General features: G+C 48.2%; 50 protein-coding genes (1 of these 50 running past the window's edge). 40 read left to right on the top strand and 10 right to left on the bottom strand.

What is annotated here, in order from left to right; translation table 11 throughout:
* Together BKE30_RS07655 and BKE30_RS07660 are read left to right on the top strand one after the other, a co-directional pair.
* The coding region (locus BKE30_RS07655) for a hypothetical protein (protein WP_227518372.1) at positions 1–478 on the top strand (478 nt) is incomplete at its 5' end.
* 495 nt (positions 479–973) lie between these two features.
* Positions 974–1,963, top strand: coding sequence for a DUF2628 domain-containing protein (locus BKE30_RS07660; protein WP_076878023.1), 990 nt, complete (start codon positions 974–976; stop codon positions 1,961–1,963).
* A gap of 33 nt (positions 1,964–1,996) precedes the next feature.
* On the opposite strand, the gene BKE30_RS07665 is transcribed toward BKE30_RS07660, so the two are convergent.
* The 3 genes from BKE30_RS07665 to BKE30_RS07675 all read right to left on the bottom strand — a co-directional run bounded on the left by BKE30_RS07665 (position 1,997) and on the right by BKE30_RS07675 (position 3,859).
* Entirely contained in the window at positions 1,997–2,347 is a 351-nt protein-coding gene (locus BKE30_RS07665; protein WP_076878024.1) for an arsenate reductase, read from the bottom strand.
* Between the two features lie 113 nt (positions 2,348–2,460).
* On the bottom strand, positions 2,461–2,682 hold the full coding sequence (locus BKE30_RS07670; protein ID WP_076878025.1) for a hypothetical protein: 222 nt from the start codon (positions 2,680–2,682) through the stop codon (positions 2,461–2,463).
* A 361-nt stretch (positions 2,683–3,043) separates the two neighbouring features.
* Positions 3,044–3,859: an exodeoxyribonuclease III gene (locus BKE30_RS07675; protein WP_076878026.1), complete on the bottom strand. Its 816-nt coding sequence runs from the start codon at positions 3,857–3,859 to the stop codon at positions 3,044–3,046.
* A 68-nt stretch (positions 3,860–3,927) separates the two neighbouring features.
* Here BKE30_RS07675 and pyrE point away from each other — a divergent pair, with 68 nt between their 5' ends.
* From pyrE to lpxC, 13 genes are all read left to right on the top strand, one after another.
* Positions 3,928–4,578: an orotate phosphoribosyltransferase gene (pyrE, locus tag BKE30_RS07680; RefSeq protein ID WP_076878027.1), complete on the top strand. Its 651-nt coding sequence runs from the start codon at positions 3,928–3,930 to the stop codon at positions 4,576–4,578.
* A gap of 54 nt (positions 4,579–4,632) precedes the next feature.
* Positions 4,633–4,908 (top strand): antitoxin, encoded by a 276-nt coding sequence (locus tag BKE30_RS07685; protein ID WP_227518373.1) that lies wholly within the window; start codon positions 4,633–4,635, stop codon positions 4,906–4,908.
* Positions 4,905–5,321: a PIN domain-containing protein gene (locus BKE30_RS07690; protein ID WP_076878029.1), complete on the top strand. Its 417-nt coding sequence runs from the start codon at positions 4,905–4,907 to the stop codon at positions 5,319–5,321. The genes BKE30_RS07685 and BKE30_RS07690 overlap by 4 nt, the downstream gene beginning before the upstream one ends.
* Before the next feature lie 571 nt (positions 5,322–5,892).
* A complete protein-coding gene (locus tag BKE30_RS07700; protein ID WP_076878031.1) occupies positions 5,893–6,462 on the top strand; it encodes a hypothetical protein in 570 nt (189 codons plus the stop codon).
* 99 nt (positions 6,463–6,561) lie between these two features.
* Positions 6,562–7,515, top strand: a complete 954-nt coding sequence (gene gshB / locus BKE30_RS07705) for a glutathione synthase (RefSeq protein ID WP_076878032.1) — start codon at positions 6,562–6,564, stop codon at positions 7,513–7,515.
* Positions 7,515–8,621 carry a phytanoyl-CoA dioxygenase family protein gene (locus tag BKE30_RS07710; RefSeq protein ID WP_083698492.1) on the top strand — a complete coding sequence of 369 codons (1,107 nt, stop codon included), beginning with the start codon at positions 7,515–7,517 and terminating at the stop codon, positions 8,619–8,621. The genes gshB and BKE30_RS07710 overlap by 1 nt, the downstream gene beginning before the upstream one ends.
* 149 nt (positions 8,622–8,770) lie before the next feature.
* Entirely contained in the window at positions 8,771–9,871 is a 1,101-nt protein-coding gene (murG, locus tag BKE30_RS07715; protein WP_143253682.1) for an undecaprenyldiphospho-muramoylpentapeptide beta-N-acetylglucosaminyltransferase, read from the top strand.
* Positions 9,872–9,901: 30 nt separating this feature from the next.
* Positions 9,902–11,359 (top strand): UDP-N-acetylmuramate--L-alanine ligase, encoded by a 1,458-nt coding sequence (murC, locus tag BKE30_RS07720; protein ID WP_076878033.1) that lies wholly within the window; start codon positions 9,902–9,904, stop codon positions 11,357–11,359.
* A gap of 241 nt (positions 11,360–11,600) precedes the next feature.
* Complete coding sequence (locus tag BKE30_RS07725) at positions 11,601–12,530, top strand: D-alanine--D-alanine ligase (RefSeq protein WP_076878072.1); 930 nt, start codon at positions 11,601–11,603, stop codon at positions 12,528–12,530.
* A 7-nt stretch (positions 12,531–12,537) separates the two neighbouring features.
* Positions 12,538–13,395 (top strand): cell division protein FtsQ/DivIB, encoded by an 858-nt coding sequence (locus tag BKE30_RS07730; RefSeq protein WP_076878034.1) that lies wholly within the window; start codon positions 12,538–12,540, stop codon positions 13,393–13,395.
* Between the two features lie 45 nt (positions 13,396–13,440).
* Positions 13,441–14,709, top strand: coding sequence for a cell division protein FtsA (gene ftsA, locus BKE30_RS07735; RefSeq protein ID WP_076878035.1), 1,269 nt, complete (start codon positions 13,441–13,443; stop codon positions 14,707–14,709).
* Between the two features lie 165 nt (positions 14,710–14,874).
* Positions 14,875–16,095, top strand: a complete 1,221-nt coding sequence (gene ftsZ / locus BKE30_RS07740; protein WP_076878036.1) for a cell division protein FtsZ — start codon at positions 14,875–14,877, stop codon at positions 16,093–16,095.
* Between the two features lie 156 nt (positions 16,096–16,251).
* A complete protein-coding gene (gene lpxC / locus BKE30_RS07745; protein WP_076878037.1) occupies positions 16,252–17,154 on the top strand; it encodes a UDP-3-O-acyl-N-acetylglucosamine deacetylase in 903 nt (300 codons plus the stop codon).
* A 101-nt stretch (positions 17,155–17,255) separates the two neighbouring features.
* Here the strand turns inward: lpxC and BKE30_RS07750 are convergent, their stop codons facing one another.
* Positions 17,256–17,693 (bottom strand): DciA family protein, encoded by a 438-nt coding sequence (locus tag BKE30_RS07750; protein ID WP_076878038.1) that lies wholly within the window; start codon positions 17,691–17,693, stop codon positions 17,256–17,258.
* A 61-nt stretch (positions 17,694–17,754) separates the two neighbouring features.
* On the opposite strand from BKE30_RS07750, the gene BKE30_RS16530 reads away from it, so the two are divergent.
* From BKE30_RS16530 to BKE30_RS07785, 7 genes are all read left to right on the top strand, one after another.
* Positions 17,755–18,639, top strand: coding sequence for a M23 family metallopeptidase (locus tag BKE30_RS16530; RefSeq protein ID WP_319822926.1), 885 nt, complete (start codon positions 17,755–17,757; stop codon positions 18,637–18,639).
* 224 nt (positions 18,640–18,863) lie between these two features.
* Positions 18,864–21,728 (top strand): pyruvate dehydrogenase (acetyl-transferring), homodimeric type, encoded by a 2,865-nt coding sequence (gene aceE / locus BKE30_RS07760; protein WP_083698493.1) that lies wholly within the window; start codon positions 18,864–18,866, stop codon positions 21,726–21,728.
* Between the two features lie 5 nt (positions 21,729–21,733).
* Complete coding sequence (locus BKE30_RS07765; RefSeq protein WP_076878039.1) at positions 21,734–23,461, top strand: 2-oxo acid dehydrogenase subunit E2; 1,728 nt, start codon at positions 21,734–21,736, stop codon at positions 23,459–23,461.
* Between the two features lie 125 nt (positions 23,462–23,586).
* Positions 23,587–23,922, top strand: a complete 336-nt coding sequence (locus tag BKE30_RS07770) for a DMT family transporter (RefSeq protein WP_076878040.1) — start codon at positions 23,587–23,589, stop codon at positions 23,920–23,922.
* Between the two features lie 207 nt (positions 23,923–24,129).
* Positions 24,130–26,817 carry a beta strand repeat-containing protein gene (locus BKE30_RS16535; RefSeq protein ID WP_083698494.1) on the top strand — a complete coding sequence of 896 codons (2,688 nt, stop codon included), beginning with the start codon at positions 24,130–24,132 and terminating at the stop codon, positions 26,815–26,817.
* 107 nt (positions 26,818–26,924) lie between these two features.
* Complete coding sequence (locus BKE30_RS07780) at positions 26,925–27,263, top strand: response regulator transcription factor (protein WP_076878042.1); 339 nt, start codon at positions 26,925–26,927, stop codon at positions 27,261–27,263.
* A gap of 68 nt (positions 27,264–27,331) precedes the next feature.
* Positions 27,332–27,928, top strand: coding sequence for a phage tail protein (locus BKE30_RS07785; protein WP_076878043.1), 597 nt, complete (start codon positions 27,332–27,334; stop codon positions 27,926–27,928).
* A 160-nt stretch (positions 27,929–28,088) separates the two neighbouring features.
* Here BKE30_RS07785 and BKE30_RS07790 read toward each other — a convergent pair whose 3' ends face one another.
* Positions 28,089–29,174, bottom strand: a complete 1,086-nt coding sequence (locus BKE30_RS07790; RefSeq protein WP_076878044.1) for a tetratricopeptide repeat-containing glycosyltransferase — start codon at positions 29,172–29,174, stop codon at positions 28,089–28,091.
* Between BKE30_RS07790 and BKE30_RS15995 the strand changes: the two genes are divergently transcribed.
* The 5 genes from BKE30_RS15995 (at position 29,165) to recJ (ending at position 35,253) form a co-directional block, all read left to right on the top strand.
* Complete coding sequence (locus BKE30_RS15995; protein WP_158073172.1) at positions 29,165–29,311, top strand: hypothetical protein; 147 nt, start codon at positions 29,165–29,167, stop codon at positions 29,309–29,311. The genes BKE30_RS07790 and BKE30_RS15995 overlap by 10 nt on opposite strands.
* Before the next feature lie 226 nt (positions 29,312–29,537).
* Complete coding sequence (gene guaB, locus BKE30_RS07795) at positions 29,538–31,004, top strand: IMP dehydrogenase (RefSeq protein ID WP_076878045.1); 1,467 nt, start codon at positions 29,538–29,540, stop codon at positions 31,002–31,004.
* A 179-nt stretch (positions 31,005–31,183) separates the two neighbouring features.
* Entirely contained in the window at positions 31,184–32,521 is a 1,338-nt protein-coding gene (gene glmM, locus BKE30_RS07800) for a phosphoglucosamine mutase (RefSeq protein ID WP_076878046.1), read from the top strand.
* A gap of 93 nt (positions 32,522–32,614) precedes the next feature.
* A complete protein-coding gene (pdxH, locus tag BKE30_RS07805) occupies positions 32,615–33,274 on the top strand; it encodes a pyridoxamine 5'-phosphate oxidase (RefSeq protein WP_076878047.1) in 660 nt (219 codons plus the stop codon).
* Between the two features lie 260 nt (positions 33,275–33,534).
* The gene (gene recJ, locus BKE30_RS07810; RefSeq protein ID WP_076878048.1) at positions 33,535–35,253 is read left to right on the top strand and encodes a single-stranded-DNA-specific exonuclease RecJ; all 1,719 of its coding nucleotides are present in this window, start codon (positions 33,535–33,537) and stop codon (positions 35,251–35,253) included.
* A gap of 88 nt (positions 35,254–35,341) precedes the next feature.
* Here the strand turns inward: recJ and BKE30_RS07815 are convergent, their stop codons facing one another.
* Entirely contained in the window at positions 35,342–36,211 is an 870-nt protein-coding gene (locus tag BKE30_RS07815) for a putative porin (RefSeq protein WP_198938056.1), read from the bottom strand.
* A gap of 225 nt (positions 36,212–36,436) precedes the next feature.
* Positions 36,437–37,177: a putative porin gene (locus tag BKE30_RS07820; protein WP_076878050.1), complete on the bottom strand. Its 741-nt coding sequence runs from the start codon at positions 37,175–37,177 to the stop codon at positions 36,437–36,439.
* Positions 37,178–37,575: 398 nt separating this feature from the next.
* Between BKE30_RS07820 and prfB the strand changes: the two genes are divergently transcribed.
* The 7 genes from prfB (at position 37,576) to BKE30_RS07855 (ending at position 45,009) form a co-directional block, all read left to right on the top strand.
* A protein-coding gene (prfB, locus tag BKE30_RS07825) for a peptide chain release factor 2 (protein ID WP_198938057.1) occupies positions 37,576–38,671 on the top strand; the annotation gives its coding sequence in 2 pieces (ribosomal slippage) (positions 37,576–37,647 and positions 37,649–38,671; 1,095 coding nt in all).
* Positions 38,672–38,898: 227 nt separating this feature from the next.
* Positions 38,899–39,195, top strand: a complete 297-nt coding sequence (locus BKE30_RS07830) for an ArsR/SmtB family transcription factor (RefSeq protein WP_076878051.1) — start codon at positions 38,899–38,901, stop codon at positions 39,193–39,195.
* An 89-nt stretch (positions 39,196–39,284) separates the two neighbouring features.
* Positions 39,285–40,346 carry an alkene reductase gene (locus BKE30_RS07835; RefSeq protein WP_076878052.1) on the top strand — a complete coding sequence of 354 codons (1,062 nt, stop codon included), beginning with the start codon at positions 39,285–39,287 and terminating at the stop codon, positions 40,344–40,346.
* A 271-nt stretch (positions 40,347–40,617) separates the two neighbouring features.
* The gene (waaA, locus tag BKE30_RS07840; protein WP_076878053.1) at positions 40,618–41,913 is read left to right on the top strand and encodes a lipid IV(A) 3-deoxy-D-manno-octulosonic acid transferase; all 1,296 of its coding nucleotides are present in this window, start codon (positions 40,618–40,620) and stop codon (positions 41,911–41,913) included.
* Positions 41,914–41,928: 15 nt separating this feature from the next.
* On the top strand, positions 41,929–42,951 hold the full coding sequence (locus tag BKE30_RS07845) for a hypothetical protein (RefSeq protein WP_076878054.1): 1,023 nt from the start codon (positions 41,929–41,931) through the stop codon (positions 42,949–42,951).
* A 191-nt stretch (positions 42,952–43,142) separates the two neighbouring features.
* Positions 43,143–44,207, top strand: a complete 1,065-nt coding sequence (locus BKE30_RS07850) for an SDR family oxidoreductase (RefSeq protein ID WP_076878074.1) — start codon at positions 43,143–43,145, stop codon at positions 44,205–44,207.
* Positions 44,208–44,301: 94 nt separating this feature from the next.
* A complete protein-coding gene (locus tag BKE30_RS07855; protein ID WP_076878055.1) occupies positions 44,302–45,009 on the top strand; it encodes a 16S rRNA (uracil(1498)-N(3))-methyltransferase in 708 nt (235 codons plus the stop codon).
* Between the two features lie 82 nt (positions 45,010–45,091).
* On the opposite strand, the gene BKE30_RS07860 is transcribed toward BKE30_RS07855, so the two are convergent.
* Positions 45,092–46,111 (bottom strand): mechanosensitive ion channel family protein, encoded by a 1,020-nt coding sequence (locus BKE30_RS07860; RefSeq protein WP_076878056.1) that lies wholly within the window; start codon positions 46,109–46,111, stop codon positions 45,092–45,094.
* Positions 46,112–46,356: 245 nt separating this feature from the next.
* Between BKE30_RS07860 and BKE30_RS07865 the strand changes: the two genes are divergently transcribed.
* The 6 genes from BKE30_RS07865 (at position 46,357) to BKE30_RS07895 (ending at position 53,012) form a co-directional block, all read left to right on the top strand.
* A complete protein-coding gene (locus tag BKE30_RS07865; RefSeq protein ID WP_076878057.1) occupies positions 46,357–47,790 on the top strand; it encodes a DcaP family trimeric outer membrane transporter in 1,434 nt (477 codons plus the stop codon).
* 285 nt (positions 47,791–48,075) lie between these two features.
* Positions 48,076–48,711, top strand: a complete 636-nt coding sequence (locus BKE30_RS07870) for a hypothetical protein (protein ID WP_076878058.1) — start codon at positions 48,076–48,078, stop codon at positions 48,709–48,711.
* Complete coding sequence (locus tag BKE30_RS07875) at positions 48,708–49,364, top strand: hypothetical protein (RefSeq protein ID WP_076878059.1); 657 nt, start codon at positions 48,708–48,710, stop codon at positions 49,362–49,364. The genes BKE30_RS07870 and BKE30_RS07875 overlap by 4 nt, the downstream gene beginning before the upstream one ends.
* A gap of 504 nt (positions 49,365–49,868) precedes the next feature.
* Positions 49,869–51,842 (top strand): acetate--CoA ligase, encoded by a 1,974-nt coding sequence (gene acs, locus BKE30_RS07885; RefSeq protein ID WP_076878061.1) that lies wholly within the window; start codon positions 49,869–49,871, stop codon positions 51,840–51,842.
* Complete coding sequence (locus BKE30_RS07890) at positions 51,839–52,486, top strand: response regulator transcription factor (protein ID WP_076878062.1); 648 nt, start codon at positions 51,839–51,841, stop codon at positions 52,484–52,486. Before acs ends, BKE30_RS07890 begins: the two co-directional genes overlap by 4 nt.
* A gap of 262 nt (positions 52,487–52,748) precedes the next feature.
* The gene (locus tag BKE30_RS07895) at positions 52,749–53,012 is read left to right on the top strand and encodes a hypothetical protein (protein WP_076878063.1); all 264 of its coding nucleotides are present in this window, start codon (positions 52,749–52,751) and stop codon (positions 53,010–53,012) included.
* Between the two features lie 126 nt (positions 53,013–53,138).
* Here BKE30_RS07895 and BKE30_RS07900 read toward each other — a convergent pair whose 3' ends face one another.
* Positions 53,139–53,915, bottom strand: coding sequence for a hypothetical protein (locus BKE30_RS07900; protein WP_076878075.1), 777 nt, complete (start codon positions 53,913–53,915; stop codon positions 53,139–53,141).
* Between the two features lie 325 nt (positions 53,916–54,240).
* Positions 54,241–57,671, bottom strand: the 3' portion of a protein-coding gene (locus tag BKE30_RS07905) for a PAS-domain containing protein (protein WP_076878076.1). The gene runs 70 nt beyond the window's last position; only the last 3,431 of its 3,501 coding nucleotides appear in the window; its start codon lies beyond the right edge, outside the window; it ends in the stop codon at positions 54,241–54,243.

The raw sequence follows: 57,671 nt of genomic DNA on the forward strand, positions 1-57,671 counted from the left end.
ATGTAGTTCTATGAAAAATTTAGAAAATACTGAGCAGATTAATTTCCATGGTTTAAATTTTAATGATAGAGAATATTTAATAGGAGATATTGAAGATAATATAAGTTCGAAATATTTTGAATTTAGTCAAACAGATAAATGCAATAATTATGTTAACTCTAAAAAAGCTATAGATCTATTATATAAAGATAAGAAATTAATATCTATTTTTATTGGTTATGGCAATAAATCCGTAGTTACTTCACACGGCATAAAAAATGGTATGACTGACAAAGATGTTTATGAAAATTATAAAGATTTTAAAGTTATAAAAGAGCATAGTGAAGGAGCTGGAGATAGTCAAGATGATTTTACCTATAAAATCCATGACAAAGAAAATAACCTAAAAAATGAAATTGTCTTTGATATAGTAAATGGCAAAGTTATGGGTATGCATGTCAGCCAAAAAGGCCTAGATGGCTATATTTGTGATGAGTAATTTATAGAAAATAAAACAAAAAGAAAAAACCTTATTTATTGAAATAATTGATTCATCTTATAACTCATAAATAAAATATTATATGTATAAAACTAGCTTATATCAGATTGGTAAGATTAATAATAAGATACTATTAAAAGATGATAATAAATATATTGGGTGAAAATGTATATATTTTTGAGGAAGTATCTGAAAGGCGAATTCACTATGATCTAAATGATATTGCCTCAATTAAGAAATGGTTAGATAAGTATTATTAATTGAATGTATAGCTAATTGAATGGTAAGCTATATAAAAATTATAGGATATTATGACATTAAAGTGGATTATTTACGCCCTTAATAAAGTTAACTTTTCTCTTTTATCCAATTCCCCCTTTTCATCTGCTCATTTTTTGACTAACCTAGCCTGCAAAACAATCGACATGCATCCATAAGGTATCAATCAATAGCTGCAGTCGATATAACACAAAAAATTGAGTTGGGGGAAAACTCATGTTTTGCAGTGAATGCCGTGCCCAGAATAATCTGGTAGCACGCTATTGTGTCGGCTGTGGTAGCGAATTAAAGCATTTCTTTATTGATAACACGCCAGCCTCAATGACGGTGTCAGCTTTTACCACGCATGATTCTACCGAGTCTGGTGCAGCGTATAAATCCTTGTCCAGAAAAGAGCAGTATCAGGCAGTTATTGGTAGCAATCAGGAACATTACCTGAAAAAGTTTCTGGAATTTGACCGTGAGGGTAAGGGCAGACCCAGCTGGCACTGGCCTGCCTTTTTTGTCACGTTTTACTGGATGCTCTATCGTAAAATGTGGCGTAATGCGCTGCTTTATTTTGTATTACCCTACATGACTTTGTTCATTATTGGAATAACGATTGCCATAATAGGAGGTGCTGTTGCACCGATTGCTGGCCTGTTATATGTAGGCTTAATGGTGGGTTTGTGGTTTGTGCCTGCATTTTATGCCGATGCCTTGTACTACAACCATTGCCGACAGGTAATTGCCAGTGCGCGCCAGCAAACCAGCCATCCCCATCGTTTGTATGGCGTACTCAGCACCCGTGGCGGCACCAGTAATTTATTTATCATTATTGTTGTTTTTATTTCATTTGTGATGATGGTGGGCATTCTGGCAGCCATAGCCATTCCTGCTTATAGTAACTATGTGCTCCGCGCCAAGACAACCGAAGCAGCAATGCTGGGACAAAAAGCCACCAGTGCTGTAGATCATTATTACCAGCGTCATCATCAGTTTCCATCCAGTATGCTGGACACTGAACTGACGAAAACCTTGCCGCAAGCAGTAAAAGCCATTGATATTGATAATCAAACAGGCCACATCAGTATCATGCTGTCCAACACGGGTAGCACGGATCGCGCGCTGCTATTTAAGCCTGTCATGCAGGTGGGCAATACCATAGTCTGGGGCTGTAGCGGACAGTATATTGCCAAAGTTAATTTGCCACGCCAATGCCAGTAGTTAGGGATAAACCGCCAGATATAAGCAGTTTCTTTAACCTGCCAATGCAGCGTAACGGGTCGGCTCAAAACCTACCAGAATATGCTCACCGCTGACCAGTACTGGCCGCTTAATCATGCTGGGATTGTCCTGTAAAGCCTGTAGCGTGTGCTGTGGACTGGATAAAATTGCAGTCTGCTGCTCTGGGCTAAACTTGCGCCAGGTGGTGCCCTTTTTATTGAGCAAAACGTCAAGGCCAACTCGACTGGCCCAGTGCTCAAGCGTATTTAAGTCAATTCCCTGTTTTTTATAGTCATGAAACTCATAAGCCAGTTGCTGGGCATCCAGCTGATCAAAGGCTTTTTTCATGGTGCTACAAGTTTTGATGCCATAAATCTTTAACATAGTGGCTTCTCAATAGATGGGCAGCACATGATAGTCAATGTTGCCAGCAAAAATCCAATGGGTGTCACCCCAGCCGATGAATGAGGATTTCCAGAGTTTTGAAAAAGCAATTTTTAATTTCTGGATAGTTTGACCATGCTGCAGGACACATATTTTTCCTGCTGGTTGGGGCCTAGAATATAGCAGGCTTCCTTACCCAGATCGTACTCATAAATCACATTGGTTGAATTCTGCTTGGTACTAAAAAAGCCCAGATAGGCAAAAATTGCGGCACAAACCAGCAATAAAATGGTCAGCAAGCTGTAGAGCGTCAGATGAAATTTATTAGAAAACATAGCGACTTTACTGATTTGTTATGGGGCTATAAAAAAATAGGCTGATAAAAACTGACAAAAAAATTAAAAAACATATTCAGCAAATGGAGAAAACCCGCGCCAATATCATCCTGATAGCGCGGGTCTCAAGTCAACGTCCTGTCTTTGCTTCCATACAGCTTTGTAATGTCCTACACTACAAAACCTTTTCATCCTACGGCAGTCCTTCCTTTCTGGTCATCCTGACCGACTTCCCTGTGCCGTAAGAGCATAATGCGCTTTTATCGTTTGTTTGAAAATAGTAAATTAACGTCATGTTCTGTACGCCTAGGCTTACAAAGCGTGAACACAGTCACAAAAGAAATGACTACGCAAAATTCACTTAGAGTACATAATCAATAACCACGGGTGCATGGTCACTAAAGCGTTCGTCCCGGTAAATAAAGGCATTGGCCACCCGGTTTCGCCAGTCCGGGGATACCACGTGATAGTCAATCCGCCAGCCGACATTGTTGGACCATGCCTGTCCCCGATTAGACCACCACGAATATTCCTGCGTAGTTGGATGATGAACCCGGAAGGCATCCACATAGCCTAATTCATTATATAAGGTGTCCAGCCACGCACGTTCATGCGGCAAGACGCCAGAATTTTTCTGGTTACCTTTCCAGTTTTTAATATCAATTTCTTTGTGCACAATATTGTAGTCACCGCACACAATGATGGATCTGCCCTGTTCGCGCCATTGTTTAAAATGAACCAGCATTTCCTGTAAAAATAAATCCTTGCGCGCTTGTGCGTCATCACCGCTGGAACCGGATGGTAAATATAGCGAGGCCACCACAAACTGCTGGTTATCATCTGTTTGAAACTCGGCAGCCGTAAACCGGCCTTGCGTGTCGCAAATCTCAAAACCCAGTCCATTGTTAATGCGGCTAAACGGATAACGGCTATAAATGGCCGTGCCGGAATAGCCGGGTTTTTCAGCATGACACAGGTGCATGTGCCAGCCTTCCGGTTTGTGTTCTTGTAGCCATTGATGCGGTTGCAGCCGGGTTTCCTGCATACAAACAATGTCGGCCCCCGAATTTTCCAGCCAGTTAAAAAAACCCTTGGCCGTGGCCGAGCGTAAACCGTTTACATTAATTGACACCACCCGAAGCATTTTTGCCCCAGTGCCTGAATCCTTTGCTATCATGCGCGCTGATTACCTTGTATACCTTAACCGTTGTGGTTAATAAACTATTGAATAAACAGGAGCCTGCCATGTCATCTGTTCAGCCTTTTAGTCCTCAAGCATTGATCGAACTGGCGTTAAAACGTGGTGTGCTCAAGTTTGGTGAGTTTACTTTAAAATCTGGCCGGGTTAGCCCCTATTTTTTTAATGCCGGCCTGCTTAATGATGGCGAGGCCTTGTCGTTGCTGGCGAGTGGCTATGCCGACAAGTTGATGAACTGTGAAGGCGTGAGCGTGATTTTTGGCCCAGCGTATAAAGGGATTCCGTTTGTAGCCGCCACCGCATCAGCCTTGTGGCATCAGCATGGCGTGAATGTACCATGGGGCTTTAATCGCAAGGAAGCCAAGGATCATGGCGAGGGTGGCATGCTGGTAGGCGCTGATGTGAAAGGCCAGCGCGTGTGGATTATTGATGATGTGATTACGGCGGGCACGGCCATCCGTGAAGTGGTTGATATCCTGCAACATGCCGGAGCAACCATTGCCGGTGTGCTGGTCGCGCTGGATCGTCAGGAAAAGGGACAAGGTGAGCTGTCGGCCATTCAGGAAGTGGAAAAACAGCTAAATATTCCGGTGCATGCGTTAATCACCATGCAGGATCTGATGGATTATTTAAAGAAAAATAACCGCAGTGATGACTTGGGAAAAATGCAGGCTTATCGCGAAAAGTATGGGGTGTAAGCTGGTTAAATAACATGCTAGTATGTACACACTGAATAAAAAATGGTGTGTACAGTGACCGAGTATATTACCCGTGTGTTTAAAAACGGCAATAGTCAGGCGGTGCGTATTCCGGCCGAATTACGCCTCAATAGTGACCGTGTAGAAATTTATAAAAATGAGCAGGGTGATTTAGTGATTCATCCGATTCCAGTTGCAAGTTCTCAAAAGGTTGGTGATGAAATTGCAGCAATTTTAGCGGATTTTCCTGACGATTTTATTGAGACACTGGAACGTAATCAAAAAGAAGCAACGAGTATTTTTGATGAGCCAGAGCACGAACCCTTATGATTTATATGGTTGATACAAATATATTGATCTATCAAATGAAAAATATGTTTCCTCAGATAGCCGTACGAATCAATATGGCCGAGGAACAGGACGCTCAGTTGGTAATGTCATTTGTCACTTATACCGAATTGCTCAAAGGTGCGGAAAACAGCACACAAAAGTTAAAAGTTTTGAAGCGGATTGCGCAGCTGGCAGAGAAAATTAAAGTGGTATATCCAAACAATTCAAAAATTTGCCAGCACTATGCAACTCAATTTCAACAGTTAAAGCAAGCAGGCACACCCATTGGTAATCATGATTTGTGGATTGCCTGTCATGCCTTGGCTGAACAAGCTGTTCTGGTGACCCATAATGTGCGTGAGTTTCAGCGGATTGATGGCTTGGTGATTGAGGATTGGGCTGAAGAAAAATAAACGTAGTGATGATTTTTCGAGAAAGCAAACATGCAAGGGAGTGGTTAGGGTTTAAATGCTTAGGATTAATATAAGAATAATCGCATGTATTTATTGATAATTTTTATGTGTAAAAATGATTAACTCAAGTGTTGTTTTCAAAGTCAAAACAATTGAGAAATTATGGTTTTTTATTATTTTAACTAGAGTATTTGCTTCGATTCTAATGCCAATTCTAGAGTTTCTAGGATATGGAAAAATTTATATGGTTATAAAAGCTTTTTTACATCTTTTTTGTCATCAACTAACTTATAGAAACATTAACTTTTATGAGTACCCATTAGGAATTTGCAATAGGTGTTTTTCTTTCTATATATCTTTGGCATTTTTTTAGGATTAAATGTATTTTATAGCCTAACTCTTAACATGAATAGAGCTATAGGTACATTATTGATGCTGCCTCTATTCATTGACGGAAGTTTTCAATTTTTGCTACAATTAGAAAGCACCACAGGGATGAGAATTATTACAGTATTTCTTGCTGCAATGGGTTGTGCAGTATCGTTTGGAATATTAGAAAAAAGGCAAAAAATTGAAAATTAAATGGTTAATATTTTCCGCTATCCTATTTTTTTCAACTGTAGGATATGCGGATAGCTATGATGACCAAGTTGCCATAAGAGAAGCAGCCAAGCAACTACATAATTATGATTCTGCGAGAATGCAAGAAGCGCAGGGCAAGTATAATCAGAGTTCCTATAGATCATCTTCTAGCTCTGATGATAAAATTGCTGGCCTTATTTGTCTATTTGCTATAGGTACAATGTGTTATTTTGCATTTATACATCCTCGCCTAAAGGAACAAGATACACGCGAAAATCTTCAACCTCGTTATTTTGATCCTAATACCTTGACGCAAGCGCAAATAACCGAAAAGCTTCAAAAAGAAAAGCTTGCTGATGAAAATCTATTCGCTCAAGCGAGATCGCTAGGTTGGAGTGATGATAATGATCGCAAATGCGCTAAATGCTATGAAACTATAAAACTGCGAGCTTTAAAGTGTAAACACTGCCATACAGAATATAGCTTTGATGAGGTAGAGTCATATATAAAAGAATCTGCTTCAGACTTTATTTTGTCTATGAATATTAAAAACTCTTGATAATTATCATTTTTTCTCTTTTAGATAAAAACTTCTCAACAAAAAAAATGATCAGCTCAGCTATACTTCCGTATCTTTAAAAATTAGCGATAAAAAACAATGCGCGTTCTGGTTGTGATGGATCCCATCGAAAATATTAACCTCAAAAAAGATACCACGATTGCCATGTTGTGGGCGGCCAAGCGTCGTGGCCATACCTTGGGTTATGCATTGCAGGATGACCTGTTTATTGATGCAGGCAAAGCCTTTGGCACGATTGCGCCTTTAAATGTATTTGAAGATTATGCCGATAGAAACGGACATTATTTTGAGTTGGGTGACAAACAGCGGGAATCACTGGCCAGCTATGATGTAATCCTGATGCGCAAAGATCCGCCGTTCGATTTGCGCTTTATTTATAGCACTTATATTCTGGAACAGGCTGAACGCGAAGGCGCATGGATTATCAATAAGCCGCAGTCCTTACGTGACTGCAATGAAAAGCTGTTTGCCACCCAGTTTAGCGAGTTGCAAGTGCCAACCTTGGTCACTTCACAGGAAAGCCTAATCCGTGAGTTTTTAGCCACATATGGCGATATTATTGTCAAACCCCTGGATGGCATGGGCGGCACGGGTATTTTCCGCTTGACGGTGGGCAGTCCCAATGTGGGTTCAACGCTGGAAATGCTGACTATTTTGGGCACGCAGCCGATTATGGCGCAGCGTTATATTCCTGAAATTGTCGATGGCGATAAACGTATTTTAATGATTAATGGTGAACCCGTGCCGTATTGTCTGGCGCGCATTCCACAAGCAGGTGAAACACGCGGTAATCTGGCGGCCGGTGGTCGTGGCGAAGCCCGCCCTTTAACGGATAAAGACAAAGCCATTGCTGCCAAAATTGGCCCGACGTTACGTGAAAAAGGGCTGGTATTTGTTGGGCTGGATGTAATTGGCGAGTATGTGACTGAAATTAATGTCACCAGCCCAACCTGTGTGCGTGAAATTGATGCGCAGTTTGGCACTTCCATTGCCGATGACCTGTTTGCAGTGCTGGAACAGGGACGTCATTAATGCAGGTAAAGCCGCTTGAGCCGTTATCGCTTAAAACCTTGCTGAAAGAGTACCAAAAGCTGTTTCAGCAACAGCAGGGCTGGATCAAAGTGCCATTATGGACGCTGGCCTTAGCAACTGGTGCCAAGTCGTTTGTGGATAATCCGGTGCTGGGTAATTCCGCGTTTAATGAGGCTGGGCTACATGAGCTGCGCGTTAAGCTGGCCGCACAACTGGCCGCGCGCCGGCGCGCTAAATTAGCCAGATATTTAACGGTTGAGGATGCCCAGTTTTTTAACCAGAACGGTTTTATTCTTAAAGAAAATTTTTTACCCAATGATGAGTTTGCGCAATTAGAACAGGAACTGCTGGGCACCGAGCTGTCCGCGCGCGAAACCTTGCAGGGCAATACCGTGACACGGCGGATTCCACTGGATTATCAAAGCCTGCCACAGTTGCCACAAACCCGCCAACTGATCACACAACCTGCCCTGCAAACTTTATTAAATTATGTCGGTTCTTATCAGGTGCAGCCGATGTTGTATGTGCAAAGCATCTTGTCGCAAGTGCGTGAAGCCAATCCAGACCCGCAAACCAACCTGCATGCTGATACCTTTCATTCCAGCGTCAAGGCATGGCTGTTTTTAACCGATGTAGCCGAGGACGAAGGGCCATTTGTGTATGTACCAAGCTCGCATCAGTTAACGCCAGCGCGACTAAACTGGGAAAAGCAGCGGTCAATTGGCGCAGCCAAGGCAGACCGCATGAGCGCACGTGGATCGTTTCGTGTTACCGAGGCGGAACTTGAACAACTGGGCCTGCCAAAACCCAAGGCATTTGCAGTCAGAAAAAATACGCTGGTGGTGGCCGATACCTTTGGCTTTCATGCGCGCGGTAAAAGTGTGCGGCCATCTACCCGCATTGAGGTGTGGGCCTATGCACGGCGTAATCCATTTTTGCCATGGACGGGTTTTGACCCGTTAGCGCTGCCGTTTTTAAAGGATAAAATCATTCCGCTGTACTGGTGGGCACTGGATGAACTGGAAAGACGCCAGTGGCGCAAAAACCCGTGGCGACGAGTAGGCCGGTTGCGTGCAGGCGATCCGCCACGTTTTATCAAAAAATAGGATTGTCGTACAAAAATACTGGCAAATTGTGGGCTGGGCTGTTTAAGCTTGGGCTGAAATCCGGCTAGAATAAGCGCCTAATTGGCATACGGATATGCATTCATCAGGCAATACGGATAAATGTGTAAAAGCATAAATACAGGTGGTGTGTGGTTCAGGGGCAGGTAAAACAAATCAAGACTGTCATGATCATGGCAGCAGGCACAGGCGGGCATGTATTTCCTGCGCTGGCCGTGGCTGAAAACTTGCGCGCGCAAGACATTGAAGTTCACTGGCTGGCCACGCGCGCAGGCATGGAACACCGTCTGGTAGCACCAAGAAATATTCCGCTGCATCCGATTGATATTCAGGGCTTGCGCGGTAATGGCCTTAAGCGCTTAATCACGGCGCCGTTTAAAATTATGGCGGCTACCCTTGCGGCCATGCGCCTGATGCGCCAGTTAAACATTGACGCCGTGATTGGTTTTGGCGGTTATGTGGCTGGGCCGGGTGGACTGGCTGCGCGGCTGCTGGGTTTGCCACTGGTTATTCATGAGCAAAATGCCATTGCCGGCTTTACCAATACCCAGCTCGCACGTTTGTCAGCGCTGGTATTGCAGGCGTTTCCAAGTACCTTTGCTGAATCTGCTAAAGTCAAAACCACAGGCAATCCGGTTCGTGCCGATATTGCCAGCCTGCCCATGCCGGAAGTGCGTTATGCCGAGCGTGGCAATTTACCGCTAAATATTCTGGTAGTCGGTGGTTCGCTGGGCGCACAGGCCTTGAATGAGCGGATTCCAGCCGCACTGGCTGGCTTGGATATTCCCTTAAATATTATGCACCAGTGTGGCCAGCAGCAGTTGCAGGCCACCCAGCAGCGTTATGCCGATTTGGCCAGTAGCCAGCTTGCCGTGCAAGTGGTGCCTTTTGTGGAAGACATGGCGGCTGCCTATGCACGCGCAGACCTGATGATTTGCCGTGCAGGCGCATTAACAGTGACAGAGGTTGCCACGGCAGGTGTGGCGGCGGTGTTTGTACCGTTGCCCAGTGCGGTGGATGATCACCAAACTGCCAATGCCCGTTATCTGGTGGATTGCGGTGCGGCATTACTGTGTCCGCAAGCCAGCCTGACGCCGCAGTCGCTGCAGGCTGCGCTGCAACCCATCATGAAGCGTGCCACCCTGCAAGCAATGGCCGAGAAAGCCCGGCAGCAGGCGCATCCGCAGGCCACCCGTCAGGTTAGTGAACTTCTGTTGTCACTGTCGCATTAATTTTGTATTACGCCCAATTTTGAGTTCATTATGACGCCATCCAATATTTCATCCGCTCAGGCCAAACAACTGATCAAGATTCCGGAGATGCGTCGTATCCGGCATATTCATTTTGTGGGAATTGGCGGTGCTGGCATGTGTGGTATTGCCGAGGTGCTTAAAAATCAGGGCTACGATATTTCCGGTTCGGATTTAAAGCCCAGTAAAACCACCGAGCGCCTCAATGAGCAGGGAATTACCGTACATTTTGGCCATCAGGCCAGCAATATTGAAGGCGCTGATGTGCTGGTGGTGTCTACAGCGATTGACCGTGAAAACCCGGAAATCCGGCAGGCCATTAGCCAGCGGATTCCGGTGGTGCGTCGTGCTGAAATGCTGGGGGAGTTGATGCGCTACCGCCATGGCATTGCGGTGGCAGGCACGCATGGCAAAACCACCACAACCAGTCTGCTGACCTGCATGCTGGCCGAAGAAAACCTTGATCCGACTTATGTGATTGGTGGTTTGCTCAATCGTAGCGGCGTCAATGCCGCGCTGGGCGCTAGCCGTTATCTGGTAGCAGAGGCTGATGAAAGCGATGCATCGTTCCTGTATTTGCAACCCATGGCGGCGATTGTCACCAATATTGATGCGGATCACATGGAAACCTACGGTGGCAGCTTTGAAAAACTCAAAGACACTTTTATCCAGTTTTTGCATAACCTGCCGTTTTATGGGCTGGCGGTGGTGTGTGGGGATGATGCCGTAATTCGTGAGTTGTTGCCCCGTATTGGCCGTCCGGTGCTGACCTATGGTTTTGAGAATGAAAATGACATCCGGGCTGTGGATGTGGAGCAATCCGGCATGCAAACGCACTTTACTGTGCTGCGCAAGGAACGTGAACCACTGCGCCTGACCATTAACCAGCCCGGTTTGCATAATGTGCTGAATGCGCTGGCTGCCATTGGCGTGGCTACCGATGAAGGCGTGTCCGATGCAGCGATCAGCCGTGCGCTGGAAGGTTTTTCCGGGGTTGGTCGCCGCTTCCAGATTCAGGGTGAATTTGCCCAGCAAGACGGCAACATCAAACTGGTGGATGATTATGGCCATCATCCCAAGGAAGTGGAAGCCACCATTAAGGCGGCGCGTCAAAGCCACCCGGATCGCCGTCTGGTCATGCTGTTCCAGCCGCATCGCTTTACCCGCACCCGGGATTGTTTTGAAGACTTTGTCGATGTACTGTCACAGGTCGACGTGCTGTTACTGCTGGAAGTTTATCCGGCGGGTGAGAAGCCGATTGTCGGGGCGGATAGCCGCAGTCTGGCCCGCAGTTTGCGCTTGCGGGGACAGGTCGAACCGATTCTGGTAGACCCGGTGGAAAGCCAGTTATCTGTAGTGTTACAAAATGTGTTAAAGGCAAATGACCTGTTGCTGACTCAGGGTGCAGGCAATGTAGGCGCCATTTCAGTAGAACTGGCGCAGCAAGGCTTGTATTTAAAGACAAAATAGTTATTAAGCTGTCATACTGGGTGGTTGATCCCTGTGGGATGACAACAATTGTCAGGCCTGGTTTTGCAGTGAGTGCGGCCAAAAACAAATTTGGTCATTTGCGCAGATTTGTCTAACATGACGGACTGCTGCAAAGGAGTGCTCATGCTAGATTGAGCCTTTTTTGGTGCGACTAGCCCGGTCTGAATTTCGGGTCATCGTAAAAGAATGTTTTAAAAGATGGACGTATAGCGTGTCACACATACAAAGCACGGATTTTGGCAAAGTTGCCGTATTGTTTGGGGGTAACTCCGGCGAGCGTGAAGTTTCCTTAAATAGTGGGCAGGCTGTATTGCAGGCCTTGCTGGCACAGGGCATTAATGCAGAAGGCTTTGACCCTGCGGTACGTCCGATTAGCGAAATTACCGCCTATGACCGGGCCTTTATTGTGCTGCATGGCCGTGGTGGTGAAGATGGCCAGATTCAGGGTTTACTGGAATGGTTAAACCTGCCTTATACCGGTAGCGGGGTACTGGCCTCGGCGCTGGGCATGAACAAGGCCAAAACCAAACAGCTGTGGCAGGGCTGCGGACTGCCTACCGCACCTTACCGCTTGCTGGATCAGGATACTGATTTTGCGCAGGTGGTACAGGAACTGGGACTGCCACTGATTATCAAGCCCGTGCATGAAGGCTCCAGTATTGGCATGAGTAAGGTGGAAACCCTTGAACAACTCAAACCGTCCTATGAGCAGGCTGCTGTGCATGATGCAGTAGTCATGGCAGAAAGCTGGATTACCGGCCGTGAGTTTACAGTGGTGATCCTAAATGGTCAGGCCCTGCCAGTAATTCGCCTGCAACCGCCCGCAGATGTGGCGTTTTATGATTATGAAGCCAAATACCAGCGTAACGATACCCAGTATGGTATTCCCTGCGGATTAAGTAGTGAAGCTGAGCAGCAGTTACAAACACTAGCCGTGCGGGCATTTAATGCCGTGGGTGCCACTGGCTGGGGCCGCATTGATGCCATGCAGGATGAGCAGGGCAATTTCTGGCTGCTGGAAGTCAATACCGTACCCGGCATGACCGATCACTCGCTGGTGCCGATGGCGGCCAAGGCAGCAGGCCATAGCTTTGGCGAATTATGCCAGCTGATTTTGCAGCAAACCCTGCCAACTCCAGACGCGGGTTAAGGTCGTCATGGCACAGCTTCCCATTTCCATGCGCCGTAATAAAACCACTGCTGTACAGACACCCAGCAGTACCAACCGCTGGGAGCGTGCATCCTGGTGGGGAAGCTGGCTGCTGGTTATTCTGGCGGTAATTCTGTGCGGTGTGGGTTTCTGGACCATGCTCAATACCATCCGGCATGCGCCCGCTGCCACGGTTAAAGTGGTGGGAGATCTAAACCCGCTACAGCAACAGTTGCTGCAAAAAAAACTGCAACCTCTGGTTAAGGAAGGTTTTTTTACCACCGATCTGGAAAGCCTGCGTGATATGGCCTTAACCCTGCCATGGATAGACCGGGTTGTGGTAACCCGGCACTGGCCTAATGGCATGGTCATACGGGCCACGCCGCGCCACCCGATTGCCCGCTGGGGCAGTGGCCGTTTGCTCAGCGACAGTGGTCATATTTTTATAGAAGCGCGCTATGTAGACCGGCGTGACCTGCCGTTATTACATGGCCCGGCCAGCCACTCGATACAGTTAATGCAGCAATACCGGCAAATTAACCAGTGGTTTGCGCCATTAGGCATGCAACTGAAAGAATTGCACCTGACCGACCGCATGACTTGGTTTATGCAGTTTAACACCGGCATGCGTGTTATTGTGGATCAGGACCAGACCCTGACCAAGCTGCACCGTTTAAGCCAGCTGGGTGTCACAGAATTAAAAGCACAATGGCCCAGTATTGTGGCTGTTGATTTGCGTTACCGTAATGGCTTGGCCTTACAGTGGAAAAACACTCAACCGCCAAAAATTATAGGAGGCAAGTTTGTGGTTGAACCACAGCTGCCGGCGGTTACTCCCCTCGCTCAACCTGTGATCAATCCATGAGTAGAAGATTGATGATCATTGAATACATAACGCATGGTAAATGTCATGAATGAAGCGGTTCCATCAGTTGTTGCCATTGATATTGGAACACACAAGGTATCGGTGCTGATTGGCCGGATTCATGCACCGGATCAAATTGAAGTGATTGGTATGGCCCATGCGCCCAACCGCGGCATGAGCAAGGGAATTATCCGTAATCTGGATAAAGTGGTGGCGGCCATCAAGGATGCCGTAGCGCAGGCTGAAGACATGGCCGATTGCCGGATTCACACCGCGTGGGTGGCCATTCCCAGTGCCGAGTTGAAAAGCTTTAATGCCTCTGGCCGCACGCCAGTCATGAACCAGACCATTACCACGACTGAAATTGTACGCACGCTGGAAATGGCCAAAAGCAGCCATTTAATGCCGGATCATTACCTGACCAATGCCGTGCCATTAGGTGTAGCGATTGATGACCAGCCCGAATGGGTCGATCATCCCATCAATATGTCCGGCAACTTTATTACCGGGCATTATCACCTGATGATGTTACCCATTAATACCATGCAAAATCTGGACAAGGCACTAAAAAGTGCAGGAATTGGGGTAGAGCGCACCATTATTTCAACACTGGCCACCAGTGAAGCCGTATTGCTTAAAGATGAAAAAGAATATGGCGTGTGCATGATAGATATTGGTGCCGGCACCACCAACATTGCTGTATATCTGGAAAACCGGCTAATTTTAAGCCATACCCTGCAACGCGGCGGCGAACATGTAACCCGTGATATTGCCTCGGTGTTGCAAACCTCAACCGAGCAGGCTGAAAACCTGAAAATCCGTTATGGTTGTGTGGACTTGTCCGCCATTAAGCCCGATCAGATGATCCAGATTCCGGGAATTGGCATTGCACCGGGCATGATTATCAGCCGGATTGAGCTGGCAGACATCATTGTGGCGCGTTATGAAGAAATCTTTGAGGAAGTACGCCAGCAACTGGAACAAAGTGGCGCTATCAATGTGCTGCGCCATGGCGTAGTGCTGACTGGTGATGCTTGCCAGATTGAAGGTGCGGTAGCGCTGGCCCGCCGCGTGCTTGGCGTTTCGGCACACTTGGGCAATCCCCCGCTGGCAGTGGACATCAGTGAGGAAAAGCGCCCACTGCTGCGCCGCTCTATTTATGCCACGGCCAGCGGACTGCTGATGTATAGTCAAAATGAGCAGCAGCGCGCCAGCGAAGTTGGGGTGGAAGAACAAAGCAATGACGGCTGGTTGCAGCAATATGTGGTACAGCCGGTACAAACTATACTGGAAAAGCTGCGTCAGCTCGTCTAAGGCATAAAAGCAGCCTTCACCGTTGAAATTATGCTGTGAGTTTGTTGTTGAATATCCGTTTTCACTTGACAGTGGGCATGGGGCAACGCATGCTAATTTATTTACTAATCAAGGCAGTGCTACGGGCATATAAGCTGCCATACAAATCTTGGAGACCAAAAGGTCATGTCCTCATTTACGCTAATTGAAGATGAAGTAGTCGACAACAATGGGCAGGCCCGTTTTACCGTTTTTGGTGTGGGTGGCGGCGGCGGTAATGCAGTACAACACATGGTTGAGTCAGAAATTTCTGGCGTAAAATTTGTGTGTGCCAATACAGACAAGCAGGCGCTGGATCGCATGAAAGCGCCGTTTAACGTGCAGCTGGGTCAGCAAAGCACCCGGGGACTGGGCGCTGGTGCCAATCCGGAAGTTGGCCGTACCTCAGCTGAAGAAGCTCGTGACCAGATCCGTGACCAGCTGGAAGGCACCGATATGGTGTTTGTCACTGCCGGAATGGGTGGCGGTACCGGAACGGGTGCTGCACCCGTGGTGGCTGAAGTGGCCAAGGAAATGGGTATCCTCACGGTTGGTGTGGTAACCACGCCCTTTGGGTTTGAAGGCCGCAAGCGCCAGAAATCGGCTGAAAAAGGCATTGAAGAGCTGGAACGCCATGTTGATTCGCTGATTATTATTCCCAATGAAAAACTGCTCAGCGTTTACGGTGACATTTCCATGAAGGAAGCCTTTAAAAAGGCTGATGACGTGTTGCTAAACGCCGTACGCAGTATTTTCGATCTGGTGGTTAACCACGGTCACATTAACCTTGACTTTGCCGACTTGAAGACGGCCATGAGTACCCGTGGCTATGCCATGATGGGTATTGGTGCCAGCCGTGGAGAAGACCGTGCCCGTCAGGCCGCTGAAATGGCAATTCGCAGTCCGCTGCTGGATCAGGTACGTCTGGAAAATGCCAAGGGTGTGCTGATCAACATTACCAGCGGTGATGATATCAAGCCCCGCGAAGTACAAATGATTTCCAATGTGGTTAGCCAGATTGTTGACCTGGACGAAGGCGATATTTTCTACGGGACGGTATTTGACCCAGAGGCGCGCGATGAATTACGGGTTACTGTGATTGCCACGGGCCTAAATCGCGATCCGGTGGATTTTTCAACACCTGTTGCGCGTCCTGCGGCTGCGGCAGCACCTGTTGCCCAGCCACAGCCAGCCGCTGTAGCGCCTGTTGCTGCCCAGCAACCTGTAGATGAAGATGATGCGCCTGCCATTAGCCGCCGGGCACCTGTTGCCGCACCTCAGGCTGCACCAGCACCGCAGCCAGCGCCTGCTGCCCGTCCTGCGCCAATGAGCATTCAGGATTACCTGAAAAACCAGCAGAAAAAATAACCCTACCTGACAAACTCTGCTGACCAAGTGTTGGCAGGGACTAATCAAAAAACAGGCCTGTAGATCAGTTGGATGTACAGGCCTGTTTTCTATTTAAGTCAATAATGTTAATTTAAGCGCCTTGCTTTTTAACATAGCTTTTTAAGATCAATCCTTATGCTGAAACAGCGAACCATTAAACAAGTGATCAGGGCCAGTGGCATTGGCCTGCACAGTGGTAAAAACGTCTTTATCAATTTTTTACCCCATGAGATTGATGGTGGCATTGTGTTTCGGCGGATTGACCTGGAGCCGCCAGTCGATATCCCTGCCAATGCCTTGCTGGTGCAGGAAACGGTGATGTCGTCCAATCTGGTGAAGGGTGAGGCCCGCATTGGCACGGTTGAGCACCTGATGAGTGCGCTGGCTGGCATGGGTATTGATAACATCATTATTGAAGTATCAGCACCGGAAATTCCCATTATGGATGGTAGCGCCGGGCCGTTTATTTACTTGTTGCAACAGGCTGGCTTGCAGGAACAGGATGCCGCCAAAAAGTACATTTGTATCAGGCAGCCGGTAGAAGTGTGCGTGGATGACAAACGGGCGGCCTTTTTACCGCATCATGGCTTTAGCGTGCAGTTCACCATCGATTTTAACCATCCGGCCTTTAGCGATGAATACAAGTCGGCTGAGGTGGATTTTTCCACCACTTCATTTATTGAGGAAATCAGTCAGGCACGTACCTTTGGCTTTATGCGCGACCTTGATTATCTGCGCCAGCATAATCTGGCATTGGGTGCCACGCTGGATAATGCCATTGCAGTGGACGAGCAGGGGGTGGTCAACGAAGAAGGCCTGCGCTTTAGCGACGAGTTTGTTCGTCATAAAATGCTGGATGCGATTGGCGACTTATACCTGATTGGTTATAGCATCATTGGCCGCTTTGAAGGCTATAAATCGGGTCATGCACTCAATAACCAGCTATTACGCAAAATTTTAGCCACACCGGAATGTTATGAAATTGTGACATTTGATGACGATGTAAATTGTCCAATTTCATACGTAAAAGCGAGTTAACTTCCTTATATCACTAGGTTTGCAATGTAACTATCCACAGCTTTTTGTGTACTTATGTTGCTCAAAAAATAGCCTAAATTCATATTGTGCTCACTTTTCGATCATTTTTTGCTTGCCAAACGCTGTAGAGCTTCGCTAAGCTCGCGGTCATGAATGAGGGTGGCAGCATCTAGAATAGCTTGCCGGGTTGGTTCATTCAGTGGTGGTAAAGGCAGGTGTAGCACGGGTTTTGGTGCTGGCTTAGCTTCTACAATGACCCTGATGGCCCGTAAATCTTTAAACTCGGCAATGTTACGAAGCTGCTTAACGTAATGCGTTTGTAAATATCGTAATTGGCTGACCGCTGCATAATGTTCAGCAGCAACACACAGTATTCCTTCTTGAAAGGAAACCACCTGCCAGTTTTCATTTTGAGGCAACACTGGCTTTGTCAATTGCGTAAGTTTTTCCAAATACAGCATTTGTGCCTGGAGAGACTGCAAACCCCCTGTTTTTAAATCCTGATGATGTGTGGAAAAGGCGTGAACTGGACGCTTCATGGCTAAGTCTTTGTGTTAAAAAAGCAGTTTAACCTTAAACGATTTTTTAGCACAGGAGCAAGTGGCAAACCCATCATCTGATCTAACAGCAGGACAGGAAAGAGATTATATTTATATGCATAAGCGCCGGATTTTTTTAGCCTTATCTTTTACAGCATGGATTGCTTCATCATCATTTGCAGACCCACAGACTTTAATTAATTCTGCTGCTGACCAGAATTCTATTGACAGCTATGTCAGCCAGATGTGGACAACCCAGGAACAACTGGTTGACTCCCTAAGCGCTAGTGGCCTGATTAACGCAGCCGAGCAGCATGATCACTACCATGACCATGGTACTGGCGTGGGCGGCGAATACGGTGGTGAACTGAGCGTATTGTCTCAGGATGAAAACGACGGTATCCAGCAGCAAATTGACGAAATTTCACGTCAGGCGCAGGCCCGTCAGGATGGACTGGACCGTTTATCCCAGGCACTGACCGTTACTCGCTCTTACCGTGCATCGGGTTCTGCTGCGCCAGAAAGCAATGTGAATATTAGCTCCTTACTGGCCATTGAACCAATTGCCAATGCCCGTGTATCGTCTACTTTTGGCTATCGCCACCTGTTTGGCCGCACTGCATACCATTCTGGTATTGATCTGGCGGCACCAACCGGTACCCCGATTTATGCCACGGGTGATGGAGTGGTAACACATGCCGGCTGGGGTTCAGGCTATGGCAATTATGTTGAAATTGATCATGGCAATGGCTATGTAACCCGTTATGGCCATGCCTCACGCCTGTATGTGTCTGTTGGCGAGCAGGTTAAGGCCAATGAGAATATTGCTGCAGTGGGCTGTACCGGACGTTGTACCGGACCGCACCTGCATTATGAAGTGCTCAGAGATGGCAAGCGTGAAAACCCGGCCACTTATCTGGCACTGGCACCAAAACGAGAATCCTGATTGCATCCTTTCCTGCTTTACCCTCATGATTAAAAATGCCCGGTTTGTGCCGGGTTTTTTTTGCCTGAAATTTAGTGTTGCCCGGTTTTGTCATCAGTTTAGGTCTGCTGATGGCATACATTATTTTTCAATTCTTTAGTCGATTGCCTATTGAATCCCGCTATGCTAAGTCCGTAAGGTAAGTTGCACCAACACCAGAAGATCGATAATAAAAGGAGAATAGCATGGCGTTTTATCAGGACCCTGATGCGATAGAAACCCAGGAATGGCAAGATGCATTTGATTCGGTCATTTCGCATGTGGGCCTTGAGCGTGCTGCTTTTCTGCTCAAAGCACTGTACCAGCAAGCGATTGCGCGCCATGTTCCAATCCAGCGCTTGAATACCCCTTATTTAAATACCATTGCCGTTGATGAAGAAGCCAGTCTGCCCGGTGATGCGCACATGGAACGGCGCATTCGGGCCTTGATTCGCTGGAATGCGCTGGCCATGGTGCTGCGTGCCAATTTAAGTGATGATCTGGGCGGCCATCTGGCCACCTTTGCCTCTAGTGCTACCCTGTATGATGTTGGCTTTAACCATTTTTTTCGGGCACCCAGCGACCGCTTTGGCGGCGACATGATTTACTATCAGGGTCATTCGGCACCCGGCATTTATGCGCGTTCCTTTTTGGAGGGACGCCTTAGTGAAGAGCAACTGAGTGGTTTTCGGCGTGAAGTGGGCGGGCAGGGTTTGTCCAGCTATCCGCACCCGTACCTGATGCCGGATTACTGGCAGTTTCCCACTGTATCCATGGGTCTTGGCCCGATCATGTCGATTTATCAGGCGCATATTCAAAAATACCTCACCAACCGCAAACTGATTGCTGATGAAAACCGCAAGGTCTGGGCCTTTCTGGGTGATGGCGAAATGGATGAGCCGGAAAGTCTGGGTGCGATTGCACTGGCAGGCCGGGAAAAATTGGACAACCTGATCTGGGTGATTAACTGTAACCTGCAACGGCTGGATGGCCCAGTACGCGGCAATGGCAAAATCATTCAGGAACTGGAGTCAATCTTTCGCGGGGCAGGCTGGCGCGTGATCAAGGTGGTGTGGGGCCGGCGCTGGGATTCGCTGCTGGCCCGTGATAAATCCGGTGCCTTAAAGCAGCGCATGGAAGAAGCCGTCGATGGCGAATACCAGTTGTATCAGGCCAAGGGTGGTGCTTTTGCCCGTGAGCATTTCTTTGGCAAATACCCCGAAGCGGCAGAGCTGGTTGCGGATATGAGCGATGAGGACATCGATGCACTAAACCGGGGTGGCCATGATCCATTCAAGGTATATGCCGCCTATGCCGAGGCCATGAAGGGCAAGGGCCAGCCTACGGTGATTCTGGCCAAAACTGTCAAGGGCTATGGCCTGTCGGCAGAAGCTCAAAGTATCAATAAAACCCATCAGATTAAAAAACTGCAAATTGAAGCGCTAAAGTACTTTCGAGACCGCTTTAACCTGCCATTGACCGATGCCCAGTTGCCAGACTTGCCGTTTTATCGTCCGGATGAGAATTCTGCTGAAATTAAATACATGCGCGCGCGCCGTGATGCCTTGGGCGGCTATTTGCCCGCCCGTTGCCAAAAGGTGGAGCCGGTAGCCATTCCTGACTTAAGCAGCTTTCAGCAAATTATTGAAGGCAGTGGTGACAAGGAATATTCCACCACCATGGTGATGGTGCGTATCTTATCAACCCTGCTTAAAAACAAGGCACTAAGCGACCGGGTTGTACCGATTGTCCCGGATGAAGCCCGTACTTTTGGACTGGAAGGCATGTTCCGCCAATTGGGTATTTATTCGGCCAGTGGCCAGTTGTATACCTCGGAAGACAGCGAACAACTGATGAGCTACCGTGAAGCGCAAAACGGCCATATGCTACAGGAAGGCATTAACGAAGCCGGGGCGCTCAGTGCGTGGATTGCGCTGGGCACCAGTTACTCCACCAATGCATTACCCATGATTCCGTTTTACATGTTTTATTCCATGTTTGGCTTCCAGCGGGTAGGTGACCTGATCTGGGCGGCAGGGGATTGTCAGGCGCAGGGCTTTTTGCTGGGAGCTACCGCAGGGCGTACTACCTTGAATGGCGAAGGCTTGCAGCATCAGGATGGTCATTCGCAGGTCTTGGCCAATACCGTACCCAACTGCATGAGCTATGACCCGTGCTTTGGCTATGAACTGGCCGTCATTGTGCAGGATGGCCTGCGCCGCATGTATGGGCCAGTCGATGCTGGCGGTGGTGAACGTATTTTTTATTACCTGACCGTAATGAACGAAAACTATGTACAACCTGCCATGCCAGATGGCGTGGAGGAAGGCATTCGTCGTGGCATGTATTTACTCCAGGAAGATGAACAGGCCACCGTGCAATTGTTGGGGTCGGGGGTAATTTTGCGAGAGGTGCAAAAAGCCGCGCAAATTTTGAAAGATGAATATGCCATTCACGCCAATGTCTGGAGTGTGACCAGCTTTAATGAACTGGCGCGTGATGGCATGAAGTGCGAGTTGCAAAACCGCCTGCATCCGATTTGTGAGGAGAAAGATATTCAGGTGCCGTGGGTGGCGCAGCAACTGGCTAATTATCAGGGCATTGTGGTCGCTGCAACCGATTATATCCGGGCTTATAGCGAGCAAATCCGTGCGTATCTGCCGGATAGCCGTCCTTATGTGGCACTGGGCACCAATGGCTTTGGCCGTTCGGACACCCGTGAAAACTTGCGTGCTTACTTTGGCGTGGATGCCGCGCACATTGTAGTGGCTACCCTCAAATTACTGGCGGATGAAGGCGAAGTGGACCGCCGTATGGTTAAGGATGCCATTTCCAGCTTTGAGCTTGAAACCGATATCCCTGCTCCATGGATGCCACAAGCTGCTGCACCCATTAACGATGTCACCACGGCCACTTCCAGTGTGCATCAGGATAATGCGCATGCGTCGGCTAATACTGAGAATACTGAATCCGTATCTGATAGCCCGCCAACTAACCAAACCGGGCAGGGATCAAATCAGCCCTCAGATCAACCCGTGGATCAGCCCCCGCAAAACCCGGAACAGGAGTAAGCAGTATGGAAATTAAAACCCCTGATCTGGGTGTTGATAGTGCGGATGTCTCAGAAATTCTGGTTAAAGTTGGCGATAGCATTGATAAGGAACAAAGCCTGCTGGTGCTGGAATCGGCCAAGGCCAGCGTGGAAGTGCCCAGCCCAGCCAACGGCGTGATTAAAGCCATTACGATACAGCAGGGTCAAAGTGTCAGGCAGGGCGATGTGCTGTTTGAACTGGAGGGTGATAGTAACGAAGACATGCCACCTACTGAAAACAGCAATATGGATGAATCGGAACTGGCTGAATCAGATCATACTCGATCAGATGACACGAAATCAGAACAGCAAAGCGCAGCAGCACCGGAGGCAGCAGCAACTCAGGCCGAAACTGGGATTAAAGACGTTAACGTGCCGGATTTGGGCGTCGATGAAGCCGAGGTATCAGAACTGCTGGTCAGTGTGAGTGACCACATCACCAAGGAACAAAGCCTGGTTGTACTGGAATCAGCCAAGGCCAGTGTGGAAGTACCCAGTCCGGTTAGTGGAATTGTTAAGGAAATCAAGCTTAAACCCGGCCAGAAAGTAAAACAGGGCATGACTATTTTATGCCTTGAGCGCAGTGATCAGGCGGACACAGAAGTTCTGCCAACCGATAAAAATTCCTCGCCGGGCAAAGCTGCACAAGCCACAACGCATCAGGCAGATATTCCTGTTCCCTCCGGCAGGCAGAACCAGAAAACAGGGCAGGATAAGGCATCCGATCATTTCACAGAGAAGACCCAAGGTCAGCAAAACCAGCAAAATAAGCCGTTAAGTGCTGAACAAATCAAGGCCAATAGTGACGTATATGCAGGCCCGGCAGTGCGGCAACTGGCCCGGCAACTGGGCGTAGTGCTGGCACAGGTAGCACCATCCGGTGCCAACCAGCGCATTATCAAGGAAGATGTGTTTGCCTTTGTTAAAAATACCCTGAATGCCGCCAGACCCGCTACAGTTGGCCAAACTACTGCATTGGCAACAGGGGGATTACCTGCCTTGCCGGATTTTGACAAGTTTGGGGGTAGTAGTCTTCAGCCCATGACACGCCTGCAACAGGTGTCTGTGCCGCAGCTTTCCCTAAACAACTTTATTCCGCAAGTTACCCAGTTTGATCTGGCGGATATTACGGCGCTGGAAAACTGGCGTAATACGCTAAAAGCAGAATATAAAAAACAGGATATCAGCCTGACCATTCTGGCTTTTATTGTGAAAGCACTGGCGTATTTACTGAAAAAGGAGCCTTACTTCAACAGCCACTTGGCCGATGACCAGAAATCTATTGTGCTGCGCAATGAGATTCACATGGGCATTGCTGTGGCCACGCAAGATGGCCTGACCGTGCCGGTATTGCGCAATCCCGATGCCTTGAGTATTAGGGACATTGCAGTACAACTCGGTGAACTGAGCCAGAAAGCGCGTGATAAAAAGCTAAAGCCACAGGAGCTTCAGGGTGCCAGCTTTACCATTACCAGTCTGGGTAGTATTGGGGGCACAGCATTTACACCATTGGTGAACTGGCCACAGGTGGCAATTCTGGGTATTTCACCAGCCAGCATGCAGCCAGTATGGAATGGTCAGGAATTTGAACCACGCCTGATGCTGCCGTTGTCGCTGTCTTATGATCACCGGGTCATTAATGGTGCAGATGCAGCCCGCTTTAGCCATGCCTTAACTGAAATTCTGGCTGATATCCGTCGTGTTTTACTGTAGATACAGCCATACCGTGCAGATAATAAACAAATAAGGGATTAAAAGCAGCCAAAACGCTTAAATCCAGCCACACTGGTGCTGTTCTTGCTTTAACTCCAGCATGACTTAAAAACAGGAAAAGAACCGTGGGCTGGATTTATCTGTTACTGGCAGGTGCTTGTGAAATCCTGTATGCCGCTGCCATGCCAAAAACCAATGGCTTTACCCAGCTTTGGCCCAGCCTGTTTTGCGCTACTTTTATTGCAGGCAGCATGTACCTGCTATTGCTGGCCGCACGCAGTATTCCAATTGGAACTGCCTATGCGGTCTGGGTCGGAATAGGCGCTGTAGGCACTGCAATTTATGGGATGCTGGCACTGGGTGAGGACCACAGCCCGTTGCGCCTGTTATGCTTTATGCTCATTATTAGTGGAATTGTGGGCCTTAAGCTGCTGGCACCCGGGCAATATCAAGCCATGTAACAAGGATGACAGTGCCTATAAAAATAAAGGGATTAAACCCAGCAGGCAAAATCTATAATCATGGTTAAATTGCTTAAAAAGCGTACTATTTGTGTTTAATCTGCGGTAGTATTCAATAACAGCAACATCGGCTTTCAGTTGAATGACAGCCAGTAAAATTTTAATTTTTAATAAAATATCTTTAATTAATATAGTGTTGAGTGAATTATGAAATCATTAAAAATGACCTTTCCATCCGCATTTTTCCGCCAGAGTTTACTCAGTACATTAATCATAGGAACAATGGCGGTGCTCTCGGGTTGTGGCGAATCTGATGATACAACCGAAACGATCATTACCACCAATACGGTGAATTCTGTTAGCAATGGTGCAGGCGCACCCAGTGCAGAAACTGGAGTGGAAGGTGGTTTTTATATTGATACCACTTCTTATATTTTGTATGGGCCAAAGAAAAATGGAGCCTGGCCTGCTATTGGCGTTTCGCTGATTGGTGCAGCCGGTCTAAATGGCAGTAATGGTTATAGTGTCTTAAGCGGTTCCGGTCAGCCACTGGCCACCACAGGCAAGCCGGGCGATTTTTATATTGACACCCAAAATGTCGTCTTGTATGGGCCAAAGTCAGTTGAAGGCTGGCCAAATACGGGTATTTCACTGGTCGGCGCGACAGGCCAGCAAGGTGCTACCGGCGCGACAGGTCAGCAGGGCGCGACAGGGGCTACCGGTGCCACGGGATCTCAAGGTACTCCGGGAGCAATCGGTGCAACAGGCTCACAAGGCGCTACAGGCTCACAAGGCGCTACAGGCTCACAGGGAGTTACGGGAGCTACTGGCGCGACCGGTTCACAGGGTACAACTGGCGTAACTGGGGCTACGGGTTCACAAGGAGTCACCGGCGCAACGGGTCAACAAGGGACTACAGGTGCAACGGGTGTTACCGGCGCAACAGGCTCACAAGGTGTCACGGGCGCAACAGGTGCTACGGGTTCACCGGGTATTACTGGCGCCACGGGTCAGCAAGGTGTAACGGGAGCCACTGGCGCGCAGGGTGCTACAGGAGCAACCGGTGCCACGGGTCAGCAGGGCGCAACAGGGTCTACAGGACAGCAAGGTACTGCCGGGTTTGCGATCCGTAGTGGCTCGGGAGCACCAACATCGGATATTGGTAATGTTGGGGATATTTATGTTGATGTAAGCAACAACCGACTCTATGCCGCCAAAACAGCAAGTGGCTGGGGTTCATCGACCTCACTGGTTGGTGCACAAGGCACAACCGGGGTGAGAGGTAGTGCAGTCCTAAACGGGACAGGGGCGCCAGATAATGCCGTAGGCCTGAATGGCGACTTTTATATTGATACGGCCACCAGCGAATTTTATGGGCCAAAAGATAGCGGGGTCTGGCCTAGTATCAGTGTCTCGCTTGTGGGGTCGCAAGGTGCCACTGGTGCGACTGGGGCCACGGGTCAGCAAGGTGTAACGGGAGCCACTGGCGCGACAGGCTCACAGGGGGTAACTGGTGCAACAGGCCAGCAAGGCACGGCCGGTACAGCAGGCAGTGATGGCAACACTATTTTAAATGGCACAGGTGCACCAGCGGCAACCATCGGTCGTACTGGTGATTTTTATATTGATACGACTAACGCAGTATTTTATGGGCCAAAAACAGCAAGTGGCTGGCCTGGTATAGGTGTATCCATGAAAGGTGCGACCGGCGCCACGGGTGCACAGGGCGTAACCGGAGCTACGGGCTCACAAGGGGTAACCGGTACTACTGGCGCTACAGGTCAGCAGGGCGCGACAGGGGCAACTGGAGTTACAGGAGCCACGGGATCTCAAGGTACTCCGGGAGCAACAGGCTCACAAGGCGCTACAGGCTCACAGGGAGTTACGGGAGCTACTGGCGCGACCGGTTCACAGGGTACAACTGGCGTAACTGGGGCTACGGGTTCACAAGGAGTCACCGGTGCAACGGGTCAACAAGGGACTACAGGTGCAACGGGTGCAGCAGGCAGCAATGGCAATACCATTTTAAATGGCAGTGGTGCACCAGCGGCGAATGTAGGCAGCACTGGTGATTTTTATATTGATACTGCCAATGCCAGACTTTATGGCCCTAAATTGGCAAGTGGCTGGTCTGGTGCCGCAATTTCACTGCTAGGTGCGACGGGCGCTACAGGAGCGACGGGTGCGACTGGCGCGACGGGATCTCAAGGAGTTACGGGTGCCACAGGTTCACAAGGGACGACAGGGGCCACCGGTGCGGCTGGAGCAAATGGGACAGTCGTTTACTCAGGATCCACAGCACCTGCCAATAACGTAGGCAGTAATGGTGATCTATACATCCAGACAGGTTCAGGACTGCTGTACACCAAGTCCAATGGGTCATGGGGTGCAGGCGTTAATATTAGCAGCGCTGTCAGTGCTTACCCCAATGTAGAGGTCAATGTAGTCAATAATGCCTCGCAATACATTGCCAGCCTGTCCAACACAACCAACTTTGACACCCTGTTCTTTAGTGGAGCAAATCATAGCAATGCAAGCTATACAGGCAGCAATAGCTGGAATGGTAGCGTGTTTACCGTGGGGAATACCGGTGCGGGATGGTATCAGTTCTCGACACAGGTTCTTGGGGTAACCAATAGCAATGGTGAAACAATTTTTGGAGTTGCTTACTTTCTGGATATTAATAACTCAGGAACACCAACCTGTATTAGCACCTATGATCAATATAACAATGGAACCGCAGCAGGCCTGAGAAATAGCTCCAAGATTAACTGCCTGATTTATCTGGAAGCAGGGAATAATGTGCGTTTTAAAGGTCAGTCATGGGCTAGCAATGCAGGCACTTACACCTCTACCAATGGCACAACGTTTGTTAATATCGTTCGTATCAAATAAATCATAACGGATAAAAGGCAAGCCTTATGGCTTGTCTTTTTATTGAGGAGCTATGTCCATGGAAGCTTTGAACCTGTTATCCAAACGCGAAAAAGCGATTTTTTTAAATGTTAAGCACCGGTTTCCGGGTTAAAAATATTGCACAGGCATTGTGTATTAGCGAACGGACGGTCACCACGCATCAGCAGCATATCTATAAGAAACTTAATATTCACCATAAAGTCAGCTTAATCAAATATACACCGTACTACTGCAAGTTTTTGTCCAGCCTGACCCTGCGGGAAAGAACCATTGTGGTGCTAATTACCGAGGGCCATTGTAGCCAGCAGGTGGCGCGCGAGCTTAACATTAGCCCGCAAACTGTCTACAGCCACAGGAAAACCATCAATAAAAAATTAAACAGCATGCGCAAAAAATACGATGTTTTAGGGATAGAACAACCATAATAAACGTCTTTTAATTCAAGAGAGAGAATCACTCTTAAGACCAATTATATAATTTAAGGAAAAATAGCATGGCATTAGAATCTTTTGTTGGAGAGCTTAGCATTGTGGCATTTAATTTTGCCCCGCCGGGCTGGTTGCCCTGTAACGGCCAGTTGCTGTCCATTTCACAATACTCTGCGTTATTTAGCTTGCTGGGGGTTACGTATGGCGGTAATGGTCAAACCACCTTTGCCTTACCCAACTTAAATGGCCGCATGCCGATTGGCGCTGATTATGGCCAGTTTCAACTGGGGCAAATGGCTGGCAATAGAAGTACCACGCTAACCGCAGCAAATTTGCCGGCACACAGCCATTCGCTGGACTCGCAGCAAATCAGTGCCAATGCCAGCATACAGCCACAGGCCAGCGCTGGAAACGGCAATACTGCCAACCCGGATAATGCGGTCTGGGCCAATGTCAGTGATGGTCTGGCAAATCTGAATAGTTATACTCAGGATACTAGCCAGCTGGCCAATATGCGCCCCATACAAGCTACCATCCAGGCCCAATTAAATGCAGGCAATACAGGTATTACCGGATCAAATTTACCGGTTGATATCAGCAATCCCTATCTGGCGCTCAATTTTATTATTTGCGTGCAAGGTATTTATCCATCGCGCCCTTAAAATAAATTTTTTAGCGCTTACCTGAGAACAAAATGCTTTCATCCTGTTTGGTTTCAGGTAAGTGGCACTTGGTGCGCAACAGCTAACAAGTGATGGATGGCAATATCATGCAGGCACGCTACTAATTGATCTTGCCAATCCATTTAATCAGCGTGACCTTCTACTGATAAAAACGTAAGTTGTCTTCTATGCGCTGCTTTTCATGGGCAGGAAACTTTTGTTCTTCAACAAGTTGCAGTATGGCGGCTTTGCCTGCCGCCTTAAATGCATTGCAGTAAGTCGCCGAGACACTCAACTCATCCAGCGTGCGCCAGTCATAAACACTGCTATCCACAAACAGCATGTCATCCGGCCTTGAAATATTTACCGCCTGTTGGGCAAAATGGCAGGCTGTCTCATAAATTTGCTGTTCCCGATAAAAGCGCGCCAGTTCATATAGCGGCTCAGCCCGTTGCTGGCGACTGGCCCAGGCCTGCAAATAGGCCATGTAGATTTGTTCAATCGGCTTGTTCAGGCGCTCAGTCAACTGGGCTGCGCGAAACTGTGCAGTCCAGCGTTCTTCTTCCCAGCCGCCAGCACTGGCCCGCTGGTGGTAGGCTTCCAGCGCCTGTTCAAGCAAGCCGGCATCCTGATAGCTTTGGGCCAGATAAAACTGATAGCGTACATTGCCCGGTTCGTCTTGCAGGCCCTGCTGTAACAGTGCAATGTCTTTTAGGTAGGTGCTGGCATCTTTGGCTCGTGCGCTGTCGTGGCGCACAAAAATGCTCAGGCCCTGTAACTGCTGCCAGCTGTGTGGCTGGGGTGAATCCAGATATTCATGCAAAACGCCTTGCCATGTCCACGGCAATCGGGTGGATACCAGCGCATTGCGTAAGTAGCGCAACTGATTATAAATACATTCAAAATGATAGGATGTCCCGGTCAGGGCAGGATACTGAAAGCCTTCTGCACTGATCAAGGTTTCATCCGCATCAATAAACAAGAGGTAATCGGCATGTGGCAAGCTGCTGCCTTGAGCCAGTTGCAGGGCTTCAGTACGGTTGTGGCCAAAATTTTTCCATGGCCGCTCAAATAACTGGCCGGGAATGTCCTGCATAAAATCCTGAATGAGCTGCTGAGTGCCATCAGTTGAGCCGGTATCTACAATAACCCATGAATGAATCCATGATTTAACTGAGGCCAGACAGCGTAAAATGACCGCTGCTTCATTTTTAACAATCATGTTAAGGCGAATATGTGGCTGCATGTATTGTTCTTTTGGTTGTTGAATTGGAATATGATAATTTTACAGGTTTTAGAATAAATACTGAACAAAAAATCCGGGCTGCGTGCATTACTGGCGGTGGTGAAAGCTTTTTTGCGCGTAATCAGATGAAGCCTTAAACCTGCTGTTCATCAGTGCTCACCTAGCCTGTATGCAATATGCGCCTACCACTACTGATCGTTATACAGCGTGGATACGTTACCACTACTGTCCACAGATGATTTTTAGCAGGTTTTAAAAACTCGAGAAATATCATAAAAAAATAGCCTGGCAGGTGCAAAGCGCATCGTCAGGCCTGTGGTTTTTCGGTTATAATGCCGCACGAAACTAACCAGTGAGACTGTTATGCTGACCATCGTTCAAGAAGCGTTAACCTTCGATGATGTCTTATTACTCCCTGCTTATTCAAATGTCCTTCCAAAAGATGTCTCCTTAAAGACACGTTTGACCCGCGAAATTGAGCTCAATATTCCGCTGGTTTCTGCTGCCATGGATACTGTTACCGAATCCCGCATGGCCATTGCCATTGCGCAGGAAGGTGGTATTGGTATTTTGCACAAGAATATGGATATTGCCGCACAGGCCGCCGAAGTTCGCCGCGTGAAAAAATATGAAGCCGGCATGGTGAAAGACCCGATTACCGTATCACCAGATACCACCGTGGGTGAGCTGATTGCCCTGACCCATGCGCACAAGATTAGTGGTGTACCAGTGGTGGTGGGCAACAAGGTGGTAGGTATTGTCACCGGACGGGATACCCGCTTTGAAACCAACCTGAACCAGCCGGTGAGCAATATCATGACCCCGCAGGATCAGCTGGTCACGGTGCGTGAAGGCGAATCCAACGAAACCATCAAGGCCCTGCTGCAACAGCACCGCATTGAAAAAGTGCTGGTCATTGCCGATGACTTTGTTTTAAAAGGCCTGATTACGGTCAATGATTTCCGTAAGGCTGAGCTGTATCCCAATGCCTGCAAGGACAGTCAGGGTCGCTTGCGGGTGGGTGCAGCGGTGGGTACAGGGGCTGATACTCCATCCCGCGTGGAAGCACTGGTAGAGGCGGGCGCTGATGTGATTGTGGTGGATACCGCACATGGTCATTCGCATGGCGTGATTGAGCGCGTACGCTGGGTGAAACAGAATTTCCCGCATATTCAGGTCATTGGCGGTAACATTGCGACGGGTGATGCAGCACTGGCCTTGCTGGATGCGGGTGCTGATGCGGTCAAGGTCGGGATTGGCCCTGGTTCCATTTGTACCACGCGCATTGTAGCGGGTATTGGTGTACCGCAAATTTCAGCCATTGACAGTGTGGCGCGTGCCTTAAATGAACAAATTCCGTTAATTGCTGATGGTGGTATCCGTTATTCCGGCGATGTGGCCAAAGCCATTGCTGCTGGTGCCAGTGCCATCATGATTGGTTCACTGCTGGCCGGTACCGAAGAAGCACCGGGTGAAGTGGAACTGTTTCAGGGCCGTTACTACAAGGCGTACCGTGGCATGGGTTCACTGGGCGCCATGGCAGGGGCGACCGGCTCATCTGACCGTTACTTCCAGGATGCCAAAGAAGGTGTAGAGAAGCTGGTGCCAGAAGGCATTGAAGGCCGCGTACCGTATAAAGGCCCCATGAGCGGCATTGTGCACCAGCTAATGGGTGGCTTGCGGTCTTCCATGGGCTATACCGGTTCCAAGGATATTCCCACCATGCGCAGCGAACCGAAATTTGTCAAAATTACCGCTGCGGGCATGAAAGAATCGCACGTGCATGATGTCACCATTACCAAGGAAGCACCAAACTATCGCGTTGGTTAAGTCAATGCGGGTTTGACCCCAGCCTATTACAGGCTTTCCTTTAAAAGAACCGTCAAAGCTTTGGCGGTTTTTTTGTTTTACTCAACTTAATTTTTACAAAAACTTAAAATTTTTAAGTAAACTTTGTTTTAACCTATATGGTTCTGTACTGCGCTTAAACAATCTTAGAGAGAAAAAAGATGAGCCACTTTGGCACCGATGGAATTCGTGGAAAATTTGGCGAAGACCCGATTACCCCGGAATTTGCATTAAAACTGGGCTTTGCCGCAGGCCGCGTGTTTGCCAGTCAGGCTAGAAAGGGTCAGGCCAAAGTGATGATGGGCAAGGATACCCGCTTGTCCGGTTATGTGCTGGAAGCCGCTTTGCAGGCTGGCTTGAATGCCGCTGGCGTAGATGTACTGCTGCTTGGCCCGCTGCCGACCCCTGCCATTGCCCATTTGACCCGGGCATTTCATGCCAATGCCGGCATTGTGATTTCAGCCTCGCATAATCCCTATTTTGACAATGGCATCAAGTTTTTTTCCAGTGAAGGTAAAAAGCTGCCAGATGAGCTGCAAAATGCCATTAGCGCACAACTTGAACAGCCCATTGAAATTACCGCGCCGGACCGTCTGGGCAAAAGCTATCGCATCAAGGACTCCAACGGGCGCTATATTGAATTCTGCAAGTCCAGCTTTCCGTATCATTTAAATCTGACCGGCTTAAAAATTGTCATTGACTGTGCCAATGGCGCTGGTTATATGGTTGGGCCAGCCATTTTGCGTGAACTGGGTGCCACCGTGATTGCACTGCACAGCCAGCCGGATGGCCTGAATATCAATGCCGACTGTGGTTCTACTCATCCCGAAAGCCTGCAAAAAGCCGTGCTGGATTATCAGGCGGATGTGGGTATTGCGCTCGATGGTGATGCTGACCGCATTATTATGGTTGACCAGCACGGCAAGCTGGTGGATGGCGATGCCATTTTGTACATTCTGGCCACGCAGGCTGGCTGCCCGATTGAAGGCGTGGTGGGCACCTTAATGAGCAATATGGGATTAGAGTTAGCGCTTAAAGCCCGTAATATTGACTTTAAGCGGGCCAAGGTGGGTGATCGCTACGTGATGGCTGATCTGGAAACCTCAGGCTGGCAAATTGGTGGTGAGCCTTCCGGCCATATTTTGTGTCTGGATAAAAGCACCACAGGCGATGCGCTGATTTGTGGCTTGCAGGTTCTGGCGCAAATGGTGGCACAGCAAAAAGCCCTGCATGAACTGACCACAGGCTTAAGTATTTTGCCGCAGGCGCTGGTTAATGTGCGTCTGGCACAAATGATTGACCCGTATGCTGACCCGGCACTGAGTCAGGCCTTTGATGAGGCAGAAGCCAAACTGGCTGGACGTGGTCGATTGCTCATCCGTAAATCCGGTACTGAGCCAGTGATCCGGGTGATGGTCGAAGGGGAAACCCAGGAACAGGTTGACCAGTTGGCCAATGAACTGGCCGACCTGATTCGTAGCCGTGGTGCTGCTGCATAGCTTGTCCAGGTTGCGTAATTTGCACGACCTGTAAAGTTAGTGAAATATGGCAAAACACAGGGTCATTTCTGGTTCAGTCAAGGTGAAAACGCAATGAGTGTGAAGGACTTAAGCGAATTACGGCAAAACTATGGCAAAGGCAGTTTGCAGGTGCATGATTTGTCCGCTGATCCTTTAACCCAGTTTTTAAAATGGCTGGATCAGGCATTGCAGGCACAGGTTGCCGAGCCGTATGCCATGACACTGGCCACTGCGGATGGTGATGGCCGTCCGCATGCCCGTACTGTGCTGTTGCGTGGCGCTGACCCAACCGGTTTTTATTTTTATAGTAATTATGACAGCCAGAAGGGACTGGATCTGGCTGCCAATCCGTATGCCGAGCTACTGTTTTTTTGGCCTGCGCTGGAACAGCAGGTGCGCATTCACGGGCCGGTAGAACGCATTAGTAAGCAGGAATCTACTGAGTATTATCATAAGCGCCCGCGTGACAGCCAGATTGCGGCGCATGTCAGCACCCCGCAAAGTGGCATTATTGAAAGCCGTGAGTTGCTGGAACAGCGCTTTGCTGATTTAAACCAGCAACTTGAGCATGCTACAGCCATTGACAAGCCTGAATTCTGGGGTGGTTACTGCTTAAAGCCTGCCTATTATGAATTCTGGCAGGGCCGGCCCAATCGTTTGCATGACCGCTTAAAGTATATTCCAGATACTTTAAGCGACACAGGCTGGCGTATTGAGCGCTTAATGCCTTGAGCGAGGATAAGTAAAGCATTGCTTTACCCGAGCGCATGAGGAACACTGTTCCGCAAGGAAGCTATGCTTGGAGCATGAGGATAAGTAAAGCACTCCGTTACACTGGGTCTTGCAGCATACTATGCTTCATTTACCCAAGCGTATGTGAGAAATACTGTGTCGTAACTGCTTTAAGCACGAACACCGCTCAAGCCTGTCCTGTTTCTTTCTTTTAAATAGCCATTTTTCTTGTAGTTCATTTTTCCGGTTTCCTGTTTGTTATGTCCTCATACCAGCTAATTGCACGACCCTGTCCGCCTGTTGCCGAGCAACTGGGTGAGCATGTTTCACCCTTGTTGGCCCGATTGTATGCCGCACGCGGGGTGGATTCAGCAGAGCAATTGAGTCTTAAACTGAATCGGCTGATTCCGGCGCAACAGCTTAAAGGGCTGGCGTGTGCGGTTAATTTGCTGGATCAGGCTATTGACCAGCAAACCCGGATTTTGATTGTTGGCGATTTTGATGCTGATGGGGCGACCAGTACGGCACTGATGATGCTGGCACTGGGTCAAATGGGTGCCTGTGTTGATTATCTGGTGCCAGACCGCTTTAAATATGGCTATGGCCTCACCCCGGAAATTGTGGCGCTGGCAATTGATGACTACCAGCCGCAACTCATTGTCACGGTGGATAATGGCATATCCAGCCATAGTGGTGTTGAGGCCGCGCATGCCGCTGGCATCCGGGTGATTATTACCGACCATCACCTGACCACAAAAGCACCACCGGAATGTGCTGCTGTGGTGAATCCCAACCAGCCGGATTGCAGTTTTGGCAGTAAGGCACTGGCTGGCGTTGGGGTAGCCTTTTATGTACTGGCTGCTCTGGCCACCCAGCGCAAGCAGCAGGGCAAGGCTAGTGCCACTCTAACCCAGTATCTGGATATTGTGGCTATTGGTACGGTAGCTGATGTAGCGCAGCTGGATTATAACAACCGCATTCTGGTGGCTGCTGGTGTTGAGCGTATCCGGCAGGGTGTATGCCGCCCCGGAGTGCTGGCCTTGCTGGAAATTGCCGGCCGCGACCTCTACAAAATTACGCCACAGGATCTGGGTTTTGTCATCGGCCCGCGTATTAATGCCGCTGGACGCATGGAAAATATGCGCATTGGGATTGATTGCCTGCTGGCCAGTAGTTTTGAAGAAGCGTGGCCACTGGCCCAAAAGCTGGATGAGCTCAACCGCGAGCGCCGTCGGGTAGAAGCCCAGATGAAGCAGGAAGCACTGGACTTGCTGGCGCATTCTGCCTATAGCAACCTGACCGATATTCCACCGGCTATTGTGCTGTTTGAACCCAGCTGGCATCAGGGTGTAATTGGTATTGTGGCTGGGCGCTTAAAAGAGCAATTCCATCGTCCTACCATTGTGTTTGCACCCAGTGAAGATGGGCAGTTTATTAAGGGATCAGCGCGATCCATTGCTGGCGTGCATATCCGTGATGCCATTGAGCGGGTGGCCGAGCAGCATCCCGAGCTGGTAAGCCATTTTGGCGGGCATGCCATGGCCGCAGGTTTAACCCTGCCACGACAACAGTTTGAAGCCTTTACAGCGGTTTTTCAGCACATTATTGCTGCACATGACCAAAGCCTGTTTGACGCCAAGTTGCTGACTGATGGTGAGCTGGCACCGCAGGAATTTAGTCTGGATACAGCACGCGACCTTGCCAGCGCCGGGCCATGGGGACAGGGTTTTCCTGCCCCGGTATTTGAAGGCTTGTTTAAAGTGCTGGAGTATCGCTGGTTACAGGATAAGCACCTTAAGTTGTTGTTGCAGCATCCTGACCATAAGCAGCGTATAGATGCAATTTATTTTAATGCGATACGGCAGCACTGGCCTGACACGATGCTCAGGATCCGGCTAGCCTATCAACTGGATATTAATGAATATCAGGGCAGGCAGCGGCTGCAACTGCTGGTACAGCATGCTGAAATAGTGGTTTAAAAGTCACGGTTTAAAGCAAGCAATAAAAAAAACCGCTAGCGGGGCTAACGGTTTTTATCAACAGTTTTTGGCTTAAGTGGCTTAGAGCTTAGAAACGGAAAGTACCGTTAATGCCAAAAGAATCGGCACCATCAGTGGTGCTATAGCCAATGCCTACCGCCGCAACAGGTGTAATAAATTTCTGGGCACGAACGCCAAAAATTGAATCACTGTCATCTTCTGTTGAGTCAGCAAAAGATGCACCGATGCTCAGCGTTGGATCAAGATATAAATCACCAGCCAGACGATAAGCAGTTTCATCACCAATTAAAAACTGGCTTTCCAGATTGATATTGTTGTTACCTACAGCAGTAACATACTTGGCACGTAAGGTAGCCGCTGTGTCTTCTCCGCTAACGCCAGCAGCACCCCAGCCATACACAAAACCATTTTTCATTACTTGAAGCGGATTAACGCTTTCGCTCATATCGGTTGCACCGACTGCCAGCAACAAGCCGGTCATTGGCAAATAACCTACTTCTACAGCATAGCCTGTTCCATCATCATCTTCACTGGCGCTAAAGCCAGCAGCAGAAGCTTTGGTCGTGGTTTGAGTCTGGTTCACTGCCGCACTCACATAAAATTGTGAGTTTGGAACATAAAATTCACCAGCAAGCCCCAGTACATCAAGGTCTAATTTGCTTTTAACATTTACACCTAAAATATTTTCTTCTTCTTCAAGACTCGCATTGACATAGCCTAAGCTGATGTTGCTGGCTTTATTTAAGAAAGCCGCTTCTGCCAGAGGGGTATTGCCTACGTTAACCGGATTAATATAGTAAGTTCCAGCAATACCAAAAGTATTAACATCACTTTCATCCAGATCGATATTTTCATAGGATGCGTTGACTTCGGTTTGATAAGCATTTGCAGCAGTCATAGACGCCAGTAAAGCAGTCGCTAAAAATAATTTTTTCATCATTGTTTTTCCCAAAAATTATAACAAATAATTTGTTACATGTTTGCAATAATACAGTGCAATTATTTTTTGTCAAACTGAGGCTAATTAAAACATGCTATTGCGTGGGCTTGAGATCATGCATGCATTAATAATAATTTTATGTATTCTGGGAATCTGGTTAAAAAGCAAGCCATAAAAAAGCCGCTAATCGCTGGAATAACGGCTTTTTAAAAAGACTAAGACTTAGAAGCGGTAAGTACCACGAAGACCTACAGTATTAGTGTCATCACCAAAGCCTAACTCACCTTGGATACTGGTTTGCTGGTTAATGAATTTACGGGCACGTACACTAAATACATCGTAATCACCAGCGCCCAAGTCAGTGTTTTCATACTGACCGCCAATGCTAAAGGTATTGTCGACATAATAATCAGCCGCTACGTTGTAGTGATCATAGTCACCAAATACACCACCAGCTTCAAAGTTCCAGTCGTGCTGACCAACACGGGTTACATACTTGGCACGGATGGATGGGTCTGTATTGCTGTCGTCATTATATTCTGTACCTACCAGACCAGCTGCGATCAGGAAGTTTGGTGCAGGGAAATAACCGATTTCAGCGCCGTACTGATTGGCGTGGTCGTCATCAAATTCAATACGTGACAGGTTACCTGACACATAAAAATCGGTATTTGGTACGTAGTATTCGCCATTAATGCCGTATTGAGTAGTTTCGTCATCGGCATCATCAGTAGCAATATTGACACCCACATTGCTGGCACGGTTCATAAATGCTGCTTCAGCCAGTGGTGCATTGTTGTCAGTCACTGGATTGAAGTAATAGGTAGCATCTACGCCAAATGCATTAGTGCTATCGCTGTTATCATTGTCAAAATAAGTGTAATCCGCACCTACTTCAGTTTGGTAGGCATTTGCCGCAGACATAGTGGCCAGTAGGGCGGCAGCCAGTGCTAATTTTTTCATGATCTTTCTCCAACATTAAATGAAATTATTTGTTACACATTTGCTATCTTACAGCGCGCAAGAAATTAGTCAAACTTGAAACTGTTAAGTGCAATTTACATAATTTTTATTAGGTATTTCAATGGATTAATATTTTAATTTATAAACTTATGCACTGATATGACACATATTTTGTAAAGATTTCAGGTTTTTTGCCCTAACTTGTAACACTTCTGCAACCAATCCCCGCAATCTTAACCAAGCCCATACCTAAAAATATGAAGACTTAAAAAGCACTATGTAGTTTGCATGCATAAACGGAATCCTCTTTTAGGTTTTTTAAATAAAAGCAGTGCTGTTGAGCAATAAACCAGACGTGCTAAAATTCAGATTCTTTAATGATTGTTTTGAGATGCATTGTGGAAATTAATCCGTATCTGGTTCGTTTAAAGGACTTGCGTGAGCGTGGTCAAACGCTTAGGGGGTATCTTTGACTACGACCACAAAAAAGAGCGTCTGGAAGAAGTCCTGCGCGAATTAGAAGACCCTGCCATCTGGAATGACCAGAGCCGTGCGCAGGCGATGGCCAAGGAAAAGGGCGAACTTGAAAATATTGTGGGTGTACTGGATGATTTAAGCCAGCAACTGGAAGATGCACAGGCCATGCTGGATCTGGCAGTCGAAGCCGATGAGATCAGTCTGCTGGATGATGTGGACAGTGAGCTTAAAACTGCCGATGAAGCGGTGGGCAAACTGGAATTCCGTCGCATGTTTAGCAACCAGATGGACCCGAATAATTGCTTTTTGGATATTCAGGCCGGTTCTGGTGGCACTGAAGCGCAGGACTGGGCATCCATGTTACTGCGCATGTACCTGCGCTGGATTGAGCGTCATGGCTTTAAGGCCGAAGTCATGGAAGAATCCGACGGCGACGTGGCCGGGATTAAAAGCGCTACCATTCGGGTCGAGGGCGAATATGCCTTTGGCTGGCTCAGAACCGAAACTGGCGTGCATCGTCTGGTGCGCAAGTCGCCATTTGACAGCGGTAACCGTCGCCATACTTCGTTTTCGGCGGTGTTTGTGTCACCAGAAGTGGATGACAATATTGAAATTGATATTAATCCGGCTGATGTACGCACCGATACCTATCGTGCATCTGGTGCAGGTGGCCAGCACATTAACAAGACCGACTCAGCGGTGCGCCTGACGCACGTTCCCACTGGTACTGTGGTGGCGTGCCAGAATGAGCGCAGCCAGCATGCCAACCGTGACCGGGCCTGGAAACTGTTGCGTGCCAAGCTGTATGAGCTGGAAATCCAGAAGCGTAATGAAGCCCAGCAGGCACTGGAAGCCACCAAGTCGGATATTGGCTGGGGCAGCCAGATTCGTTCCTACGTGCTGGACGATTCACGCGTGAAAGACTTGCGCACCGGTGTGGAAAATTCCAATACGGGTGCGGTGCTGGATGGTGATCTGGATCGGTTTATTGAAGCCAGCCTGAAAATGGGGCTTTGATTCAGCTTAAGCTTTTAGGCTGTGGCGTGAGAAAAAGGGCTGTAACAGCCCTTTTTATATTTGAAAAATAAATTTTACGATTCTTATATCTAAAAAAAACGATATTAATATCGACAAATATAAATATATGAACTATAAATAAAGTCTCTTATGTGTTGGATGTTCTGTGATCGCCCGTTCCTGGCGTACAATGGCAACAGTTTTTGCATCATTAAGGTGATTAAGTAATGGATACTGAGGTGATTTTAAAAGCCCTCGCCAATCCGGTACGGCGTAATATCTTGCAGTGGCTTAAAACACCACAGCAGTATTTTCCCCAGCAGTATCATTCCTTTGAGGCTGGCGTGTGTGCTGGTCAGATTGACCAGAAAGTGGGCCTGTCACAATCGACCGTGTCCAATCATTTGGCAATTTTGCAAAAAGCTGGCCTGATCCGTTGCCAGAAAGTGGGGCAGTGGAGCTTCTATGAACGCGATGAGCAGACCATTCAACAATTTCTTTTAGCCTTGCAACACGATTTATAGCATGTGCAGGTACAGCAACAGTAGCCAGTATTGCTGTTGTTGAGTTGCCAGAACCAGTTGCTTAAGCGTGAGTTGCTCAGGAGATTGTGATGTCAGTTTTATTTCAGCCCTTAACCGTAGGTGCCCTTGAATTACCCAATCGTCTGGTTATGGCACCCCTTACCCGTTCGCGGGCAGGTGAGTCACGCATTCCGAATGAACTCATGCAGGAATATTACGTGCAACGGGCCAGTGCTGGCCTGATTATTACCGAAGCCACAGCAATTACCCCCTCGGCGGTGGGTTATGCCAATACACCGGGCATCTGGTCGGATGAGCAAGTGGCAGGCTGGAAAAAAATTACCGATGCCGTGCGTGCTGCGGGTGGCCGTATGGTTATGCAATTGTGGCATGTGGGCCGTATTTCTGACCCGATTTTTTTAAATGGTGAATTGCCAGTTGCGCCCAGTGCCATTCAGCCCGCAGGTCATGTCAGTCTGGTACGCCCCAAAAAAGAATATGTGACGCCACGTGCACTCACCACGGCTGAGGTAAAACAGATTGTGCAGGATTACCGTCAGGCCGCAATCAATGCCAAGGCGGCTGGTTTTGATGGGGTAGAGCTGCATGCTGCCAATGGCTACCTGATAGACCAGTTTTTGCAAACCAAAACCAACCAGCGTAATGATGAATATGGTGGCAGTCTGGAAAACCGTGCGCGTTTGCTGCTGGAAGTCACTGACCAGCTTATTGACGTATGGGGCGCAGATCGTGTGGGCGTGCATCTGGCACCGCGCCGTGATGCGCATGACATGGGTGACGATAATCCGCCACAAACTTTTGGCTATGTGGCAGAACAACTGGGCCAGCGCAAGATTGCCTTTATTTGTGCGCGTGAATATGTGGCCGATGATAGTCTGGCTGGTTTAATTAAGCAGAAATTTGGTGGTGTATTTATTGCCAATGAAAAGCTGGAGCGTGAACAGGCTGAGCGATTGATTGAGCTGGGTGAAGCGGATGCCGTGGCGTTTGGCCAGTTGTATATTGCCAATCCGGATTTGCTGGAACGCTTTAAGCAGCAGGCTGAGCTCAATACCCCAAACCCTGCCACGTATTATGCTGAAGGCGCAACAGGTTATACCGATTATCCGTTTTTAGGTGAGTCTGTATAGCTGAATAAGTTGGCTTAAAAACTTTATTCATCCTATTGAATAGTAGGATGAATCTTTAATTCCTTTAAAAAAAGACAAATCCTCAATTCCATTCATGCATAAGCCCCTGAATCAGGGGGCTTTTAATAGGGCAATATACGCAAAACAGCCAGCCTGTTAATGGATAAGTTTTGGTTTATGCCGCCAAGCAGGCTACACTCTAGCCCATTCTTTTTATGTTAGCTGTTTGCTGCCAATCGTGTGTTTGACACGAGCAGGCAACTTTTTAATCATGCCAAAACCTGTGCAACAACCGCCTTTCTGGTATCAAGTCCTGCTGGCACTTATTTTGCCGCTATATCGCCTGCGCGTGTGGCAGCGTTCACGTACGCAAGCCGATTATCAGAATGAAGTGATTGAGCGTTTTCAGATTGCAAAAACAGTAAAAAATACACGAGCCATCTGGATTCATGCTGTGTCGGTGGGCGAAACCAACGCTGCCCAGCCAGTGATTGAACATTTTTTAAAACAGGGCCAACCCGTATTGGTGACCAATACCACCCGCACTGGACAAGCGCGCGCTAAAGCATTGTTTGACCAAAACTATCCTGAATTGTTTGAAGCGGTTTTTTTACCAGTAGATACAGTCGGGCTGATGCAGCAATTCTTGCAGCGTTACCAACCACGATTATTTATTTTAATAGAAACTGAACTGTGGCCGAATGCACTGGCACAAACCCGACAGGCAGGCATTCCCAGTATTTTACTGAATGCGCGCCTGTCAGCCCGTTCTGCCAAAGGCTATGGCAAGTTTGGCCGCTTAACCCACCCTATGCTGGCGCAGTTAAGCTGTATTGCCGCGCAGGATCAAGCCACTGCACAGCGTTTTATTGAATTGGGCGCTGATGCAAAAAAAGTAGTGGTCACGGGCAGTGTGAAGTTTGATATTCAGCCACCTAACCATTTGTTAGAGCACGCTGAACAGTTGAAACAACAATGGCAACTGGGCAATCGTCCAGTGCTAATTGCAGCCAGTACCCATGAGCCGGAAGAAGCCCAGATTCTGGCGCAGTTTCCCAAGGTTTTGGCGCAGTTTCCCAGCGCTGTTTTGATTATGGTGCCGCGTCATCCCGAACGATTTGAGCGAGTGGCGCAACTGATTCAACAAAACGGATTTGGGTTATTCCAGCGTAGCCAACAGCAGGAAATTCAAGCGGAAACACAAGTCTATCTGGCTGACAGCATGGGTGAGTTGTGGCTGTGGTATGCGCTGGCCAGCATGGCCTTTGTCGGGGGATCGTTTAGTGCAACGGGTGGCCATAATCCGCTGGAACCCGTGCGGCTGGGTGTGCCCGTGGTGATGGGGCCGCATATTTTTAATTTTAAGGTGATTGTAGAGCAACTGATGCAGGCTTATGCCTTAACGCAAGTGGATAATGCTGAGGCACTAGCTCAGGTGTGGCTAAACTGGTTACAACAGCCGGAGCAGGCGAGACAGGCCGGTTTGGCAGGCTTGCAGGTGATGCAGGCCAATCAGGGTGCGCTGGATCGGCAGCTTGGTTTGGTGAAAAAATTATTAAATGAATAACGCTGGAAGATAAAAATGAAAAAATATTTATGGGCAACTGTTTTAGGCTTTTGTTCAATAGCTACTTTGGGTGCAGCAAATTTTTTTGATGTAAACGTGTCACCTTATACAATTGAATGCTTTGATAAGGATGAAATTAACTCCCAGGAAAAAGCTATTATTGAGAAAGCCAGTTTAAATATTCTCAGTATGATTAAAAACCAACAAGCTAACCAGCTTTGGGAAATAAGTCATCCAGAACTTAAACGTCAACTAACCTCAGCACAAATTGCACAGGGTATTACCCAGTTTCTATTAGGTGATACAACCAGTGCCACTATATCGGATGAACGATTAATCAAGATTCAAGGATCAGAAAAAACGCCTGTTAATGTGTTTTGTGGTTCGGTGAAACCCAATGATCCATCACATTTAAGCGTTCAAGCTTTGGTAGGTAATACCAATATTGCCATTGTTCAAATTGAACTTCCTAAAAAGCCATTTAATCAGTTGGTAAGTTTGCAATTGGCGAAGCATAAAGGAGAGTATCGCCTAGTCTATATGGATTTAAACTCATATCAGTATAATGAAAAAGATTCATTTTATTATAAAGACTTAGCTAAAAAATATCTTGATGAGAAAAAACATGTTGAGGCTTTTATTTATAATCAGGTTGCTTTATTGCTGAGTAATAAAGGTAGTTTCTTACAAAGCGCTCTAAATATGCAGTTAAGCGCAGATCTGCAAAAACTACAAAATAACAAGATATTAAAACATGCCCTTGGATCATGGCAAATAAACAAAAACCAATACCGGATCATATCGCTGGGTTTAATCACCACGCAATCAGATATGAATATTCATATCAAATACGTGGCTACACAAGGTTTGCAGCCAGAGCAGGTTCAACAGGATGCTGAACATTTGATGGGCTACCTTAAACAGACTTACCCGGCTTTAAATCAGGAGTTTCATGGTGTGGTGTTTGAAGCCTATGAAAAAATGCCCGTTGATAAAACCAAGATATATCCTTTTTATAGGGTGCCTATGATCTTTTAATAATAATTTCATACATTTGCATGCGTCATGCTATAAATATTTATGTATTAGACTGTGCTGAGCCAGCCAGTTCAGAATGAATGAAAATAACAAATTTTTGTCTGCTTTGAATTAATCAAGAGTAGACTCAATGCTGTTTTTAAATCTATTTTAGGCATTACACAATAGGGATTATAACAATGAGTACCACCATTGATAAAAGCAAACCAGTCTGCGTCACTGGTGCGTCCGGCTATATTGCCAGCTGGATTGTCAAATATTTATTGGAAGATGGATTTACAGTACATGCTACGGTGCGTAACCCCGACAATGCAAAGTCGGTTGCGCACTTAAAAAAAGCCGCCGAAGGCGCAACAGGCACATTAAGACTGTTTGCTGCAGACTTGTTGCAACCGGGCAGCTTTAAGCCCGCGATTGAAGGCTGCGAGCTGGTGATACATACTGCGTCACCTTTTATTATCAAGGGTTTTAAGGACGCCCAGACTGCACTGGTTAAACCGGCAGTAGAAGGCACCGAAAATGTATTGCGCAGTTGCAATGAGGTGAGTACGGTCAAACGGGTGGTACTCACCAGTTCGGTGGCCTCCATCTTTGGCGATAATATTGAAATTGAAGAAACTCCCAATGGTATTTTTACCGAACAGGACTGGAACAACACCAGCAGCATAACCCATCAGCCGTATTCATTTTCCAAGGTGGCGGCGGAGCGCAAGGCATGGCAAATCCATGACCAGCAGCCTAAACATGCAAAACAATGGGATCTGGTGACCATTAACCCATCACTGGTACTGGGGCCAGCGCTAACCCGACAAACCCAATCTACCAGTATTTCCGTGATGCAGGACTTGGGCAGTGGCAAGCAACTGACGGGAGTGCCGGATCTGGAATTTGGCCTGGTTGATGTGCGTGAAGTGGCGCGGGCGCATATTCAGGCCGGTTTTATACCCAAAGCTGAGGGCCGTTATATTGTTAGTGAAGGCACCTATAGCCTGTTGACCATAGCCGAAATCCTGAAAAAACGCTTTCCCAAATACCCTTTGCCCAGAACCCTGTTACCCAAGGCGCTGGTCTGGCTGGTGGGGCCAATTGCAGCGGGTGTCAGCCGCCGCTTTGTGAAACTGAACGTGGGTTATTCCATTGGTTTTGATAATGCACGCTCACGCCACACATTGCAGCTTCACTATCGACCCATTGAAGAAACCTTGCAGCAGCATTTTCAGCAAATGATTGATGATGGCCTCTTAAAAAAGCGCTAAGGTTATTCTGTTGGGCTGATTGAACACAGCAAGGCTAGAGTGAATGACTTACACTGGCCTGTTTTAAATTATCCAAAACGATGGCCTGTTTAGCATGAACCTGTTGTTGCTTGATCCTGCCCAAATCCAGAACCAGCGCGCCAGCATTACGGATGCACGGCGGTTGGCCCATATCCGTGAGCATTTAAAATTAAACCCGGGCGATCTCATCAAGGTTGGCCAAAAAAACGGCTTAAAAGGCACGGCCCGGATTGAAAGCATCACTGAGCAGCAACTGGTGCTAGACAGTGTGCTGCTGGATCAGGCGCCACCGGCCAAGTTACCCCTGACCTTGATTGTGGCGCTACCACGGCCAAAAGTGCTGCGACGGCTGATCATGGATGCGGTCACACTGGGCGTTGAACAGCTTATTTTAATCCATAGCTACCGGGTGGAAAAAAGCTACTGGCAAACGCCATTTTTGCAGCAACTGGACAGTTATATTGAGCTGGGTCTGGAGCAGGCGGGAGATACAATTTGGCCGCAAGTGCAATGCTTTAAGCGCTTTCGGCCTTTTGTGGAGGATATCCTGCCGGGCCTGATTGAAAACAAGCTTGCCTTTGTGGCGCATCCCTATGCAGCCCAGCCCATGCCTGTTGCATTAAACCAGCCTTGCATACTGGCAATTGGACCTGAGGGTGGTTTTATTCCATTTGAAATCAATTTATTGCAGCACAATGGCTGTCAGCCAGCCAGTCTGGGCCAGCGGATTTTACGCACGGAAACTGCGGTATCCAGCATTATAGGCCGCATGTTTGGCTAGCCGACGTTTTGTTTTGGTATGGGACCTAATAGGTTTAACGGCTTTTTAAAAAGCATACATAGCTGGTTAAAAAGCCCTGCCATTAAAACTCGCTTTTGGCTGGTGTAGATGCATTGCTGTCACTGCCGGGCACGACGGTATTCTGATCCATGACCAGTTGCTGAATCGGATAGGGAATATTAATACCCTTGGTGGTTAATGCTTCCTTCACTAGAATCTGTACCTCATCAATGGAAGCCCCAATCCCCACTTCCTTGACATCTACCCACCACGAAATATGCAGCACAATGGAAAAATCACCCAGCGTTTTGACCTGAACAGAAGGCGTAGGCTGTGATTGGATGGTGCGTACCTCATCCAGAACTTCCAGAATAATGGTTTTTGCATCCTGAATATTCGCCTGATAGCTAATGCCCACATCAAAGGCACACTGGCGTTTAACAAAGGCCGTATTTACCGTGACCGGGTTGGTAAACAGGCTGGCATTGGGAATGACAATACGGCGGCCATCGCCAGTGCGAATATAGGTGGCCCGAATCTGGATGTCTTCCACCACACCAGTAAAAGTGCCGGACACAATTTCATCACCAATGCGAAACGGCTCGCCCAGCAAAATTAAAATGCCGGACAGCATGTTCTGGAAAATATCCTTAAAGGCAAAGCCAATGGCCACCGAGCCAATTCCCAGTGCACTGATCAGTTGGGCAGGCGTAAAGCCGGGAATGGCAATCACCAGCGCAATCATAAAGCCAATAAACACAATAAAGGTACTGCCAATCCGGTTGAGTACCAGCACCAGATTTTGCTTGCGCTTGGCGCGGCCACTCAAGGTTTTGACCACAAAGAATTTAAAAACCTTGGAGATCAGCCAGAAAATGATAAATACCGTCAGGGCGATTAGCAAATAGGGCAGACGTTCCCAGAAATGCTGTGCCATTTCATGGACGGTGGTGTACACGTCTTTGTATTCAGTGGCTTTTTCAATCACCTTGTGCGTTGTTGCCTTACCTGCGTTTTGTACCAGCGTGGCAGTGGCCTGAGTTGCATCACTAATGGCCTCTGCGGTGTTTTCGCCTGCTTCACGAATGGTTTGTTCTGCCATGCTGCAATTCCAGAATGTGCTGACACGGCCTATTGTGCCGTGTGGGCATGTTGCGTTGTGTGACATTGAGTATTTTAACGATGGCTAAATTCATCGTGCATCTAATACTTTGGGTGAATAGTAATAATTATAGGACCTTATATATTAAAAAAGCATAACGCATAGGGTAAATCATAAAAAATGCCAATGATGGCCTCATTCTTCCCGTGGGACCACGTTTGGCGACAAGGCATAGGATGTGAGTAATGAAAACCTTAACGACCAAAGTACCACATGCAAAAGCACTCAGCCTATCGGTGTGTGCCATCATGGCTGCCAGTTTATGTGGCACCAGCCATGCAGCAGCCAGTGATCAGGCTGAAATTGAAGCATTGCGGCAGGAAGTCAATGCACTCAAGCACATTGTGCAGCAACTCAGTGCGCAGCAGCACACCCAGTTAGCCGCTAGCCAAACAGCACAGCCGCTGGCCAGCAGCACAGGTCCTGCTTCGGCACTGGAAGTAACGGCAGTATCGCCAGCCAGTGCCAGCCTTGCGCCCGCACAGACTGCCAAGGCTGGCCAGCCTATGCCTGCTGTTCCGGTGAGTCGCAATCCCGAGGGCTGGGCCGTGTTACCTGATGGCAAAACTGCTGCCAAGGTCTATGGCTTTATTCGTGCCGATATGCTGCATGACTTTAAGGGCCAGCCCACTGGCAAATTCAGTAACCTGCATACCCAGCCACTGGACAGCAGCGACCCGGTTGAAAACAAGACAGCCTTTACGGCAGCAGTTACCCGTATTGGGGTTGACTTTAAAACCCCAACCGCCATTGGTGATGTCGGCGGCAAAATTGAAGGCGATTTCTGGGGCAATGGCGGTACGGGTTCAGCCACCTTTCGCATTCGTCATGCGTATCTGACCACCGGCAACTGGCTGTTTGGCCAGACCTGGTCACCATTTGCCGGGCAGGAATATGCTGCTGAAACCGTAGACTTTAATGGCGTAACCGGCACATCCATCCGGCGTGCCACCCAGATTCGCTATACCCATCCGCTAAACAACAACACTTCCTTAACCATTGCTGGCGAAGAAGACAGTAATTCGGATTCGCGTTTTCCGGCACTAACGGCCCGGCTGGAACACAAACTGCCGGACAGCAAAGGCGCTTTTGCCTTGCGGGGTATGCTGCATGAAAAACGCGGCGTGGCTACCAGCACGGTGAATGGCCAGACCCCCAATACAGGCAATACCGAACAGGAAAAAGCAGGCTATGGTGCGGCCATTGGTGCGTGGTATCAGCTTAATCCCGCCAATAAGCTTAGCGGCCAGTTTTTCCATGTAAAGGGTGATGGCAGCTTTAACTATGGCACAGGCAGTGGATTTTCAGTCAATGCAGCCACGGGGGATGTGTATTTTGACGAATACAACAGTGCCCAGCTGGGCTTGACTCATACCTTTAACCCCAAAATGCGTAGTACCGTGGCGTTAAGCTGGGTTGATTTTAAGGATAGCAGTCAGTTTGCCATGGCCAACCCTGGCGCTAATCGCGAGTTGAAGCAGGCATCGGTGAACCTGTTTTACAAGCCGGTGGCCAGCATTGATCTGGGCAGTGAATACACCTACGGTAACCGTGAAGTGTTTAATGGCAATGAAGGCAAGCAATCGCACCTTAACCTGATGGCCCGTTATAACTTTTAGGCTCAATACAAAAAACTATTTTAAAAGTTCTCCTTGGCCGTAACCTCGTGTTACGGTTTTTTTATTAATAACATTCAGCAATATTCAATTGAATAGATATTTAAACATTTACAAAAAATTATTTTAAGCACTCGTATTCATATTCTGTTCCTACTTATAATATGTGTAAATAAACATTATTTTATGTAATTAAAGGTAATTTATAAGATGTTATTGTTAAATAAGGTCGTTTTAGGCACTTTAGCTTTTTCCCTATTGGCAGGTTGCGCGACAGCACCTAAAAAAATGGCTTTTAATAAAGAAATGGCTAGCCAGATTAAAACTGTTTCCATTGTTCAAGAGGAAAATCAGGCAAAATATCCAGTCCGAATTATGGCCCACGTTGGTGCGAATTTTGGCTTGATTGGGGCTGCAATTGCAGAAGCAGATATGGCTGCAAAAACCAGCAAACTTCATAACAAAATTGCACCCCATCAAATTAATATCCAGGAAAAAGTTACCCAGAGTCTAAAAACCAGACTGGAAAGCAATGGCTATGAAGTAAACCTGATTAAGCTGCCGGCAAAAACAGCCGATAAGCAGGCACTGGTGGTTGCCAGTAATTTAACTACTGCCGACAGCATATTGGTTTTGAAAACGCAAAGCGGTTATGTTGCCGCAGGCAGCAACTCACCTTATTTGCCAGTGATTACGGTAAACGCCAATTTATATGACCGCAAAACCCAGAAGTTAAACTATCAGGAAACTGTAAACTATGGTTTGCAGACTGCTGGGAATGATGCAATCCAGATTGATGCAAACCCACAATATCAGTTTAAGAATATTGATGAGCTAATGAAGCAGCCTCAAAAGACCAGCGCAGCCTTAACAGATGGTATTGAACCTATTACTGAAAAACTTGCCAGTGATCTTAAACGATGAAAGTCAGAGAAGTTATCGCAGTGGGTTTCATCTTACTGGCTGTTTTGTTCATCAGTGGCTGTGCCTCTACAGCACTTAAAAAGGGCGCTGCCGATTCAATTGCGCAAACACGGCATGATCTAAAACAGGCTCAAAAGGTTTATGCAAATTTTTCAGGCCTGCCTTTTGCGCTATTACCCAGCAAGAAAACCAATATTGAATTTAATAATAGCCTGCCAGTGTATCGACTTGATCAGCACAATACCTATGTGAAAGGTTTTCAGCTACCAGCGTTTATTCAGCCTTACCGTATCATCATCAAGGGTTCAGGCCGTGGTTTTGCAGATGGTAATGTGGCCATGTTTGCGCCGGTAATTTATACGCTGGATGCACATTATCAGGTATTAAGGGTTTTCAAGGCTGATGATTTGGTGAGACGGGGAGCAACTACACTGGAAAGAACCGTATTTATCAATCCAAGTAATCGGGCAGAGCAGTATTTACTCATCTTTGGCGAGACTGGTGATTTATCATTTGAGTCAAGTACAGCATCAATCACCACCGCCATTGTTCCCGCAGGTCCAGTGATTGTTCCTTGGCATAGTGCCTCACAGAAAACCAGCCGGATTTATTATGCTCCCACTGGCCGGGTTGAAATAGAAGCTATACCGTAAAAAGCCATAGGTTAAAAATAGTTAAAAAAGGCCGTAATCTCGTGTTACGGTTTTTTTTATAAAAAAATCGCCTCAATAGTGAGGCGAAGGCGCAAAATTATAGCTATACGGAACAGTCATTCTAGTGCCATGAATAAAGCAAAATGCAGGCCAGTGTAGCTACATTTTTTATAAGTGGCTGTTTAAGCGTCTGAAAAAGCAGAATTGGCAGAAAATCTCATGCAAATTTTTACAAATAGCACTGGTGGCTCCGGTGGTTTTGCACTACTTTAAAGCCAATAGCAACAACCTATCCAATGATTATTTAAAAGCTAAGCAGTCGTCCAAAATGCAATTTAAAAAAGCTGGACTACTACCAAAGCATGATTGTCATGCCATTCAACAGATTGCAATACTCGGGACCACTATTTTTAGAATCATCACGATTCAACTGTTCTGGATGATGTTCGGAAAGGTATTCCCGGTTAACGTGTAATCGAACGAGAATTTTGCAAGGAAGTTATCATGTCACAACAAGTTTACCCTGTTCCCGAAAGTTTTTTAAAAAATGCCCGGACAACGGCTGAGGACTATGCCGCCAAGTACCAGCAATCGGTAACAGACAATGCGCAGTTCTGGCGTGAACAGGCGCAATCCATTGACTGGATCAAGCCATTTACCAAGGTGCGTGATGTGTCCTTTGACAAGGACAATTTCCATGTGGAGTGGTTTGGCGATGGGCAGCTCAACGTGTCTGCCAACTGTCTGGACCGGCATGTGGCCAACCATCCGGACAAGCCTGCCATTATCTGGGAAGGCGACCATCCGTATCGTCACAAGATTATTTCATTTCGCGAGCTGCATCAGGAAGTTTGCCGCTTTGCCAATGTGCTCAAAAAGCAGGGCGTTAAAAAAGGCGACCGTGTAACCTTGTATATGCCGATGATTCCTGAAGCGGCGATTGCCATGCTGGCCTGTACCCGTATTGGTGCAGTGCATTGCGTGGTATTTGGTGGATTTTCACCAGACTCACTGGCCAGCCGGATTGAAGACAGCCAGTCCAGCGTGGTGATTACCGCCAATGAAGGCCTGCGCGGTGGCAAGACCATTCCGCTCAAAACCAATGTGGATGCGGCGCTGCAAATGCCGGGCACGACAGGCGTGACCAGCGTGATTACGGTCTATCACACCGAACATCCAACCCCGATGCAGCAAGGCCGCGATATCTGGTATCACGAAGCGATTGCCGAGGTGAATGAAGATTGCCCGCCAGAGCCGATGGATGCCGAAGCGCCGTTGTTTATTCTGTATACCTCGGGTTCTACCGGCAAGCCAAAGGGTGTATTGCACACTACGGGCGGCTATCTGGTGTATGCCGCCACCACTTTCCGTGAAGTGTTTGATATTCGCCCCGATGATGTGTACTGGTGTACTGCTGATGTCGGATGGATTACCGGTCATAGCTACCTGCTGTATGGCCCGCTGGCTAATGGCACCACTACCGTGATGTTTGAAGGTGTGCCGCAGTATCCAACATGGGCGCGGATTGGCCAGATCATCGATAAGCATGATGTGACAATTTTATACACAGCACCAACAGCCATTCGCTCCATGATGCGCGAAGGTGATCATTATGTGCGTGAAAGTGATCGCCACAGCTTGCGCCTGCTGGGTTCGGTGGGTGAACCGATTAACCCGGAAGCATGGTCATGGTATTACAACGTTGTTGGAGAAGGCCGCTGCCCGATTGTGGATACCTGGTGGCAAACTGAAACCGGTGGTATCCTGATTTCGCCAATTCCTGGGGCCACACCGCTTAAACCAGGTTCTGCCACCCAGCCGTTTTATGGCGTGCAACCAGCGATTGTCGATGGTGAAGGCAACATTCTGGATGGTGTGTGCGAAGGCAATCTGGTATTAATTGACTCGTGGCCCGGCCAGATGCGTACCGTATACGGCGACCATCAGCGCTTTATTGACACTTATTTTTCCACCTTTAACGGCATGTACTTTACTGGTGATGGTGCCAAGCGTGACAAAGACGGCTATTACTGGATTACCGGTCGCGTCGATGATGTACTCAATGTCTCTGGTCACCGTCTGGGCACTGCTGAAGTGGAAAGTGCACTGGTGGCCCATGCTGCGGTAGCAGAAGCTGCGGTAGTAGGCATGCCGCATGAGATTAAGGGACAAGGTATTTGTGCCTATGTGACCTTGCAGGCTGATGTGACGCCAACCGAAGAACTGCGCAAGGAACTGCGTGACTGGGTGCGCCGTGAAATCGGGCCGATTGCCACACCGGATGCGATTCATTGGGCGCCTGCATTACCCAAAACCCGTTCTGGCAAAATCATGCGCCGTATTTTACGCAAGATTGCCGCCAATGAACTGGATACGCTGGGCGATACCTCAACGCTGGCTGATCCGAGCGTAGTAGATAACCTGATTGAAACGGTCTACCCAGACCATGTTACTAAAGGTGCTGCCAAAACTGCATGAATATCCTGATTGTTGATGATCATCCCCTGTTTCGCCATGCGCTGATTCATGCGGTGCGCTATAGCCTGCCGCAGGCGCAGATTAATGAAACTGCCTCAGTCACCGAGTTTTATACCCGGCTTGAGCAAGGGCCGGAACCCGATCTGGTGCTGCTGGACTTGCATTTGCCCGGTGCGTCAGGCTTTTCCGCACTGGTGCATGTGCGGGCGCAATATCCGGCCATTCCGATTGTGGTGGTGTCAGCGCATGAGGAAGTAGCCGTCATCCAGCGGGCACTGGCGCATGGTGCCGTGGCCTATATTCCCAAGTCAGCACCGCCGCAGCATATTGGTGAAGCGCTGCATGCCGTACTGGCAGGCGATACGTGGGCACCGCCCAATTTGCCCATGAGCAGCAATGACCCGCGCGCCCGTGATGAGGCCGATTTTGCCGAGCGCATTAAAACCCTGACGCCACAACAGTTTCGCGTGTTAATGATGGTGGCAGAAGGCTTACTGAACAAGCAGATTGCTTATATGCTGGATGTGTCAGAAGCTACGATTAAGGCACATGTCACGGCAATCTTCCGCAAACTGGGCGTGCAAAACCGCACACAGGCGGTACTGGCGATTAGTACACTGAATGTGGATGAGCCGAAATTGTAGTAGCAGCTTTGGTCTAGTAGTTTCAAGATAAAGCCATCCGGTCAGTAATCATAGGATGGCTTTTTCAATGAGAATGCAAGTCCCTAATTTTCTCTGGATTATGTATTTAGCATAGCGGGTCAATTGAATCATCATGCCTAAGTTTTATGGCAGAAAAGCCATTTGGGACATTAGGTCGGGTAGCGCCAAAGCCGTTACTGATATTGAAAATTTTTAGGCATGCTTTAGGTATGGTTACTATTAAAATTTGAGTGAGTAGCTTATGAAGTTTCATGATGTTGTTGTGTGTAGGCATCAACGTTTTTCAATAGGCATTGAAGAGGATTCTGGACGTTATTACTTATCTATTCCAGTAAGCAATGGTCTTGTAGACTATGAAGAGTATTATGAGCTGGATCATAAAAGTTTTGAACGATATCAGTTTAGTACAATTGAAGCATTAAATTTTGTTCAACGTTGTCGTAATCGGCAGGCTGATGATCTTTTAATTATAAAACCGGGTACCAATCGTGGCGTTGCGACATAAATAACATGGATAAAGGTCAGCAGGCACAACAGGCTAGCTGTTCATTCTTGAGGACATTCATTGCAGCAAGCCCACGCTGGACATTTAACCCAGCATAGGCTGAAATTTTAAAATCCACTAAAACCATTAATGATAAAAATGCACGACCCGTTGCCGGCTTTGCGGCATATCGGTAAAGAGCGGATTAAGTGAATCCATTAGGTCATCCACCTGACTTTGGCTAATCAGGCCTTTTTGTACAAAATGCTCGCGTACCTGTTCGTCATTCAGGCATAAAAATGCCGGGTCATAAAGCCCCAGTTTGACAAACAGCTCGGCTGTGGCCAGATTGCTAAAACGATCCAGCAACACATGGTCTTCATAAAATAGGAACAGGTGCTCATGTTCGGCCAGTGGATCAATGGCAAACTGTTCTGCCAGTGTATAAGGGTCGGTTTGCAGCCATAGCAGGTCGGCCAGTTCATTAAAATAGCCCATATCCACACTATCTTCGCCAGTTTTTACCTTGCCCAGCCATGCCTTAAACACCAGCACCGCACCACCACGCATCATCATGCTCCAGATCAGGTGACGCACCTGTTCATCCATGCGTTTTGAAGCTTCGGCCAGATGTTCAATCAGTCTGGGTTCCAGCGCACGCAGTTTGTCAAACAGGCCAAGACCCTGCGGTTTTTTTTCATGTTCGGCAAAAATATCAATATTCAAACGTTTTAGGGTAGTGAGTGCCAAGGGTACAGTCACCTGATAAATGGTTTGCAAGGCCAGTGCCTGAGCTGGCAAAAGCTGGTTTTGACTAAACAGGTATTGCCAGTTAATGCTGGGCAAAAAGTGGTTGGCACTGTATTGCTGGTAAAACTGCTGGGTGGAGTTTGTATCGGATTTGCTGGAATTCACAATAGTCATGACAAAATCATCCATGGTTAAAACAGTATGCTTAAATCAGGTGCTTGGAAATTCACACCAACACGGGCACTACATGAGCTGTGGCATTGCGGCGGTTAGCAGGCGATGGGTTCTTCGGTAGAAAACTCATCCGCCATCAAGCCGCTGTATCGATCATTATTGCCACGGCAAAATAATGCGTGAATGCTCCTGATCTTATATTTGAGTGCACATCTGTTCTGTAGTGGACTTAAGTCTAGCCCTAGCTCTAGCATAGATTAACTGTTTAAAAAACATTCAATTACTAGACAAGTGTATTTTTAACACTGTTGTGAAATTGTATCGCTTAGCCTTGGGCGCCAACCCCAGCCAGAAAGGCACGCAAAGCTGCGGGCTTGAGCGGTTTTTTTAGCAAGACAATGCCGTGCTCCTTCACAATCTGCGGCAGGTCGGGATTGCTATCCGCCGTAATCAATGCGGCTGGACTATTGCTGCTGTTGTATTGCAGCAAAAATTCAAGCCCTTCAATCTCGGCATCCAGATGCTGGTCAACCAGTAGCACCTGAATAGATTCGGTCGCCAATATCTGGCATGCCTGTTCAGGAGTTTGCGCCAGAAATAACTGACAACCCCATTTATCCAGCAAGAGCTGCATGCCTTGCAAAATGGTGGCATCGTTGTCCAGACACAATACCTTCAGGCTGGTGAGTGCATTTTGAACCGGGGCACTGCTGCTGATCGTGTGCTGGCGGGGCGGTACGGTAGGCAGTTCCAGCATAAAGCAGGACCCATGGCCCACCTGAGAGTGAAAGCGAATTGGATGTCCCAGCCGTTTGGCCATACGCTCCACAATGGCCAAGCCCAGGCCAATGCCTTGTTCGCCCCATGGCGAGGTATGGCCTGCGCGCTGGAACTCGGCAAAAAGCTGTGCCTGTTGTTCCGCTGCAATGCCGGGGCCGGTATCCCACACGCCCACCCGCAAGCACTCAGGCTGGCTGCCACTACCCATTACTCCAACAATTACGCGGCCTTGGGCAGTATAACGTAGCGCATTGCTGACAAAATTCTGCAACATGCGTCGTAGCCATTGCGGGTCGGTTTTAACCCACAGGCGGGTCGGGTGCACCCGCAGTTGCAGGCCGCGCTGTTCGGCAATGGGGCTAAACTGTACCTGTAAGTCGTGCAGCAAATCGCTTAGGGCAAATTCGGTAAGGTTGGGCTTCATGCCATTACCATCCAGCCGGGCAATGTCCAGCAGTGCGGTCATGATACTTTCGGCCCCATGCAGGGCACGATCCAGCTGTTGCAGGGTTTCCTGATCCTGCGGTGATAAGTCAGCATGTTCAAGGGCCGCCGCAAACAGGCGGGCAGCGTGCATGGGCTGTAACAGGTCGTGGCTGGCGGCAGCAATAAACCGGGTCTTTGAGGTGTTGGCAAGGTCAGCCTGCTGGCGGGCATATTGCTGTTCTCGCAGGGCACGCTCAAGCTGCTGGGTGCGATCCTGTACCCGCGCTTCCAGCAGGGCTTCGGTATGGCGGAACACGGTAATGTCGGCATAAGTAGTGACAAAACCGCCCCCGGTAATCGGATGACCGCGCATTTCAATAATCCGGCCATCGGCACGCTGGCGCTCAAATTCATGCGGGTTACCGGCACGCATCCACATGATTCGCTTGGCAATATGTTCTTCAACATCACCATGCCCGCACTCACCACGCTCGGCGTTATAGCGAATCAGGTTGGCCACCGGGCAGCCGACATATACAAAATTTTCAGGGTAATCAAACAGTTCCAGATAGCGTTTATTCCACGCCACCAGTCGCATGTCGGCATCCACCACACTCACGGCCTGGGTCATGTAATCCATCATGATCATCAGCAGGCTCTGGTTAAAGCGCTGCCATTGCGAAGCCTGATCCAGAATATTCACTACCTGACCCACCGCCAGCCCGTTGTTGACCAGCACAGTAGTCAGCAGGGTACGCGCAGACGCTGCACCCACTGCACTGGCCAGATATTGCTCGGTAAACCGCCACCAGCGGTGGTCAGCCAGCATTTTTTTATCAAATGGCAAGTGATGATCGGCAGCAAACTGCATAAATGCCGCTTCGGTGCGTTGTGGCCCGTTAATGCGTGACGACAGCGCAATCAGGTCATCAATATTCAGGCGGGTTTGCTGTTCAAGTTGCTCCAGTGATGCTGTAGTGGTACTGCTGGAACTGGACGACTGCTCATCTTCATACACGTCGTGCTTAAAAAAACTTTCGGTCTGAATTTGCTCGGCAATGCTTAAGCGTTTGTATTTGGGCACTAAAAAATACAGTAACAGGTTAACCCCTAACGACCACAGTACGCCATGGGTGAGCGGATCAAGCGAGGAAAATCCCAGCAGGCTTTCCGGCTTAAGCCACTGCTGCTGCCATGGGCCCTGATACAGCAGGGACAAGGCCCATTCTTGATGTGAAGTAGGCAAATTGCGCAAAATGGCTGGCCAGAACAGGGTATAGCTCCACAAGGCAAATCCGGCAATCAGCCCAATGATCACCCCATGACAGCTCCCGCCACGCCAGTACAGCCCGCCAATTAAAGCTGGTGCAAACTGAATCACTGCGCTAAACGCCAGCAGCCCAAAAGCTGATAGCTGGTTGGTGTCCGACAGCATGCTATACATCACAAAGCCCAGCAGCATCACGATGGCAATGCAAATACGGCGGATAATCAAAATCCAGTATGACAAACGCTGGTCATTTTTACTGAGGATATTCAGGCGCCACAAGGCAGGCAAAATCAGGTCATTGCTGAGCATAATCGATAAGGCCAGTGTGGCCACCAGCAGCATGCCGGTTGCCGCAGAAAACCCGCCAATAAAGGCCAGCAAGGCCAGCCAGGTTTGCTCGTGCATCACGGGTAACATGAGGACTGCCACATCAGGAATTGGCAGCGTAGTAGTGGGCATATGCAAGGCCCAGCTGGCAATGGGAATAATGGCCAGCACCATCAGCAGCAAATACACGGAGAACCAGAACCGTGCCCCATTCAAAAAGCGCTTGTCTTTCAGCTCGACCACGGCCACATGAAACTGGCGTGGCAGGCAGATAATGGCTGTAGCGGCCAGCAAGGTCTGGGTCCAGAAAGAGTTGGGCAGGCCTTCGCGCTGGATTCGCTGAAAAGTAACCTGAATGTCGTGCCCAATCAGGCCAATCGGATGCTGGCTAAACAGCAGCACAAACAGCGCCACAATAATCAGCGCCAGCAGCTTAACCGCTGACTCAAAGGCAACAGCCACCATCAGGCCGCCCTGCTGTTCATTACTGACGGCCTGACGGGTGCCAAACAGCATGGCAATGCTAGCCAGCAGGGCGGTCAGCAACAGGACTCCATGGGTGGTAATGGCAGCATCTTCATGCTGATCCAGCAACACCACGGTACTGAGCGCAATGGCACGTAATTGCAGGGCTAGGTACGGCAAAATGGCAATCACCGCCAGAATAGTCACCAGTGCAGCCAGGAAACCGGATTTGCCATAACGGGCGGCAATAAAGTCAGCAATGGATGAAATGGGCTGGCGCTGACGAATATTGCCCAGCCTGCGCCAGACATCATAGGCAAACCACAAAAACAGCAGCGGCCCCAGATAAATCGGCAAAAAACCAATTCCGTTACGTACAGTTTCGCCGACTGCACCATAAAAGGTCCAGGATGAGCAATACACTCCCAGGGTCAGGCTAAACAGCAGCATACGGCCACGCTGGCTTAGACGGCTGGCATACTTCTCGC

The sequence above is a fragment of the Alkanindiges hydrocarboniclasticus genome (genome assembly GCF_001982605.1).
In the GTDB taxonomy this organism is placed as follows: domain Bacteria; phylum Pseudomonadota; class Gammaproteobacteria; order Pseudomonadales; family Moraxellaceae; genus Alkanindiges; species Alkanindiges hydrocarboniclasticus.

Bases quoted from the DNA above. Each gene is read 5' to 3' on its own strand.
- BKE30_RS07660 (WP_076878023.1), top strand. From the start codon at position 974: ATGTTTTGCAGTGAATGCCGTGCCCAGAATAATCTGGTAGCACGCTAT.
- BKE30_RS07665 (WP_076878024.1), bottom strand. From the start codon at position 2,347: ATGTTAAAGATTTATGGCATCAAAACTTGTAGCACCATGAAAAAAGCC.
- BKE30_RS07670 (WP_076878025.1), bottom strand. From the start codon at position 2,682: ATGTTTTCTAATAAATTTCATCTGACGCTCTACAGCTTGCTGACCATT.
- BKE30_RS07675 (WP_076878026.1), bottom strand. From the start codon at position 3,859: ATGATAGCAAAGGATTCAGGCACTGGGGCAAAAATGCTTCGGGTGGTG.
- pyrE (WP_076878027.1), top strand. From the start codon at position 3,928: ATGTCATCTGTTCAGCCTTTTAGTCCTCAAGCATTGATCGAACTGGCG.
- BKE30_RS07690 (WP_076878029.1), top strand. From the start codon at position 4,905: ATGATTTATATGGTTGATACAAATATATTGATCTATCAAATGAAAAAT.
- gshB (WP_076878032.1), top strand. From the start codon at position 6,562: ATGCGCGTTCTGGTTGTGATGGATCCCATCGAAAATATTAACCTCAAA.
- BKE30_RS07710 (WP_083698492.1), top strand. From the start codon at position 7,515: ATGCAGGTAAAGCCGCTTGAGCCGTTATCGCTTAAAACCTTGCTGAAA.
- murC (WP_076878033.1), top strand. From the start codon at position 9,902: ATGACGCCATCCAATATTTCATCCGCTCAGGCCAAACAACTGATCAAG.
- BKE30_RS07730 (WP_076878034.1), top strand. From the start codon at position 12,538: ATGGCACAGCTTCCCATTTCCATGCGCCGTAATAAAACCACTGCTGTA.
- ftsA (WP_076878035.1), top strand. From the start codon at position 13,441: ATGAATGAAGCGGTTCCATCAGTTGTTGCCATTGATATTGGAACACAC.
- ftsZ (WP_076878036.1), top strand. From the start codon at position 14,875: ATGTCCTCATTTACGCTAATTGAAGATGAAGTAGTCGACAACAATGGG.
- lpxC (WP_076878037.1), top strand. From the start codon at position 16,252: ATGCTGAAACAGCGAACCATTAAACAAGTGATCAGGGCCAGTGGCATT.
- BKE30_RS07750 (WP_076878038.1), bottom strand. From the start codon at position 17,693: ATGAAGCGTCCAGTTCACGCCTTTTCCACACATCATCAGGATTTAAAA.
- aceE (WP_083698493.1), top strand. From the start codon at position 18,864: ATGGCGTTTTATCAGGACCCTGATGCGATAGAAACCCAGGAATGGCAA.
- BKE30_RS07765 (WP_076878039.1), top strand. From the start codon at position 21,734: ATGGAAATTAAAACCCCTGATCTGGGTGTTGATAGTGCGGATGTCTCA.
- BKE30_RS16535 (WP_083698494.1), top strand. From the start codon at position 24,130: ATGAAATCATTAAAAATGACCTTTCCATCCGCATTTTTCCGCCAGAGT.
- BKE30_RS07780 (WP_076878042.1), top strand. From the start codon at position 26,925: ATGTTAAGCACCGGTTTCCGGGTTAAAAATATTGCACAGGCATTGTGT.
- BKE30_RS07785 (WP_076878043.1), top strand. From the start codon at position 27,332: ATGGCATTAGAATCTTTTGTTGGAGAGCTTAGCATTGTGGCATTTAAT.
- BKE30_RS07790 (WP_076878044.1), bottom strand. From the start codon at position 29,174: ATGCAGCCACATATTCGCCTTAACATGATTGTTAAAAATGAAGCAGCG.
- guaB (WP_076878045.1), top strand. From the start codon at position 29,538: ATGCTGACCATCGTTCAAGAAGCGTTAACCTTCGATGATGTCTTATTA.
- glmM (WP_076878046.1), top strand. From the start codon at position 31,184: ATGAGCCACTTTGGCACCGATGGAATTCGTGGAAAATTTGGCGAAGAC.
- pdxH (WP_076878047.1), top strand. From the start codon at position 32,615: ATGAGTGTGAAGGACTTAAGCGAATTACGGCAAAACTATGGCAAAGGC.
- recJ (WP_076878048.1), top strand. From the start codon at position 33,535: ATGTCCTCATACCAGCTAATTGCACGACCCTGTCCGCCTGTTGCCGAG.
- BKE30_RS07815 (WP_198938056.1), bottom strand. From the start codon at position 36,211: ATGAAAAAATTATTTTTAGCGACTGCTTTACTGGCGTCTATGACTGCT.
- BKE30_RS07820 (WP_076878050.1), bottom strand. From the start codon at position 37,177: ATGAAAAAATTAGCACTGGCTGCCGCCCTACTGGCCACTATGTCTGCG.
- BKE30_RS07830 (WP_076878051.1), top strand. From the start codon at position 38,899: ATGGATACTGAGGTGATTTTAAAAGCCCTCGCCAATCCGGTACGGCGT.
- BKE30_RS07835 (WP_076878052.1), top strand. From the start codon at position 39,285: ATGTCAGTTTTATTTCAGCCCTTAACCGTAGGTGCCCTTGAATTACCC.
- waaA (WP_076878053.1), top strand. From the start codon at position 40,618: ATGCCAAAACCTGTGCAACAACCGCCTTTCTGGTATCAAGTCCTGCTG.
- BKE30_RS07845 (WP_076878054.1), top strand. From the start codon at position 41,929: ATGAAAAAATATTTATGGGCAACTGTTTTAGGCTTTTGTTCAATAGCT.
- BKE30_RS07855 (WP_076878055.1), top strand. From the start codon at position 44,302: ATGAACCTGTTGTTGCTTGATCCTGCCCAAATCCAGAACCAGCGCGCC.
- BKE30_RS07860 (WP_076878056.1), bottom strand. From the start codon at position 46,111: ATGGCAGAACAAACCATTCGTGAAGCAGGCGAAAACACCGCAGAGGCC.
- BKE30_RS07865 (WP_076878057.1), top strand. From the start codon at position 46,357: ATGAAAACCTTAACGACCAAAGTACCACATGCAAAAGCACTCAGCCTA.
- BKE30_RS07870 (WP_076878058.1), top strand. From the start codon at position 48,076: ATGGCTTTTAATAAAGAAATGGCTAGCCAGATTAAAACTGTTTCCATT.
- BKE30_RS07875 (WP_076878059.1), top strand. From the start codon at position 48,708: ATGAAAGTCAGAGAAGTTATCGCAGTGGGTTTCATCTTACTGGCTGTT.
- acs (WP_076878061.1), top strand. From the start codon at position 49,869: ATGTCACAACAAGTTTACCCTGTTCCCGAAAGTTTTTTAAAAAATGCC.
- BKE30_RS07890 (WP_076878062.1), top strand. From the start codon at position 51,839: ATGAATATCCTGATTGTTGATGATCATCCCCTGTTTCGCCATGCGCTG.
- BKE30_RS07895 (WP_076878063.1), top strand. From the start codon at position 52,749: ATGAAGTTTCATGATGTTGTTGTGTGTAGGCATCAACGTTTTTCAATA.
- BKE30_RS07900 (WP_076878075.1), bottom strand. From the start codon at position 53,915: ATGACTATTGTGAATTCCAGCAAATCCGATACAAACTCCACCCAGCAG.